Raw genomic sequence first — 51868 nt, 5'->3', positions numbered from 1 at the left:
ATTGGTATTGGTATTGGTATTGGTATTGGTATTGGTATTGGTATTGGTATTGGTAACTGCGCCTTCAACAAAAACCACAGGCTTTAAATCTTCATAAGTAGAAATTGTAACTTCATCATAGCAAATAAGTTTAAAATCGTCCATATAAGACTGTTCGTTCAAATATAATTTTTCACCAGAATCATGATTTCCTGTAATAGAACGATAAAGCTCAATTCTCGAAAGGTCGGCCAAAGATTCAAAACCATTGCCATAATAATCGATAAGTTTTTTTAAGTTTTCTCCATCAAGAAGTTCATAAACTCCAGGACGTTCAACAGCACCGTTCAAGGCAACACGGCGACTAATTCTATTTACGACAATTTTGTCGCCAGGACGCAAATAAGGATCCTGCGACAAATCACCTTTTCTGTCAGCGAGAAATAAATCATAAGTTTTTTCTTCGCCACTTTCCGAAACAATTTTTATATTTCTTGAAGATGAATAATCTGTAAAACTTTCTTTTATAAAAGTAGAAAGTCTTGTCAAAGCCCAGGCATTTTTCTGAACAGTTTTTACAACTTCACCCGTAATTGTCACACGAAAAGTTGCCGGAGAAGTAAGAACAAACTGAACTCCGCCCATCGGATAGTTTTTCTGAACTATTCCAGAAACCATGTTTTTTAACTGAAGATATGTAAGATTTTTGCAGTCTATTACACCAAGGTTAGCAATGCGGATTTTGTAAGTCGAATCCACAGGAATCGAATAAGAAACTGGAGTTGTTCCAGCAGCAAAAGCCAGGGTATAAACATCGCCGGCAGTTACAGGATAAGAGCTTTCTGACATTGCAAGTTGTGCATCAGGAGTATCATTCGCCTGCTGTCCAATTCTCGACTTTGAAACAACAGAAGACATTACTTCATTTTCCATTTTCGCTTTTTGCTGAGTTACAGTTTTTGTAGCACTATATGTCGTTTGATTTTGAGATTTTAGCATTTTCTGCAAAGTAGCAGCGTCTTGTGCAAATACAAAACCAGAAGCAAAAAATAAAACTAAGATACTAAGTTTTGTAAAATTTCGTAAAATTTTCATATTTAAACACTCTCTTTTTTTGTCTTTAAATTAAGTTTTTTCTGAGCTTCAGGATCGTTTTTTATGTTCTGCCAGGCATTCAATGCAAAAGCCGTAAAAACCGAAATAAAAAATGCGGCAAAAGTAATAATTATGCAAAGTTTTCCGCGACTAGGCTTGCTCTTCATATCTGGAATTTCTGGACGTTCAAGAATCTGAAAAACAGGCTGTTCGCTTTGCATTTTTACTTTCAACAGTTCATACTGGGTTTTTAACTGTTCGTAAACTTTCTGCTGCGCGCTTAATTCCATTTGAATTCTTGCAGTTTCGATTGAAACATTCGGACCGCCCCAAATAGAAACCCCTTTATTTACAGACGCACCCAAATTCTGAGCTTCTTTTTCGAGCTTTAAGATTTCTTTATACGTTGCGTCAATATTTGCTTCAAGATTCTTTTTTTCAATCCGGTTAGAATCAAGTCCCAGTTCATCAAAGCGATTTTGCATCCAGTCAACGGCAAAATTTACAACATCCTTTGCAAAAACAGGATCAATGTCCGTAAAACTTATTGTAAAAACACTGCTTTCATCGTCATAAGTAGAAACAAGCGACTTTTTTAAAGCCTTTCTAGTACTCGTAACCGGGAATTTTTCAATTTCATAACGTTCAGTCAAATTGAATTTTTTATTAACTGCGTCCAAATATTCATTTGAAGTGCTTAAATAAGTTGCAAGAGAACTGCGAGAAGAACCGCCACCACCAACACTAACGCCTGCAAGACTTGCAAGCGAAGAAAGAGAGCCAGACAAACCGCTTGAACTAGAATCTTCCTTTATAAGCATGTGCGCCTGAGGCGTAAATTTATTTGGAAGAGGAGATTTTTCTGGCGGTAATTTTAAAGAAATTAAAGAAAAAACTACCGCTCCAATAATTGCAAGTCCTGTAACTGCAATAATCATAAATTTATAATGAAGAAGAACTGCAATTAAATCCAAAAGCGAAATTTCATCGTCATTCTGCTCCGTAGTCTGTGAAGCAGATTCTATATTTTGTGAATTTTCCATTTTGACAGTATAAAAAAATAAATACCTTAATTCAATACACTGTTGCAATATGAATAATCATACTTTCTATCGGTTGTTTTATTGCAGCAGGAATTTTCTCAAGGCTATCAATTATTTTCCATATTTAGTTCAAAAAGGCGACGAATTGGTTATTCCGTACAAAAAGATGTTTGACGGCAATTCCTCAGGTCTTGATTTTTAGAATTTACTCTTTCTCTTTAAGTTTTAGCTCCAAAACTTAGAATTTTTGCAGAATTTTCATTTATAGTCTTAGCAATTTTTTCTATTTTAAGCCCAAGAACTTCTGCAATATCTTTGTAAATTCTCTTTATTAAAAAAATTGAACTATCAGTTCCGCCAAGCCACTTCTCAGAATCAGGATTGTCGGTTTCTGCCAAAATCAAATTCAGCGGAGTTTGCTCCAAAAGCTTTTGAATATGCTTTGAGCGTATAGTTTCGCAACCAAAAGTCTGCATATAATTTCGACCGACAAATTCCTTATAGATTTCTTCCGGCCCGTCATACCAATGAATAATCGGCTTTGCAAAAGGATATTCTTCCAAAATTCTACAGATTTTTTCTTCGGCGTCCTTTGTATGAATCACGCAATATTTTTTTTCCTGATTGCAGTATTCAAGGAAAAATCTCAAAACTTCTTCCTGTGCAACAGGCGACGCTTCTTTATACCAGCAAAAATCCATTCCGATTTCGCCAATAATATGAGATTCTTTTAAAAATTTTTCGTATTCACAAAGTTTTTCTTTTTCTAAAAGCACTTTTTCCGGATGAATTCCCAAGGTTGCAATTATATTTGCCTCAAACCCCAAGGCTTTAGCTTTCTGAACAATCCAGCAATTTTTTTTATAAGAATCAAGATCTATAGAAGCAGTAACAATTGTTCCGTAAAAAGAAGAAAGTTGTTCAAAAAGTTCGTTTTGGTTTTTGTATAAATCCAAGTGCGTATGAAAATCAACAAACTGCATAAAATCAATTAAAATAGCATTTTTGTAAAGTTTTTTTCAAGTTGAAACAATTTTTTTATGCACTTTTGCAAGAGTTTTGCGAGAAAATTTTTCTATAAAAAAGGCTGACAGTTTTTAAAACCATCAGCCTCGTTTTAACCTTATTTACTGGTTATTTTTATTGTTTTTTTTATTTTAAAGGAGCTGGATACTGAACATCAGCAGCAGCTTCTTCAAATGGCCATACTGTTGTCCATTCTCCATTCTGAATCTGAGCAATAGCAACTGTCGCAGGAATGTTATTGTGATGATGTTTTACACCGTCAATAACTTCATCTCCAAACTGAATTTCATTATATGGAAGAATAATTTTTGGACCGTTCGGAAATTGTCCTACAATGTGCATTTTTGCGAGAGCATCGCGAACTTTTGTTCCATCGGTTGAACCTGCCTGTTCAAATGCAGTTTTCAAAATCCAAATTGCAGTAAATGATTCGGCAGAGTGTCCGTTCATATCTACGCCATATTTTGCCTTGAATTTATCATTGATTTCTTTTCCTTTAGGGAAGTCAGCAGAAAACTCAACTACAGAAGCAATTCCGTTTGAAATTCCAGGAGTTGCAGGAATAAATGAAGGGTCAGCAAATCCGTTTGCCTTTGCAACAATTACAGGTGGATGAGCGTTCTGTTCTGTAAGTGTTTTTGTAAAGAGGATTGCATCTGCAATGTAAGATTCACAAAGAACTGCATCTGGTTTAGCATTGCGGATTTTCAAAACTTCTGATGTCAAATCTGTTGTTCCGCTTGAATACTGAACTTCTGCTACGATGTTAAATCCGTATTTTGGAGCGAGAATTCTTGAACAACGAATAAGTTCCTGTCCAATGTTTGAGTTATCTGCAAAAATTGCAATGTTCTTCATAGGAACACCTTTTTTGTCTTCCAAATCTTTAAGGTAAAGATATTGGTCTTCTACATAGTCTGTATTTGTAGGACACATACGGAAGAAATATTCGAGTCCCTGGCTTGAAAGATTGTCTACTGTCGAAATTGCTGTAAGTTCTGGAATCTTATACTGTTCGCAAACCTGAGCCGCAATTGCTGTAATTGTTGACTGGTGGCAACCGAGAATTGCATTAACTTTATCCTGAGTTACAAGACGTTCTGCAACAGAACGGCCAACTTTTGGGTCACCCTGAGTATCGCCACGAACGATTTCGATTTTGCGTCCATTTACACCGCCCTGAGCGTTAATCATATCAACAGCAAAATCAACACCGCGCATAATATTGTTTCCAATTGCCGCCTTATCTCCAGAAAGTGCGTACATTGCACCAATTTTAATTGTCTGCGCTTCAGCTGATTTTTTTTCACAACCAACAGTAAACACAGCCGCTGCAACAAGAGCCGCTCCTGTCAAAATTTTTGTAATTTTTTTCATAAATGAGTCCTCCTTATTCAACTCGTTTACAATATTTTTATGTTAAAGGTTTTTACCCCTAAATACCAAGATATGCTTTTTTTACGTGCTCATTTTTTTCGAGTTCTTCTGCCGTCTGTTCCAAAACAACATGACCGTTTTCGATTACATAACCGTAATCAGAAACAGCAAGCGCTTTTGTAATATCCTGTTCAACAAGCAGAATACCGATATTTTTTTCTCTAGCAAGATGAACTGCAATTTCCAGAATATCATCAACAATATTTGGAGCAAGACCAAGCGACGGCTCATCCAAAATCAAAAGTTTTGGAAGACCGGCCAACGCGCGCGCAACTGCAACCATCTGCTGTTCGCCACCAGAAAGAGTTCCTGTAATCTGCTTGCGGCGTTCCTTTAATTTTGGAAATGCTTCGTAAACAAACTCCTCAGTTTCGGCAAATTTTGCCTTTGCTTCTTTGCTGTATGCGCCCATTTCCAGATTTTCGTAAACCGTCATTCCAGTAAAAAGCTGTCTTCCTTCTGGAACTTGAATAATTCCCTGATCCAAAATAAAACGGCTCGAACGGTCTGCAAGCTCTTCTCCGTTGAAAATAACAGAACCACTGCTTGCCTTTACCATTCCGGTAATTGTGCGAACAGTCGTTGTCTTTCCAGCACCATTTGAACCAAGAACAGCAACAACCTGACCGTCCTTTACTTCAAGAGAAATGTTCCACAAAACCTGAACTTTACCATATCCGGCACAAAGATTCTTAACTTTAAGCATAAACTATTTTCCCTTTTTTCCAAGATAAACTTCAATTACATACGGATCATTCATTACCTGTAAAGGCGTACCTTCGGCAATTTTTTCTCCATGGTGCAAAACAATAACTTTTTCGCAAAGATTTACGACAGCCTTCATAATATGCTCGATTAAAAACACAGTTATTCCGCTTTCGTTAATTTTGTGAATCAGCTCAATCGCCTGATCAGTTTCGGCAGGGTTCAAACCGGCCATAACTTCGTCCAAAAAAAGCATTTCCGGTCTTGTTGCCAGGGCACGCGCCATTTCCAGGCGTTTTTGGTCTGGAGTTCCCATTTCTCCGGCGATTGCATTGCGTTTAGAATAAAGACCTGTAAATTCCAAGACTTCTTCCGCAATATCTTTAGCTTCTGCCAAATTTTTTGCCTTGTTTTTTCCAAAAAAAGCGCTCGGTACAATGTTGTCCAAAACAGAAAGCGTCGAAAGTGGCTTCATAATCTGGAAAGTTCTTGCAATTCCCATATCAGTATATTTAAAAGGTTTGCAATCGGTAATATCCTGCCCTTTATAAAAAATATGTCCTTCTGACGGCGGATAGTATCCGCAAATCATATTAAAAGTTGTTGATTTTCCGGCGCCGTTCGGGCCAATCATTCCAGTAATTTTGCCTTTTTCGATTTCGAGGGAAAGATCATTTACTGCACGAAGACCACGGAAGTTTTTTGAAATATGTTCTACCTTAATGATTGGTGTATCGCTCATTTGCTACTCCTTAGAAGTGATAAAACGCATTTTTATCACACTTCCTCCCCTGCTTTTTTTCCAAAAATCTTAACATCAATCCATTCTTTTATTCTGCTCTTTGAATACCAGCCCAAAATTCCAACTGGTCTAAAGCGAATAATACAAAGCAAGGTAATTGCATAAAGAATAAGGTTGATTCCTGGCAAAATACCGCCAAATTTATTTCTGAGCCATTCACTCAAAGTAAGAAGAATAATTCCACCAACAAGCGGACCTTCAACAAAAGCAGCGCCGCCGATTACAGCAGGAAGAATAAATTCTGTAGAGAAAGACTGAAGCATAAGGTCGCAGTCAATATAACGATTATAATTTGCATAAAAACAGCCAACCATTGCAGCAATCATAGCAGAAATTACAAGCGCAATAACCTTATATTTCATTGGATTTATACCAATTGCATTTGCAACATCCTCATCTTCGCGAATAGTTTTTAAGGCAAAACCAAGCTTACTTCTGTTGATTTTTTTCATAATCAGATAAACGCCAATCACCATAAGCAAGGCAATGTAATAATAAGGCGTTTTTGAATGAAATCTAAATTGCGCAAAAGAAGATTCGCCGTACGGAAGCGGAATACCCATTGCTTTTCCAGCATACTCCCAGTTAAGCATAAACTGCCGAATTGTTTCGCCAAACGCAATCGAAACCAGGGTAAAATATGGACCGCGGAGCAAAAAACACGGATAAAAAACAATACCTGCAATTAAACCGACAAAAATCATTGCAATAGGAATTGCAACCCACGGATTCATACCGCTTTTTGTCATAAATAGACAGGCAACATAAGCGCCAAGCCCCATATACGCAGCGTGTCCAAGAGAATTTTGACCAGTCATACCACCGAGCAAATTCCACGCCAACGACATTGTTGTAGTATAGAAGATAACTATAAAAACATTTACAAGATACGGATTACTAGCAAAGATAATCGGCAGCAAAATCAAAACCAGCATAAAAATACCAAGCAAGGCCGCTCGTCTTTTTTTATAAGTAGTCGTTAAATCAAACATATTATCTGTCCCCCAAAAAATCAAAATTAAACCAGTAAAAAACTATCGTCGTCTTAAAAGAATAATCTGGCGAACAACAAGAATAATTATGAACGCAACAAACACGGTTAAATCGCGGTATGTAGGTCCAATAATAAGACTGCTCATTGTTTCCATAAGCCCAAGACAGATACCGGCAATGCACGCGCCTTGAATCGAACCAAAACCGCCTACAACAACAACAATCAATGCCTTAAAACTAAACTGACCCCCAACCGTCGGATTTATTACGTAGAACAGAGTAAGTAAGTCTCCGGCAATTCCAGCAAGTGCGCAGCCAAGACCGTAAGTAAAAATATAGATTTTTTTAACAGGAATACCAACAACTTCCGCACCAACCGAGTTCTGCGAAACAGCGCGAATCATTTTCCCCATTGTCGAATGTTTTAGGAAAACAAAAAGACCAACAGTAATTACAATCAGCGTGCACAAACTTACAAGTTTAGGAAGAAGAATCGAAACCGGTCCAAGATGAATTGTAATTCCCGAATAAGGAGTAACAATAGTCCGGTTAAGCGAAGAAAAAATTACAAGAGCAACATTCTGGTACAAAAGACCAAGACCAACCGTCAAAAACAGCAAGTTTGTAAAACTATGCGTGCCGAGCGACGGCGTAATAAGAACGTGCTGAACCAAAGCGCCAATACCAAAAGTACAAAGAGCAACAAGCGGAAGCGCAGCATACGGATCAATACCAAGCTGCGAAAAAACAAAGGTCAGATACATACCGACCATCAGCATTTCACCGTGACAGAAGTTGATGATTTTCATAACACCAAAAATAACGTTCTGTCCCATACCCATCAGTGAATAAAACCCACCTATCAGAATTCCATTTACTAAAGCCTGAAGAAAAATACTCATAAAATGAACCTCGCGTTACTTTTAAAAGCCTAACATTCATCTTACCAAAGTCAAACTAAAAAACAGTTATAAAACCTGCCGTTATAAAAAGGATTGTTATAAGAATTTACAGGAGCGCAAACAGCTCACAAACCGGCCAACCGCCACTTGCTAACGCGCGGTGCTGGCGCACAGCCTGCGGCTTGGCTAATGTCCGGGCTAAAACTTACTGCAAAACCTAAGTTTTAGCCAAAAAAAACAAATAAAAAACCCGGCAAAAAGCAAGTTCTCAAAAACGGAACTTTTGCCTTTTGCCGGGCTGGGATTAACTAAAAGTTAATGCAGGATTAGATCTATTTTGTTGTCGCTTTAATTGAGAAGCTAGAGATACCACAAGTTATCTTTTTAAGCTGTGCAGCCTTTGTCAAAACCCAACTGAATTTAAATGTATACTCTCCTGCATCAAGTTCAACAGGATCTGCTGTTACATCATTCGCTGATTTTGAGCCCTTCTCTGCCTGTTTGCTTACTTTTGAATTTCCAGTAGAATCCAAAATTTCAATTTTTCCAGCAAGAGCTGAACTCTGTGTGTTAAATGCTTTAACAGCAGCATCCACATCGGATTTTGCAGAAAGTGTAAAATTATATGTTACATACGCAATAACAGCACCTGCAGCAAAGTCAATTTTCGTATTTCCATCTAGAAGGCTTGATTGAATCAAGCTACCTGTTGAAGTTGTTCCTTTGCTAACACCATTATCTCCAGTATAAGTTTGAGAACCCCATTTTGGGTAGCCTACATCAAAACTGTATCCTTCTACAACACCAGCATCTGCACTTGCTTCCTCCACGCTTGAGAACACACCTTCATCTCCTGTGGCAGTTGGCGCATTTTCTGCTGAAGAACCATCATATGCGATTGTTGCAGTTTTTGGAGTTGCTGTCTCGCCACCGCTAGTTGTAGCAGCTTTTACCGTTACATCAACTGTAGCTGTTTTTTCTCCAGCTTTTGCTGTAATTGTAACTTTGCCTTCTTTTATACCAGTAACTACACCGTCTTTAACTGTTGCAACTTCAGGGTTAGAAGAAGTCCAGGTAACAGTCTTGTCTGTTGCGTTGTCTGGTAAAACTTTTGCTGTAAGAGTTATGTTTTCTCCTGCTGTTACGTCTGTTAGTGTCGATGTAATTTTTACTTCTGTAACAGCAACGTCAGAGTCAGTCACTGTAATAACTAAAGTTGCCTTCGCTGGAGCTTTGTCAATTCTTGTGTAAGTTACTGAAACTTCTTTGCCTTCATCTCTTTCTATTATTGTGAATGATTTTTTGTCAGCGGCAAGTGTTCCTTCGAATGTTGTTGTCTGCTCTTTACCGGCATCATCTGTGTATTTGCTTGTGACTGTGATTTTAGAGCCGTCAACAACATATGTGAATGACTCTTTTGAAGAATAAGAAATATCCACAGAATTTGTCTTTGTTAAGTCCAGTGTGCTGTAATCAAGAGATTCAACATCAGCCGCATATACAGAACCTTTTGAACTGTCTTCGATATGGACATACACACCATTTTTTAAAGTGAGGCTGACATTTTCTACTACGCCTATCGAAATATCCTCCATAGCCCAATAAGTGTTTTCCAGACCGTTTCCGCTCTCTTCGTCGTCATCGTTTTTACAACCAATAAAATTTGTCATTGCAAGCAGTGCAGCAAATACCGCAGCAATTCTCAACATTTTTTTCATATTTTTTCTCCTCCAAAAAACATTTTGTTAGTAACTATAATAACATCGTTTTATTTTAAAATGGGGGGGGGTATTTGCACAATACTGACTTCTTAAACAAAATTATGTAAAAAAAATGTAGTAAAATAACCATATTTTAAAGGTTTTTACCAAAATCCTGCTCCGTCCTGGAGCCATGCAAAGCAGTGGCAAAGCCACCGAAGGCTACTGAGTGGCGCAAGGACGCTTGAGCGCAATTTTAGCCCAAAATTTTATTTGCCTGTTTAACAATTTTTTAATATCCTTTTTAAATATGTCATAAGAGGCTCTAAATGTTTAAAACCCTTAAATTAAAGCAGTTTTTGCGTTCCAGCATTATCCGTCTTGCCGCAACTTTTTTGTCTTTTGGCGTGCAGTTTTTCTGGTTGTGGATTGTGAGCCGCTGGCTTAAATCATATTCTGTCTGGATTAGCCTTGCTTCGGATTTTTTGGTTGCAGCCCTTGTTATTCACGTTTACAACAAACAAAATTACAGCGTTTCTCTTAAAGTTCCGTGGCTTATTTTGATTTTGGTTTTGCCGATTGTTGGAATTACGCTTTATTTTTTGAGTGAAAATAATCATCAGTCCAAAAGAGTTAAAAATAATACGTCAAAAATTAAGGCGGAAAGTGTCCGACACATTAAAAGCGATTCGGAAGTTCTTAAAACGCTCGAAAATTTGAACAAGCGGGTTGCAAATCAGTTTAAGTATTTGTCTCTTGTTGAAAAATTTCCGGTTTTTTTTAACACGAACGCTAAATTTTATGGAAACACGGTCGAGTGTCTTGATCGCCAGCTTAAAGATTTAGCGACAGCACAGAAATTTATTTTTCTTGAGTATCATGCAATCGAAGAAGCAAAAGCGTTTGACAGAATGTTGCCGATTTTAAAAGAAAGGCTTGCGGCTGGAGTTGAAATCCGAATTTTGTACGACGATGTTGGAAGCATTGGCTACATAAACAGAAAATTTATTAAAAGAATGAACGCGATTGGCATTGCGTGCAGGGACTTTAATCCGCTTTCGCCTCTTTTTTCGCTTTTTATGAACAACCGCGATCACCGGAAAATTATGGTTATTGACGGAAAAATCGGTTTTACAGGCGGTTACAACCTTGCCGATGAGTATTTTAATTATTCGCATCCGTACGGACAATGGAAAGACAGCGGTTTGAGAATTGAAGGAAAAGCCGTAAACACTTTTACAGAACTTTTTTTGGAAATGTGGAACAGCCAGGAAAAAGGCAGGCTTGAAGATGTTTCAAAATACTTTATAGAAGAAACAGAAGAATCGGATAAAAACGGCGAAGTTTCAGTTATTTCAGTTAATAGAGAAAATGACGCAAAAAACAGCGGAAACAGTCAGGACAATTCAAAAAATCCTGCTCAAATTGAACCTTTACCTGCAAAAACGGACGGTTTTATTCAACCTTATGCAGATATGCCCCTCGAAAATTCGTATGTTGGCGAAAATGTTTATCTAAACCTCATAAAATGGGCAAAAGATTTTGTTTGGATTACAACGCCTTATTTGATTTTGGGCGACGAAATGAAGCGCGAACTTATTCTGGCGTCTTTGCGTGGCGTTGATATAAGAATTGTAACACCTGGAATTCCTGACAAAAAACTTGTTTACAAGATTACGCGTTCTTTTTACGGTGAACTTATTGACTGTGGAATTAAAATTTACGAATATACGCCTGGTTTTATTCACTCAAAGCAAATGGTTGCCGACGGAAAACTTGCAACTGTCGGAACTGTGAATATGGATTTTAGAAGTTTTCATCACAATTTTGAAAACGGCGTTTTAATGTACAACACAAGCGCGATTTCTGACATTCAAAAAGACTTTGAATCGCTTTTTAAAATCGCAGCCAACGTTACGGAAAAATATCACAACAAAAAACACCATTCGATGAGTTTTACGGACAGGGTTTTGCGGCTTTTTAGCACCTTGCTTTAGTTTCTGTGCTAAAATGTGGATATGAAAAAAATTACGATTATTACAGGCGCAAGTTCTGGAATGGGAGCAGAATTTGCAAGCCAGCTTTTTAACGAATACGAATTTTCAAACGGCAAAAAAAATGTCGCCAAAAACCGCGAAATCTGGCTCATTGCCCGCTCAAACGAAAAACTCTTTCAAACAGCGGAAAAAATTTTGAGCTCAAAAAGCCCAGATTCTCCTGCAAAAACAAAAATCAGGACTTTTTCGCTAGATTTAACTGGAACTTCGGGCGTTTATAAATTTGACGAGCTTTTAAAATCCGAAGCTGCCAATGAAAATTTTGAAGTTGAATGTCTTATAAACAATGCGGGTTTTGGAACTTATGGTCCTTTTGACGAGACTTCTTCCGAAAAAGAACTTTCTATGATTGAATTAAACTGCACTGCTCTGACAGGGATTTGCAGCTGCGTCCTTAAATATTTAAATTCCAGCTCGCAAATAATAAATGTTTCGTCGCTTGCCGCCTTTATGCCGCTTGGAAATTTTGCAGTTTATGCGGCTACAAAAGCCTACGTTCTTTCTTTTACGGTGGCTCTAGCAGCAGAACTCGAACCAAAAGGAATAAAAGTTTGTGCTCTTTGTCCTGGAAGCGTAAGCACAAATTTTGCAAATGTGGCTTCCAACGGCAAGCGCAAGGAAGTTTTGCATGGAAGAGATCCTGTAAAAGTTGTGCGCCACTGTCTTAAAAAAGCAAAAAAAGGCAAAAAAATAATTTTGACTTTTCCAAAATGGAAATTTCTTTCGTTTGCGAGCCGCTTTGCAGGAAAATTTATTGTTGCAAAACTGACATATAAATTTGCAAAACGGCCGCATTAAAAAAAATCGGCAAAAATTGCTTGTAGGACATTTGCAAAAATCCTACAGAATGTCGATTATTTCGCCAGAAAGCGCCTTGTTCATACTCCGTACTGCGCAGAATTTTCCACACATTGAGCAAGTGTCACTGTGATCCTGCTCCGGAGCGCGGCTGTCGCGAATTGCTCTTGCGGTTTCTGGGTCTATTGCACATTCAAACTGCTTTTCCCAGTCGAGTTTTCGGCGCGCATCTGCCATTTTGTCGTCTATATCCCTTGCTCCAGGAATTCCCTTTGCAATGTCTGCTGCATGTGCGGCGATTTTGCTTGCGATTATTCCCTGCTTTACGTCGTCAACATTCGGCAAAGCAAGATGTTCAGCCGGTGTAACATAACAAAGAAAACTTGCGCCGTTCATTGCAGCAATTGCACCACCGATTGCAGAAGTAATGTGGTCGTAGCCTGGCGCAATGTCGGTAACAAGAGGTCCGAGAACATAAAACGGCGCTCCCATGCATATTGTCTGCTGAACTTTCATATTTGCGGCAATCTGATCCATTGGAACGTGTCCCGGTCCTTCTACCATTACCTGAACATTGTGTTCCCATGCTCGTTTTGTAAGTTCTCCGAGACGGACAAGTTCTTCTATTTGGCAAACGTCGGTTGCGTCAGCAAGACAGCCCGGCCGGCATGCATCTCCAAGACTTACAGTTACATCGTATTTTTCGCAAATATCAAGAATTTCATCATAATATTCATAAAAAGGATTTTCGTTTCCTGTCATTGACATCCACGCAAAAACTAGCGAACCTCCGCGACTTACAATATTCATCTTTCGTTTGTGAGTTCTTATCTGGTCAATCGTTTTTCTTGTAATTCCGCAGTGAAGAGTTACAAAATCAACGCCATCTTCTGCATGAAGCCTTACAACATCGATAAAATCTTTTGCGGTCAAACTTGCCAAATCTCGCTGATAGTGAATTACGCTGTCATAAACCGGAACTGTTCCAATCATTGCAGGACATTCCTGAGTAAGTTTTTGACGGAACGGTTGAGTATTTCCGTGGCTTGAAAGATCCATAATTGCTTCTGCGCCCATATCTACGGCTTTGAGAACTTTCTGCATTTCGACATCATAATCTTTGCAATCCCTGCTTACTCCGAGATTAACGTTTATTTTTGTGCGCAATGCGCTTCCAACGCCTTCCGGATTAAGGCATTTATGTTTCTTGTTGGCAGGAATTGCCACCTTTCCTTCCGCCACAAGTTGCATAAGCTTAGAAACTTCCATTTTTTCTTTTTTTGCTACGGTTTCAATTTCTTTTGTAACAATGCCTTTTCTGGCGGCATCCATTTGCGTCGTGTATTCCATTTGTTTCCCCTTATTTTATATTCCAGTTGTGAGCCATTGGCCCGGAACCTTTTCCCAAATTAAGCATTGCGTTTAAAGCTCCGCTTATGTAAGATTTTGCATTTTTTACGGCAGACGTAATCGGCTCGCCTTTTGCAAGGTTTGCGGCAATTGCGCTCGAAAGTGTACAACCTGTCCCGTGAGTGTTTGGATTGTTTATTCTTTTTCCACAAAACCAGATTCCGTCTGCTTTTTTCAGATTTGCGTCGTCAACTTTGCCCGATTCACCCAAAAACAGAAAATCATTCGCATCGTTAACGCAGTGTCCGCCTTTTAAAAGAACCGCACTTCCATACTGCTCAAAAATTTTCTTTGCGGCACTTTCCATGTCTTTTTCAGACAAAATTTTAATTCCCGACAAAATTTCTGCTTCGGGAATATTTGGCGTAACCAGTGTTGCAATTGGCAAAAGTTCAGATTTTAGAACCTCAAGAGCATCATCGCCCATAAGTTTTGCTCCGCTCGTTGCCACCATAACCGGATCAACAACCACATTTTTTAGTCCGTATTTTTTTACAGAAGAAGCGACAATTTTTATCAGAGCGGCAGACGAAACCATTCCCACCTTTACAGAATCCGGAAAAATATCCGTAACAACGGCGTCGATCTGCTTTTGCAAGAATTCTGGTTCAACTTCCATAATTCCAAAAACGCCTGTCGTATTTTGTGCGGTCAAAGCGGTAATCGCGCTCATTGCGTAAACTTTGTTGCAGGTAATTGTCTTAATATCCGCCTGAATTCCCGCTCCACCACAAGAATCGCTGCCTGCAATCGTCAATGTTGTTTTAATGATTCCTCCTTACCAGACTCGGCAAGGAACGTAAACAGAATTAGATTAGAAGTCTAAGATTTCCTACGTTGGCATTATCCAAATCAGGTACGGTCAAAGCGAAGAAGCTTCCTCTCAGCCGGTTTACGCCAGCTCCCAAATTCATTTATTTCATTCTAAAAAAAAATTACATAATTTTCAAATGCTATTGCTTTTTTTTGCGTTTATAAACTATCATTCAGTTAATTGCATGGGTACTGTTCCTTTTGGAACGGTTGAGAAATACCATTTGAACCTGTCAGTTAACACTGTAGGAGGGAGCAATATTTTTTAGAAAATTTGGTCCGCCCTTGCGCGGGCTTTTTTTTTGGAGTTTTTATGAATTCAAGCGAAATCAAACAAAAAATCGAAAAAGCGGTAAATGACGCAAAAGCAAAAAAACCGCTTGCACCAAGCATTACAAACACAGTAACCGTAAACCTCGTTGCAAACGCCCAACTTGCAGTCGGAGGAAGCGCTGCAATGGTTTATCTTCCGGACGAAGGCGAATGTGTAGCGCAAATTGGCAGCGCTGTTTACCTGAATATGGGAACCCTATTTCCGATCTACGAAGAAACAATCCCGCGAACAGCAAAAAAACTTAACGAACTCAAAAAAAATTGGGTTTTAGATCCTGTTGGCCTAGGAATCGGCTCTCTAAGAACCAAACTTATCCTCGGCTTAAAAGATAATCCTCCGACAATCATCCGCGGAAACGCCAGCGAAATAATCGCCGTTGCAAAATTATGGAACGTTTCAGAATTTGAAAATTCAAACGGACCAGTCGGAGTTGATTCAGTAGATTCTGTAGAATCCGCAGAAAAAGCCGCCCGCGCACTCGCAAAATTTATTCACGGAGCAGTAGCCGTAAGCGGAAAAGAAGATTTAGTCACAGACGGAACAACAACTGTCTTTTCAAAAGGCGGTTCGGCCTACCTGGAACAAATAACTGGAGCAGGCTGTTCTCTTGGTGGTGTATGCGCCGTTTACGCAGCAGTTTCCGATCCTTTTACGGCCGCCCTGACGGCAACACAAATCTACAACTTTGCAGGACAACAGGCAGAAAAAAAATGCCGCGGTTCAGGAAGTTTTCAGGTTTGTTTTTTGGACGAACTTAACAATGCAACCGCACAAGACGTTGTCGAAAATCCATTTACACTAAAAGAGGAATAAAAATGAATACATTAGTTGCCGTAGCAATTGCACCTTTTGGGGTCGGCGATGAACTTTCAAAGGAAGTTGCCGAAGTCGTAAAAGTAATCAGAGACTCAGGACTTCCAAACAAAACTTACTCAATGTTTACAGAAATCGAAGGAGAATGGGACGAAGTTATGAAAGTCGTAAAAAATGCAACTTTCGTACTTGCAGAAAAGGGAATCCGCACCGAAGTCATCATGAAAATGGACATTCGCCCAGGCTATAACAATATGATGACAGAAAAAATCGACCGCCTGGAAAATCAAATGCAAAAATAAACAAAAGGACAAAAAAATGAAATTTGACATAAGTAAATATTTGATTTTAGGCCGTGAAAACTCAAAAAACAAACCAGTCGAAGAAGTAGTAAAATCCGCAGTCGAAGCAGGTTTTACCTTTATTCAAATCCGCTCCAAAGAAGAGTCCGCGATCGAAATGATTGAAGACTGTCTAAAAGTGTCCGATCTCTTAAAAAAAATTGGCAAAAGCGAACAGGTTTCTCTCGTTGTAAACGACAGGCTTGACGTAATCCTCGCAGCCAGGGAACGCGGAGCAAAAATCGACGGAATCCATGTTGGCCAAACAGACATTCCAGTCGACATCTGCCGCAAATATCTTGGAAAAGATTCAATTATCGGCCTGAGCGCTCCAACCAAAGATTTAATTTCTTATGTAAAAAATTACAACGTAAAAGACATTGATTATTTTGGCGCCGGTCCAGTTCACGAAACAGCCACAAAACCAGACTGCGGACGCGACGAAACAGGCAAAGTCATAACAAAACCGCTCGCAGAACTTGCAGAACTCGCAAAAATCAGCCCGGTTCCAGTTGTCGTTGGCGGCGGAGTAAAACTAAAAGACATAAAACCCTTAAAACAGTCGGGAGTCGACGGATTTTTCGTAATCACAGCCATAACCGATGCGCAAAATCCATACACAGCGGCAAAAGAACTGTGCGACGCCTGGAAAAACTAAAAAGAGAGTTTATCTGGACGAAATTTTGCGATCTAACCTGCTTTGCGCAGTTCCGCTTTCGCTTCATTGCAAAGAAAACCGTGATTTTTAATCACGCCTTTCTTTGCAACGCTTGCGCGCTGCTCCAATCAGGCGTAGCAAATTCTCAATATGTTCAATAGTTTCGTCAAAATTTTTACAAAAAATATCGCTGCTTTTTTTTGCAGAATAGATATCCGAATGGGAATGTGTAAAAGAATCATAAATTCCAATTGTATAAAAACCAGCTTTTTTAGCAGATTTTATTGCATCGGGAGCGTCTTCAAAAACCAAGACATTTTCCGCTTTTGAATTAAAATTTTTTGCAGCGACAGAATAAATCTCAGGATTCGACTTTGACATCTTTAATTCTGAACAGGTTAAAATTTCCTTAAAAAAGCCATCTAATTTATTCTTTTTAAGACAGTCTTCAAACATCTGCCTGTCAGAACCAGTTAAAATTACACACGGAATTTTATTTTTAGAAAGCAATTCTAAAAGCCCCCGAACGCCAGGCTTTGGCTTTATTTTTTCTGTATAAGTTTTTTTTACAACGTTGGCTGTGCCTTCAATAATTTCTTTTACGCTCAAATTTAATTTATATTCTTTTTTAATAAAACAAGCGCCGTCCTCAACATTCATCTGAAGCAAAACCGCGCCAAGATCCTTTTTAGCCTTTATTCCCAGCGAATTTAAAAATAATTCGCCAGCATTAAGCCACATTTCCATAGAATCCAGAACGGTTCCGTCCAAATCAAAAATTGCACCATTTATCTGCATATACAAGTTATACAAAACTATATTCCAAACGTCCAGCGCAAAAAAAAAGCAGTTTCCGCGAAAAAATCACAAGAAACTGCCCTAGATTTTATCAATACGATAAACGCTCTATTTGTTAACTCTGTCTTTAAGAGCTTTTCCTGCCTTGAATTTTGGGCATTTTGAAGCTGCAATTTTGATTGTTTCGCCTGTTTTTGGATTGCGCCCTTCTCTTGCAGCTCTTTCACCAACATCGAAAGTTCCAAAACCGATAAGCTGTACGCTGTCACCTTTTTCCAATGATTTTGCTACATTTTCTGTAAAAGCTTTAACAACTGCGTCTACATCTTTTTTTGTAAGTTTTGTGTCTGCTGCAATAGCATCAATAAGTTCTGCTTTATTCATTACTTTCCTCCAATTTTGAATAAGAATTTAAGTATATATGTAAATTTTAATATCGTACAGACTTTTGTTGTATATTGTAAAATAAAAAAAACGTGCATCGTGCATCTTGCTTATTTTCCCAAAAAGTTTTATTTTGTTTTGTACTAGTTACAAGGTGGCAAAAAATGGCACTTACAGTAAATACTCTCCTTAATTTTTCGGAAACTCCTTTTAAACTAAAACTTGTCGCTGGACGCGAAGGCCTTAAGCAGACGGTCAGCTGGATTTATTACACGGAAGATCCTTCTTTTAGCGAATTTATCCGTGGAGGAGAACTTGCAATCACAACGGGGCTTTTGCTCAAACGTAAATCCGAAAACGAGGGAATAAATGAGTCTGAAAACCTGTGTTCTTTTTTAAAAGATTTTATCGAAAAATTTGCTGGTCATAATGCTTCTGGTTTAATCGTCAACACTGGAAAATATATTTTTGAAATTCCTCAGGAAATTAAAACTTACTGCGACCAAATCAATTTTCCGCTGTTTACAATGCCTTGGGAAATTCATACGGTAGATTTAATGCAGGAAATCGGAAATATGATTTCTGCCGACAGCCAAAACAGCCACAATGTTGAAAAATTTTTCTATCGTGCAATTTTTGAAACTCAGAAATTTGATCCAAAGCAAATCGAAAATACAGTTTTTCGCGATGCACAAAGTTTTTCAATTGCGCTCCTGGAATTAAAAGAAAATTTTTTTAACAACGATATTGAACAGGCAAAGCGATATGTTCAATTTTCGCTAAATCCAAAAATTAATTTTTCACAAAACGACTACTGCTGTTTTATTCACAACAGAAAAGCGATCTACATTATAAAAAACGATAATTCTTTTTTTACCGAAGAACTTTTTCGCATAACACGAAATGATAAATTCTTTTGCAATTCCAAACTTTCGCTTTCCGAATACTGCTCTTCTGCTGGAGAACTTCAGGATGCTTTTGTTCACGCAGAAATCACAATAAATCTTTCGAAAAATGCAGAAAAACTTGAAAAGTACGATAATCTCGGAATTTATAAAATTCTGCTTGAAGTAAAAAACAAAAAAGTTCTCGAACAACTTTATAAAACGGTCCTCGGAAACCTAGAGCAACTCGAAAATGCAAAGCGCGAAGACTACTTAAAAACTCTCAAACTTTACTTAAAACTCGGAGGAAACATTCACAGCGTTTCTGAACAAAACAATACTCACAGAAACACGGTTTTGTACCGGCTTCAGCGACTGCAGGAAATTCTAAATGTTGACCTTTCTGACGGCGACACTCGTTGCCTCTTGCAAATTGCAATTTACATAAAAGAGCTTCTAAAAAAGTAAAAAATGGCGCTACCCTCTTTCTTAACATTCGCAAAAAAAAAATTTATAATGCCATTATGAAAGTACACATTTTAGAAATGCCTCTCGATTTTGGCGCAAGTCGCCACGGTTCGGACATGGGACCGTCTGCAATCCGGCTTGCAGGAATTAAACAACGGTTGGAAGATCTCGGCCACTTGACTTTTGAACATACAGATATTTTTCATGCCAAACCGCAGGAATATCAAAATATCGGAAATCCTAAAGCAAAATATTTAAAACCAATCGTAAATGCCTGCACAAAACTTGCAGGACTTGTCGAAGAAATTTCTGGAAAAAACGAATTTCCTCTCGTTCTTGGAGGCGACCATTCAATTGCGCTCGGTTCAATCGCAGGAATCAGTGCAACAGCAAAAAAACAACATAAATCTTTCGGCGTACTTTATGTTGACGCGCACGGAGATTTTAACGATACAAACACAACGCCAAGCGGAAATATTCACGGAGAGTGTCTAGCCGCTTCGGCAGGAATCGGACTTTCTGAACTTACAAACCTCTATTTTGAAGGTCAGAAAGTCGATCCAAAAAACATTTGTTTTGTCGGTTGTCGCGACCTTGATTCTGGCGAAAAAACTTTAATGAAAAAAGCTGGAGTTACAGTTTTTACAATGAGCGACATTGACAGACACGGATTTCCGGCAATCGTCCAGAAAGTAAAAGAATTTTTCAAAAAAATCGACATAATCCACGTAAGCTTTGACATGGATGTTCTTGACCCGATGTTTGCTCCTGGAACGGGAATTCCGCTTCCAGGAGGTCTTACAAACCGCGAGGCTCTTCTGCTAATGGAAGAAATGGCAGGCACAGAAAAAGTAAAATCCGCCGAAATTGTCGAAGTAAACCCAATTCTCGATGTCCGGAACCAAACTGCAATTCTGGCAGTAAGCCTGTCTTCAAGACTTTTAGGAGAAACCCTCTATTAAAATTCAGAACCACATTCACCGTCTTATCCGGCTGCTCCGGATTCGCTAACGCTCATCGTCCTCGGCCGAACTTTGTTCTGCCTGCGGTCGACTGCGTCCTGCACATCCGAGGTAGGTTTTCCTGTCAAAACCCAATGTAACAGTTTTGTTATCCAAAATTATAAAATCCGTTTGTAACAGTTAATGTTATCGATTCAAAATTAATGTAACACTTATGTTATCAAAAAGACTTGTTCAGCACCGTGTGCCTTTCTTCTATTTTCTATGTAACAATCTTGTTATCCAAAAATGTAACAGTCTGGTTATATTCATCCACAAGAGCCTGTGGAAATCTGCTTTTCTATGTAACAGTTACGTTATCATTGTGGAAATCTGCTTTTCTCTTTATATTATAGAAGAAACTTGTATTTCTCTTTTTCTATGTAACAATCATGTTATCCGAATGTCACAGTTTAGTTATTTCTACCATTATATCTAATAATAATCTAATAATATATTTAAACTAATAATAGAAAAACAAATTCTGTGGATTTCTTAAAAACAGATAACAACTCTGTTACATAAAACTTTATAACCAAACTGTTACAATCCTCCTAAATCCGAAGAAATAAGAGCATATCTTACATCATCTGCAAGAACAGGTGTAGGACTTTTAAACAAGGTAATTCCTGCTCCAGTTTTATCAATATCAACCTTTAATTCTGGATAATATTCTTTTTTTATTTCTCTTATTTGATCGATTATTCGAGAATAATTTACATTCGCAATTTTTGGATCAGAATCTTCTGCAACAGGCATAAATTGCTCAACCAGCTTATCTCTTGGAATAAAAACAGGTTTTTCTGCCATAAGTCCATTATTTCTGTAAACAAGCCAGGCATAAATATCTTTTCCTACTGGACTTGTAATATCTTTATAAACTGTATAGTTAATTGGAACTGCATGTGTCTGACAAAAAGCTGCAAAATTTGCAGAAAGAATAATTTTAAATTTTCCAACGCGCTGACTTTTTGAAGACGGATCTATAATCTCTTGAAATTGCACTCCATCTGTAAAAAGAATTGTTCCTGTTGTCGTTGTCTTTACTTCGACAGGACCTTTTGGAATTCTTTCTCCAGGTTCATATAATTCCTTAAATAAATTTGCCTGAAGCTGAATTTCTTCTTTTTTTTCAAATGAAAATGTCGCTCTTGTAAAACACGAAAGCTGTTCAAGAATGTCTTTTCCTCTTTGCCGTGGAAGCTGCATTTCATTTAAAAGCTGCGATAAAGAATCAAATTCAACAATTACAGGCACATTTTTTTCCTTTGAAAGAACTGCGTGCGTTGTAAAAACAGAAAGAATCAGCCGTCCATATTTTCCAAACGGAACATTTGTTGGTGAATTTAATATCAAAGAAATTCCGTTGCTGGCTTTTCGTATAAATTCTGTTTTATTTATATTCTTAAAAGGCAAAGAAGCTGTCGTAAAAAAACTCGGAATATAACTTAAAACATTCTTTGTCTTTTGAGTTTCCAGTTGATTAAGGGATTCAAACAGCTCGTCTGCCGAAGTATCAATTGGAACAAGGCTGTTTTCCCTGTGTATTTTTTTTCCCATTTTGTCTTTTTCCCACCCGTTTTTTAGTTAACGGTACTTGAAATTCCGCCTTTTGAGATTACGATTCTTCCGGCGGCAACTTCCTTTGAAAGATATTCAAAAGACGACTCAATGTATTGAGTTATTGAAACTCCGCAGTTTGTGCAGAATTTTTTTATTTCGTCGCGGCGGCCTTCGGAAAGTCTTATGTTCATTACGTCGGCATATTTTCCTTTTTTAGGTTCGGCGGAAGTTTTGGAAACTGATGTTGCGGCAGGTTTTGTCGGAGCTTCTTCAGTTTTTTCTGTTTTTGTAAGGTTTGTTTTTATTTGATTTAAAAATTCTTGAGGTATTTTTTTTGTTGCGATTGGCATTTGTTTTCCTCCAATAAAAAGTTTTGTCTTACACTGTTATTTTATCAAATCTGCAAGTTTTTTTAGAGCGTCGAGAGTTTCTCTTTTTCCTCCGCGCTGCTGAATTGTCTGTCTTTCAATTGTTGCATATTTAAAATCTTGATCAACAGGAACATAAACGACATTAAAATCTCCAGCATTTAAACCTTCAGAAATAATATCTGTAAGTTTTATGCTTCGGTTGATTTCGTTGAGGACTATTGTCTCGAATTTTGGATTTTGAACGCGGCGCCGTTTTTTATAGCTGTCCAGATTGTCTTTAAAAATCTGAAGTCCGTCCTGAGAATATGCGTCTGCCTTTATAACGACAATAACTTCGTCAGATGCTGTCATAATGTCTTCTTCAAAGGCATCGAATGCTGGAGATGTATCAAAAATACAGTATTCAAATCCAAGTTTTTCAACTTCGTCGCAAAGGTCGACAAAGATATATGGTTCTTTCTGAGCTTCGCTTGAGCGATATGTTTTTAGAGAGCGACTTCCTTTTCTGTCGATTGAGTTTGTTGGAATTACAAAAAGATTTTCGACTGTTGTTGCCGATATAACTTGATCAATCGTAACATCACCGTACAGAGCTTCTGCAAGGTCATGGTCAAAAGATTCCAGCAAGGTTCCTGTGGAGTTTCCTTGAGGGTCTGCGTCGATAAGAAGAACTTTTTTTCCTTGCAATGCAAGTTCTGCTGCCAGCGAAAGACTCATTGTTGTTTTGCCTACTCCACCCTTCTGAATGGCAACTGCTATTTTTTTCATTTTGGCCCACCTCAAAATTTTATGAATTTTTATGCTTTTTAATATCTAATCATATTTTTTAGAAAAAAGCAAATAAAAAATCTAAGAAATATTAGATTTCTAAAATAAAAACTTAGAAAGATTAGATAAAATCTAATATAAAAGATTGATAAAAATATAATAAAAAATCTAATAAAGATAATAAAAAAGATTAGAAATGTTAGAAAAAATCTAAACAAAAAGTTGACGCGCGAGGATTGCCGTAGACGCGCTTATTTTTTATTTTTGAGTAATTTGTCGATTGCAGAAAAATGAAGCGGTTTTGAGGGCTTTTTTTAGTTTTTAAGTTTTCAAAAAGATAAAGGCAAAAAGAAATTATTTTCGGACAGATAACCAAAGTGTTACATTTAAGGTAGACAGAAAATTATGTAACAGTCTAGTTATCTGTGAGAATATTTTATTTTAAAATATCAAAAAAGTTAAATGGGACTGTATATGTCCTTTTTGACGGTTTATAATAAAAAAAAATATTCAGGGAAAATTTATATTGCGGTAGGGATTGGAGCAGCGCGGAGCGTTGCCGGATTTTTCCGCGAAAAATCCGGCAATGAAGGCGAGAGCTGGAACTGCGCAAAGCCCGGCGGCAACTTGTTGACGAACCGCCCATATAAATAGAAAAAAAATGAAATTTATTCACACGGCTGACTGGCATCTTGGAAACAGGATGCATGATATTGACAGGACTGTTGAGGTTAAGGCATTTTTTGAGTGGCTCAAGGGCGAGATTGTTTTGGAAAATGCCGAAGCTCTGGTTGTGGCTGGCGACATTTTTGATACGGTAAATCCTTCGATCGAAGCAAAAACGATTTTTCACGATTTTTTGTTTTCTCTTTTGGGAACTTGTTGTAAAAATGTTGTGATTGTCGGCGGAAATCATGATTCTGGAATGTTGCTTGATTCTGAAAAGTCTCTTTTGAGTGCGCTCAATATTTTTATTGTTGGTTCTGCGGCAAATTTAAAGATTAAGGACATGGTTTTTGAATTGAAAAATTCAGAAGGGGAGGCGAGGGCAGTTTGCGTGGCGGTTCCTTTTTTGAGAGAATCGGAACTGAGAGAATTTTGCGATGAAAATTTGGAAGATGGAACTTTTTGCGACAAGGCTTATGGAAGTTTTTACAAAAAAGTTTATGAGGAAGCGGAAAAAGTCAGGGCTGGAAGAAATATTCCGCTTATTGCGACAGGTCATCTTTATGCGGCTGACCTTGAAGGAAGGTTTGAAAACGTAAAAAAAGAAATTTCTGGCGATGATGGGCGAAAAATGCTTGATGTTGTTGGAAAACTTGGGTCGGTTCATGCTGGAGTTTTTCCGAAAGAATTTGATTATGTTGCGCTTGGACATATTCATTATTCGACAATGGTTTGTAAAAATAACAAAATTCGATATTCTGGCTCGCCTTTTGTAATGGGATTTGACGAAGCGAATCTTGCAAGGTTTGTCTTGAGCGTGAATGCCGAAAAGAATTCTACAGAAGTAGAAAAAATTGAAATTCCAAAAACTGTGGAATTCAGGCGTTTGAACGGAGATTTTTTGACAATTCGCAAAGAACTTGAAAAATATCTGGACAAAAAAACGACCGTCGAGACTTTTTTGGAACTTTATTATAAAAAAGAAGCTGGAATAAATATTTACGATCAGCTTGAAGAACTTATAAATTCGCTCGAAGAAAAAAATGTCTATGTCGTAAACCTTCGGGTTCAAGAAAGCGAAAATTCGGGTGATTTTTTTAACGAAACTTACGACATGAAAGAAATGGCGGCTTTAAAACCTGAAAAAATTTTCGAGAATTTAATTTTGGCAAAAAGCAGGATTGAAACTGAAGGAAAAACTGCGGAAGAGGTTGAAAAAGAAAAAAATGAGATTGTAAAAACTTATCTTCCTTTTTTTATGGAAACTTTTGCTGAAATGGAAAATGAACCGGAAGAATGATTTTTTGAATCGGTGGCATTAAAAACGGAGATTTAAGCAGATGAGAATTTTAAAAATAGAAATTGAAAATTTAAATTCGCTCAAAGGTTATTGGAGCATTGATTTTGAACATCCAGATTATAAAAAAAATCACGACCTTTTTGTAATAAGTGGCGAAACTGGTTCTGGAAAAACTACAATTTTGGATGCGATAACGCTTGCTCTTTACGGACGGACTCCAAGACAAAAAAGCTTAAGGTCAGAAAACGAAGTTATGACTCGCCACACCGCAAATTGTATGGCGCGCGTAACATATTTTTGTAAAAATGGAAAATTCGAGTCGAGTTTTGAGCAGGGCAAGGCGCGCGGAAACTGTAATGGAAATTTGAAAAAATGTGAATTTTATATAAAAAATCTTGAAACTCAGCAAAAAGAAACTTTTTCGACGGGAGATTCGGTTTCAAAAAGAACTGCGGAAATAATTCACCTTGATTATGACGAATTTTGCCGGTCGGTTATGTTGGCGCAAGGCCAGTTTGACACTTTTATAAACGGAGATTCTCGAAAAAAAGCGGAAATTCTTGCAAAATTGAACGGAACTCAAAAATATAGAATTTTTGCACAGAAAATTTGGACAAAGGCAAATGAAGAAATTAAAAAATTTAAGGAATTAAAGGAAAAAACAGAGGAAATTCAAGTTTTGACAGAAGATGAAGTAAATGCGCTTAAAGAAAGCCAGAAAATTTTTTCTGAAAAAACAAGTCAAAATCAAAACAAAACAGCAAAAATTCTTGATTCGATAAATTGGCTGGATTTGCTCGAAAATGCAGGTTTAAAAAAGGATTCCGCCGTTCAGAACAGAAAGTTGTTTGAAGAAGATGAAAAAAAATTTGAAGAAAAAAAACAGCTTCTTTTAAAAGCGGAAAATGCCGGAAAGTGCGAAGTTGAATACGTCACTTTTAAAAATTTAGAAAAACAGCAGACGGAAAGTGAGCAAAAACTGAATTTTTCGCAAATTGAATTGAAAAAAATCGAAGCAGAATCGGCAATTGCAGAAAAAAATGCCGGAGATTCAAAAAGAGAGAGGGAAAATGCAGAAAAAGAGCTGGAAGAAAATTCTATAATTTGGAATGAAGTGCGAAAAATAGATGCTGAACTTGTGCCTCTCAAAAATACCTGGAATACTTGCCTTGAGCGAAAAACAAATGCCGAAAACGAATTTATTCAAAAAAAGAGCGATCTAAAAAAGCTATGCAAAAAAATTGAAGAACTAGACGAGAAAAACCAAAGGCTTTTGTTTTTTGTAAAAGAAAATTCGGCTGATGAACAATTGCAGCAAATTCTTCCAGTTTTAATTCAATTAAAAGACAGTTTTTTTGCTCAAAAACAAAAATTGGCGGAGCTTGAGAGTGAATTAAGACGAGAAGAGCAAAAATTTGAAAAATCAAATTCTGAAAAAGACGAAATTTGTTCCGAATTGGAAAAATCCTCTGAAAATTTAAAAAATCTCGTAAATTCAAATTATATTTTGGTTTCGACGATTATCCGAGATTCCTTAAAAGATGGAAATTCCTGTCCTGTTTGTGGCTCAAAATTTCATAAGAAATGTGAAAAAAACGCAGAAAAAGAAGATTTTGTTCAAAACGATAAAAAATCAAGTCTGGTAAAAAACGAAATTATTGAGTTGAATGAAAAAATTGAAGAGGGGAGGGCGGAACTTCAAAAAATTGAACTGCAAATTTCTGTTGGAAAAAACAAAATTGAGGCCTTAAAGAAAAATTTTGCGGAAAAAGATACAGAATCTTCAAAAATTGTAGAAAAAATCAATTCGGAACTTTTGCCCTGGTCGCTCAAAGTTCAAAAAAATGAAACTGAAGAAAAAATTTTGTTTTTAATAAGCGGTTTGGAATCAAGAAGCAGAAAGTTTATTCAGCAAAAAGTGGAACTTGAAGACTGTGTTGATGAAATTGAAAAACTCAAAATTCAAAAAAATGGATTTGATATAGAAAAGATAAAAGAAAATCTCGAAAAAGAAAAAGTTGAATATGAAAAAGCAGAAAAAATTTTTAATTTAAAAAGGCTTGAACGCGAAAAAATTTTTGGTGAAAAAAATGTTGATTTTGAAGAAAAAATTTTAAAAGAAAAAGCCGAAAAATTAAAAAAACTGGCAGAAAATTTTGCTGAAGAAAAAAGCAGGGTTTTGGAAAAAAAAGCAAGAATTTGTTCGGAAGTTGAAAATTTAAAGCTTACAATCGAAAAAAACAAACCGTTTTTGCAGGAAAAACGATTCGCGCTCGAAAAAAAACTTGCCGAAAACGGTTTTTTGAGTGTTTTGGAACTAGAAAACTGTCTTTTGAGCAAGGAAAAAATTCCTGAATTAAAAAAAGAGCAGGAAAATTTAAAAAAACGAAATTTTGAAACTTTACGGGATTTAAATAATTCAACCGAAGAATTTGAAAAAATTCAAAACGAAAAAAAGACGGATTGTTCTAAAAATGAGCTTTTGGCAGAAAAAAATGAGATTGAAAAGGAAATTGCCGAGGCAAACCAGCAGATTGGAAGCATAAAAAATCAACTGGTGGAAAATGAGAAGCAGGGAGAAGCTTTAAAGATCGCCCGTCAAAATCTTGAAAAGTGTGCAAGACAGAAAGCTATTTGGGAGCAAATTCAAAAGTTTATCGGAAAATCGACTGGCGAAGATTTTGAAGTTTTTGTCGAATCTTTGGCGTTAAAAAATCTTTTGGTAATTGCAAACCGTTATGTTTTTGAAATTTCTGGAAAATATACGCTTGTGCAGAAACCTGGTGAAGTTGATTTTGTTGTTCATGACGAAAATTATCCTGACGAGAGGGATAACCGTTCTGTTACAAATATGAGCGGCGGAGAAAGATTTATAATCAGTCTTTCTCTTGCTTTGGGAATTGCTGAACTTGCAAGCAGAAATGTGCGCGTTGATTCTCTGTTTTTGGACGAAGGTTTTGGAACTTTGAGCGGAGAACCTTTGACTCAGGCAATCGCCGCTTTAAAATCTCTTCAAAACAAAGGCAAAATGCTTGGAATAATTACGCACATTGACGCTGTAATTCAAGAATTTGACCAGAAAATTCAAGCCGTAAAGAAAAACGGCGGAGTGAGTGAACTGGCTGGTTCGGGAATTACAAGGCAAAAAATGTGATTTAGTTACTTTTGTTTCCCAAAAAAACGGCAATTGGTTTTAGATAGGAGATATTTTCGCAGACAATTTTTATTATAACCATTAACGGAACTGCAAGAATCATTCCCAAAATTCCCCAGAGCCAGCCGGCAAGAGAGAGCGAAACAAGAATAACAAACGGCGAAATACCGAGGTTGTCGCCTTCAATTTTTGGTTCAATTACGTTTCCAAGAATCATATTTACTGCAATAACCCAGATTCCGATTATAATTGGAGCAACTGGCGACGGATAAAACTGGATGATTGAAAAAAGAATTGTGATTGCGCAGGAAGCTATTGAGCCAAACGTTGGAATAAAATTGAAGCAAAAAGCCAAAAAAGCCCAGACTAGAGGAAAGTCCATTCTTGTAATTGCGCATGCAATAAAAATAAAAATTCCGGTAAAAAGCGAAATTACGAATTTAATTGAGATGTAATGAGTTGTGTCTTTTATTATGTTGTGCACGATTTTTATAACGCGTAGGTTGTGTTCGTCTGTAAATGCAAGTCGAACCTTGTGCTTGGTCTTTTTGAATTCTGCAAGCAGAAAGATTGAGAGCAAGACTACGAGAAAAAGAGTTTTCATAAAAATTACGACAGAACCAGTAAAGTCAATCGCAAGAGATTTTAAATATTCAAGAATATTGAACTGGTTGTTTAAATTTGCAAAAAGAGAAGCTTCTTCGTCAAAATTTAAAAGTGCAAAAAATTTGGAATTTGGATGGGCTTCGATTGCGAGACGGATTGAATCTTGAATTGCATTGAAACGTTCCTGGTAGCGAGGAATTGCAAGAACAACTGCTTTAAAACTTGCCGTAAGAATGTTTGCAACAAGAAAAAATGCGATAAAAAATGCAATGTAGACGATTACGGTCGAAAGCCACCAGGGAAGTTTTATAAAAAGGCAGAGGCGTTTTATGAGAGGATAAAAAACAAGAGACAGCAAAATAGCAAGCACGACAGGTTTAAAAACATCTGCCATTACCTTAAAAAGCATTCCGCACAGAATTGTTAAAAAAAATAGAAGGATGAAAAAAATCCCTTTTAAAAATTTATTGTTTTGGTTTTCCATTTGTTTTTTCCTTTAGGGTAGTTTAGTAGAGTCATTGTCTAAATTCAATTGGTTATCTTAAATCGTAATAGTAATTTTAAGTTTTATTGTTTTTTTAGGCTGACATTTTCTAATGTTGATTGATAAAACTCAAAGTTTGGAGTATAAAATTTAAAATAATTATGAATGAAGAAGACAAATTTTTATTAAAGACATTGAAAAAAATATATTCGCAGATTTTGGATGAGCGGACGGATATGTTGCGTTCTGACGGAGAAAATGAACGGATTGCGGTGGAATATGATGATTCAATTGCGCGCTTAAAAAGGCTTTTGCCTGAAATTCACGAAGTTTTTGATATTTACAAGCTTGCAGAAGAGGATTTTGTTTTTATTATCGAAACTTTAGAAATGTACTGCGAAAGTTTTATAGTTGATGGTCGGACAAAAGATTCAAAAGAACGCGACGAAAAAGAATTTGAAGAATTGCAAAATTTTCTGGATCAGTTTTACGACGACGAAATTGATGCAGATGAGGAGTCTGATGAAAATTTTGAGGGCGAAGAATAATTTTTATTTATGAAAAATCAGTTTGAAAGAATTTGCCTTACTTTTGGTAAGGACAGAATGGAAAAAATTTTTGCTTCAAGAGTGATTGTTTTTGGAATTGGCGGAGTTGGAAGTTACGTTGTCGAAGCTCTTGTTCGTTCTGGAATTGGAGCAATTGATATTGTTGATGATGATACAGTTTGCCTGTCAAATATAAATCGCCAGCTTTTTGCCCTTCATTCGACGCTTGGAAAAAACAAGGTCGATGCTGCCGAAGAGCGGATTTATGACATAAATCCGGACTGCAAGGTTACAAAGCACAAAGTTTTTTTTACGCCGGAAACCGCCGGTCAGTTTGATTTTTCGGTTTATGATTATGTCGTTGATTGTATTGATACTGTAACTGGAAAACTTGCAATTATTGAAAAGGCAAAAGAAGCCAGAGTGCCGGTTATAAGCAGCATGGGAGCCGGAAACAAGGTTAATCCGTCTTTGCTGGAAGTTGCCGATATTTCGAGGACGAGCGTTTGTCCGCTTGCCAGAGTTATGCGCACCGAACTTAAAAAACGCGGAATTAAACGGTTAAAATGCGTTTTTTCGACAGAAAAAGTAATTCCTCCGAAAGAAGATGAATTTAATTCTGATGAAATTGAAGAAAAAAATTGCGGACATTTAAAAAGGCAGACTCCAGGAAGTAATGCTTTTGTTCCGCCGGTTGCAGGCCTTATGATTGCAGCAGAAGTTGTAAAGGATTTGACAGGTTTTTGATTTGTAACCGTTACGGTAATCGGAGTTGTCAGAACGCTCAGATTTTCATATCCGAGCTGCCCTTCCGTTTCGGCTTCCATCATTTCTCCAGTGTTGACCTCGTCGCAAAGCCATGCGTAGAATTTCTGCGTGTTTACGATAAGATCCGCTTTGTCTACGAGAAAAAATAATGCCCACAGTTTCTCTGTTCGTCTAGTCCACTTTACTTTTTCTAGAAATCGGTTGACTTTGCCACGGGAAGCATCTTGTCCATCAGGGCGACTGTATTGGCGCAGATGTTGCGGATTCCCGTGCAGCTGTCCGTACCTATGGGGAGAAACGCCTAGTTTTTCCGCGACTTCCTTTACGGTGTATGTCTGTTCCATACAAAAAAGTTTAGCACATTCGAGTTGGTAGAAGTCATGGGGGGCATGTCGTTTTCCCCTATAAAACTCCTTTCGGTCCTGTGGAACTTCAAGTTCAATTTCGCTAATGCTGGACTTTACTGTTTTTGATGTCGTATTCAGAAAGAAGGCTTCTGACGATTTCTCTTTTTCCTTCTGTCATTACGACTTTGTGTGGTGGTATTTTTCTTTTGCCAAAGCAGGCTCCTGTGTTTATTTTATCACAGTGCCTACTTTTTAGGAATTTACAGAAAGATTTTCACAGAGTCCTGCGAATTTAAAAGTTTTTAGAAAACTGTAACAACTTCGCCGTTTGGGTATTTTTTGTTGATGTATTCTTTTACTTTTTCGCTTTCGATTGCCTTGATGAGGGCTTTGATAGCAGGTTTGTTTTCGTTGCCAGCTTTTACTGCGATTACGTTTACATAAGGTGAAGATGAGCCTTCAACAAAAAGTCCGTCTTTTTTTGCAGAAAGTCCTGCTGGAAGAGCATAGTTTCCGTTGATTACAGCAACGTCAACATCGTCAAGCACTCGTGGGAGCGAAGCGGCTTCGATTTCTTTGAATTTAAGTTTGAGAGGATTCTTTTTAACATCGAGAGGTGTTGCTTCAATTCCTGCACCTTCTCTCAGAGTGATGAGTCCTGCTTCCTGAAGGAGCAAAAGCGCGCGTGCTTCGTTTGTCGGGTCGTTTGGAATTGCTACTGAGGCTTTCTTTTTGAGGTCTGAGAGCGACTTGATTTTGTGAGAATAAACTGCAAATGGTTCAACGTGAATTCCTGCTGCATTTACAAGGTGATAGCCTCTTTCTTTGTTGAACGATTCGAGGTATGGAATGTGCTGAAAGTAGTTTGCGTCAATGTCGCCTGATTCTACTGCATCGTTTGGTGTTACATAATCTGTAAATTCGATTACCTGAAGGTCGATTCCCTGTGTCTTGAGATCATCTTTTACAAGGTTGAGGATTTCTGCGTGTGGCTCTGGAGTTGCTCCAACTTTGAGAACTGTTTGTGCGTTTACTGCAACTGCTGCAAGTAAAGCCGATGTGATTGCCAGGATTTTTTTCATATCTTACATCTCCTTTGTCGATATTTTGATTGCCGATAGATATACTAGGTAATAATTTTTATGTCAAGCAGTAAAAAAAATTATTTTTAATCGGTATTTGTTAAAAAATGTAGCAAACTTTTTGAACTGCGACAACTGTTAACAGAACTGCGTCAAAAATATTTAAATTTAAAAAGTTGCAGAGTGAAGAATTTGCAGAAAAAATTGCATAATTGACAGTCTGTAAAAAAATTATCGGCCTATCGACAAAAAATTATTTTTTTATTAAAGTAAAACCATCTTTTTTGGAGGTGCATGAAAAATGGCAGTTTATTTTGAAAAACTCGTACGCCAGAATTTCCGCAACGGTGTCATGTGCCTTTCTCCTCGTGCCCTTTAATTTTTTTTCAGATTAAATTTCCTGCTTTTTAAATTTTTCCTGGGCAACTTCTCTTTTTATTTATTCTTTTTTTTACAACAGGCATATTGTTTTTTTTAGCCTTGCTGTTTTTTGTTGCGGAGTTTTTATGGAATTTTCAAATTATTGTTTTGATACGATTTGTGTTCAAGGTAGTTCAGATGTAAAATCTGTGGATTTGTCGGGAGCGATTTCTGTTCCGCTTGTTCAGTCGGCAACTTTTGCTCATCCGGGACTTGGAGAGTCGACTGGTTATGATTATTCAAGGCTTTCCAATCCGACGCGGAAATTTTTAGAAGAAACAGTAGCTGCTCTCGACGGAGCAAAATTTGGCTTTGCGTTTAGTTGCGGAATGGCAGCAGAAACTGCTTTTTTTAGCATGCTCGAAACAAAAAGCCACATTATAAGCTCGGACGACATTTATGGTGGTTCTGTCAGGCTTTTTAACACAATTTTAAAAAAACAGGGAATCGAAACAACTTTTGTAAACACTTCTAGTCTTGATCAGATTGAAAAAGTTTTTCGTCCGGATACAAAAATCGTTTTTATCGAAACTCCTGGAAACCCGCTTATGACGATTACGGACATTAAAAAAACAGCAGAACTTGCTCATTCGCACGGAGCGCTTCTTGTTGTCGACAATACTTTTTTGACCGCCTATTATCAAAAACCGCTTGCACTTGGCGCTGACGTTGTAATTCAGTCGGGAACAAAATTTCTTGCAGGGCACAATGATGTTCTCGCTGGTTTTGTTACGACAAATAACAAAAAAATTGCCGAAAATATGGCTTTTATAACAAAAACTACAGGTTCAATGCTTGCTCCTTTTGACAGTTGGCTTACAATCCGCGGATTAAAAACTCTGACGGTCAGATTGGAAAAACAAAGTAAAAATGCCACAAGACTGGCTCAATACTTAAAAACTGAAAAACTTATAAAAAAAGTTTTGTACATTGGATTGCCAGAAACTCCAGGACACGAAATTCACAAATCGCAGGCGAATGGTTTTGGAAGCATGATTTCGATTTATTTGGACAGCAGCAAAACGGTTGAACGATTTTTACGCAAAATTCGAATTTTTCGGTATGCGGAAAGCTTGGGTGGAGTAGAAAGCCTTGTAACTTATCCGCTTACTCAAACACATTCGGAAATTCCGGAAGAAAAACGCAGGGAAAAAGGCATAACTGAAACTTTACTCCGGCTTTCTGTCGGAATCGAAAATTTTGAAGACTTAAAAAATGATATAAAGCAGGCTTTGGAAGATTAAAAAGCGGGCGCCCCGGCACAGAGTGCCGGCCGGGCTTTGCAGGGTTCCGGCTTTCGCCTGCATTGCTCCGCAACGGCTTTGCCGCCCTTCCAATCCCTGGCGCATTTAAAACTAAAAATAAACTTATTTACTGGAGTTTATAGGAGAAAAAATGACTTTTGATTTTGATAAAATTACAGACCGTTCTAATACCCTGGCAGTAAAATACGATTTGGCAGAAGTCCGCAATAAACCTGTTGACGCGCTCAGTCTTTGGGTTGCCGACATGGATTGGCCGACAGCTCCTTGTATTACAGACGCTCTAAAAAAACGCTGCGACCACGGAATTTTTGGTTACAGCTGGCCAGATTCTCGTTATTACGATGCGTTGAAAAAATGGTACAAAAACCGGCACAATTTTGAAATTAAAACCGAATGGGTTGTTAATACTCCTGGAGTTGTTTTTGCAATTTGCATGGCAATCCGCGCTTTTACTTCTGAAGGCGATTCTATTCTTATTCAGCGGCCGGTTTACTATCCTTTTTCTAAATCGATTATCAATCAAAAAAGAAAACTCGTGAACAGTCCATTAGTTTTAAAAAACGGACATTACGAAATAGATTTTGAAGATTTTGAAAATAAAATTGTTTCTGAAAAAGTAAAACTTTTTATCTTGTGTTCGCCTCACAATCCTGGCGGAAGGGTTTGGAAAAAAGAAGAGCTTTTAAAATTGAGCCAGATATGCTTAAAACACAACGTTTTGGTTATAAGCGATGAAATTCACTGCGATATAACTTTTGAAGGTCAAAAACACACAGTTTTTGCGCTTCTTTCTGAGAAAGTCGCTCAAAATTCAATTATCTGCAATTCTCCGAGCAAAACTTTTAATTTGGCAGGACTCCAGTTTTCAAATATCGTAATTCCGAACGAAAAACTGCGGAATTCTTTTATAAAAGAGATTGAATGTACTGGCTACGATGAGCCTCCTCTTATGGGAATTGAAGCCGCCACTGCTGCTTATTCTGACGGCGACGAATGGTTTGAGCAGGTTCGTTCGTATATTTGGCAGAATATTTTGTTTGTAGAAAAGTATATTTTGGAAAATTGCCCGAAAATCAAGGTTTACAAGCCAGAAGGCACTTATCTTTTGTGGCTTGATTTTTCTAATTTTGAATTAACGGACGCTCAGATTGAAAATAAAATTCTCAACAAGGCAAAAGTCTGGCTTGACCGTGGAACAATGTTTGGAATTGAAGGAGAGAAGTTCCAGAGAATAAATTGCGCCACTCCAAGAAAAATTCTCGAAGCGGCGCTTAAAGCGATTTGCGGCGAGTTTAAAAATAATTGAATGGAGGATTGAATTTTTTAATTAAATTACGTAGTCAAAACCGTTAAATTCGCGGTTTTTTTCGGCAATTTGTTCGAGGGTAATGCTGTCAACGTATTGGTTTACCGCTTCGTCAAAACCTTGCCAAAAAGCGTCGTTTCCAACGGAAGAAACTGTATTTCCTTCGGATACGCCTTTTGGGCTTAAGTTGCCTTCCATTGCCCGTAAAATTTCTCCAGCTGTGTATTGGTCTGGAGTTTTTGCGAGCCTGTAGCCGCCGTTATTTCCGCGCAAACCGACAACAAGTCCGGTTTTGCTGAGTTGCATTAAAATTTGTTCGGCATATTTTATGCTCAGGTTGTGGCGATGACTTAAAATTTTTAGCGCTACGTATTTTGAAGGGTTTTGTTCTGCAAGGTCGGTCATAAGCAAAAGCGCGTATTGACCCTTTGTTGAAATTTTTAACATAGAAGTATCTCCAGGAAAAATTTTTCTAAAAAGGGGATTTTTAGAAGTGTTATAAGAATAACCTATAGAATTGGTAGTATTATAGCATTTTTTTTGATTTTTCCAAAGCGATATTTATAGAAAAAAATTGTGCGTGGCAAGCACGGTACGAGATTTTGCTAGCGCAAAACTCGATTATTGATGTGTTCGCTAAAGCGAACGACCTTGTTCTTATGGACAAGGGATTTTTGCGTGGCAGGCACGCTGCGAGATTTTGCTGGCGCAAAACTCGATTATTGATGTGTTCGCTAAAGCGAACGGCCTTGTCCTTATGGACAAGGGATTTTTGCGTGGCAGGCACGCTGCGAGATTTTGCTGGCGCAAAACTCGATTATTGATGTGTTCGCTAAAGCGAACGGCCTTGTCCTTATGGACAAGGGATTGAAGTACCGCGGATGCGTTCCGGAGTAAAACGGAGGAATGGAGCGCTGTGGCGCGGAAGTACGGAAAGCCCGGTTTTTGCGAAAGCAAAAATGGCCCAAAAAATTTAAAATGGAGGTTTTTGTGGCAATTATTGAATTAAAAAACATAACTAAAACCTTTGAGCAGGACGGAAAAATTTTTGACGCGGTTAAAGATGCTTCTGTTTCGGTTGAAAAAGGCGAAATTTATGGAATTATCGGTTTTAGCGGCGCAGGAAAGTCGACTCTGGTGCGGACGATTAACCTTCTTGGAAGACCGACTTCGGGACAGGTGATTGTAAAAGGAAGGGATTTTCTTTCGCTTTCGGAAAAAGAACTGAGGCAGGAACGAAAAAAAATTGGAATGATTTTTCAGCATTTTAATTTGATGAAAAGCCGCAATGTTTTTGAAAATGTTGCTTTTCCGTTAAAACATTCTGGATTTTCTAAGGAGCAGATTTCGCAAAAAGTTCATTCGCTTTTGGAACTTGTAGAAATTAACGACAAGGATAAAAATTTTCCGTCGCAACTTTCTGGTGGGCAAAAACAACGTGTTGCGATTGCACGTGCTCTTGCTAACGACCCGGATATTTTACTTTGCGACGAAGCGACGAGTGCTCTTGATCCGACAACGACAAAGGCGATTTTAAAACTTCTAAAAAAACTTAATAAAAAACTGGGGCTTACGATTGTAATTATTACGCACCAGATGGAAGTTATAAAAGAGATTTGCGACAAAGTTGCGGTTATGGAACACGGAAAAATTGTTGAGCAGGGAGATGTGTTCAATATTTTTGCAAATCCGCAGAATGAAGTTACAAAACGCTTTATTAAGGCGACTTCGAGCTTAACAAAAATCGAAGAATTAATTGAAGAAAACAGTCCAGTTGTTCATCTGGAAAAAGGCGAATATCTTGTCCGTTTTTCGTATATTCAAAAAAACGTGAGCGAACCTTTAATCAGTGCAACTTCGCGAATTTACGATGTGACGATGAATATTATTTTTGCAGAAATTGAAATTGTTCAGAATGCGCCAATCGGTGGAACAATTGCAATTATCAGCGGAAAAAAAGAAGCGATTGAACGCGCTCTTGAACATATCCGCGAAGAGAATGTTGGCGTGGAGGTTTTAAAAAATGCTTGAGTTTTTGACAAAAATTCTTCCGAATTTGATGGCGAATAAGCGTTATGTGAATTTTGGAATTTCGATTGTTCAAACTTTGCAAATGACGCTTTGGGCTGGCGCAATAAGTTTTGTTTTGGGACTTGCTTTTGGAATTATCCTTGTTGTTACAAAAAAAGGAGCGATTCTCGAAAACAAAATTGTTTATCAGATTTTGGATAAACTGATAAATTTTTTCCGCTCGATTCCGTTTATTATTTTGCTTACGGGAGTTATGCCGTTGAGCCGGCTTATTATGGGAACTTCGATTGATGTCCGCGGTGCGATTGTGCCTTTGGTTTTTGGAACTGTGCCGTTTTTTAGCCGGCAGATTGAAACCGCTCTTGCAGAAGTTGATTCCGGTCTTGTAGAAGCAGCTGTGAGCATGGGGTTGAGTCCGTGGGATATTGTTCTTCGGGTTTACCTGAAAGAGAGCGTTGGTCCGATTGTCCGTGGAACTATGATTACGACGGTAAGTTTGATCGGATTGACGGCAATGGCAGGAGCAGTTGGAGCTGGCGGTCTTGGTAATTTTGCAATTCAGTACGGACACGATATGAATATGCAGGACATAACCTGGCTTACGATTATTTTGCTTGTTATTGTTGTAAATCTTATTCAATGGGCAGGAACAAATTTTATAAAAAAACACACGCATTAAAAAAATTGCTTAAAAAAGCAAAAAAATACAAAAACTATTGCATAAAAAAAATAAAAGTTGTATAAACAAAATATAGTTTACCTAGCGATTTAGTAGGAAATAAAAAACAAAAAGACTTTTTAAAAAATCAGGTCTTTTAAGGGAGATTCTTATGAAAAAAAACATTGCGATTTTGGCGAGTGCGCTTGCACTTATTTCGGTTTTTTTTACTTCTTGTGGTGAAAAAAAATCAAACACAGTAAAACTTGGCGTTGTCGGAGCAATGTACGAAGAAATTTGGAAACCTGCAAAAGAAGTGCTCAAGGCGGAAGGAATTGACCTTCAGGTTGTGCTTTTTACAGATTACAGCACTCCAAATACAGCGCTTGCAAACAACGACATTGATCTTAACGCTTTCCAGCACAGAATTTTTTTGGAAGCAGATTCGGCTTCTCGCGGATACAATTTAAAGATTGTAGGAAATACGTTCATAATTCCGCTCAACCTTTATTCAACAAAAGTAAAATCTGTAGCAGAACTTAAAGATGGCGCAGTTGTTGCAATTCCAGACGACGTTACAAACGGCGGACGCGCACTCAAAGTCTTGCAGGCGGCAGGACTGGTAACTCTCAACGAAAATGCTGGGTTTAATCCGAGAATCAACGATGTTCTTACGAGCAAAGTTCAAATTAAAGAACTCAAGGCAAACACAATTCCTTCAGCATTGCCAGACGTAGATGCGGCGATTATCAACGGAAACTACGCTCTGAGCTTTGGAATTAAAACAGAAAGCGCAATCTTTGCCGACACGAGCCTTACTGAAAAAAATTACTGGAACTTGATTGCCGCAAATGCCGAAAGCCTCAAAGACTCAGCAAAGGTGGAACTTTTCCGCAAAGTCGTAGCAGCATTTCAGACGGCCGAAACCGAAAGAATCTTTAACGAAAATTATGGCGGATATTTTATCAAGGTAGGCTGGGACGAAGACGAACTTTCTGCCCGCCTCTCAGAATAAAAAACAGACTCAACCTCCGGACTTTTTGTTTGGAGGTTTTTGCGATTAAAAAGGAGGGGAAAGTATTCCCCTGCGCGTCCACTTTGTTGGCCGCTACCCCTTCTAGCGGGGACACCCCGCAACGCCCCGGGGTATCCGCTTAAAAAGGAAATGTAATATATGGAAGAAATTAAACAACTTTCAAAAATTATAAAAGACGAAAGCCGGATTATTTACGGTGAAAAAATAGAAAAAAAATTTCTTTCGGACACATTGGGGCGCAAGCAGGGAAAAGCGGCAGCTCTTGTTTTTGTAAAGTCGACGCTGGAAGTGAGCGAAGTTTTAAAATTTGCCCACAAAAATAAAATTCCGGTAACTCCGCGTGGAGCAGGAACAAATCTTGTAGGTTCGACAGTTCCGTTTGAAAATGCAATTATAGTCGATTTTTCGCAGATGAACAGAATTCTCGAAATTGACAGGGAAAATTTTACAGCGACTGTTGAACCAGGCGTTATTCTGCAGGATTTTCAAAAATATGTAGAAAGCCTTGGGCTTTTTTATCCGCCAGATCCTGGCGAAAAAACAGCATCAATCGGTGGAAACATAGCGACAAATGCCGGCGGAATGCGTGCTGTAAAATATGGCGTTACAAGAAATTATGTAATGGGACTGGAACTTGTGCTTGCGGACGGAACAATAATTCAAACTGGTTCGAAAAACCGCAAAGATACAACTGGTCTTGATATAAAAGACCTTGTAATAGGTTCTGAAGGAACACTTGCCGTCATAACAAAATGTCTTTTAAAGCTCGTTGGCAAACCGGAAAGTTCTGCAAGCATTTTAATTTCGTACGACAGTCTTAAGACTGGAATTGAATCTGTTCCGCGTATTTTAAAGGCAAATATAAATCCGACCGCAGTTGAATTTATTGAACGAAAAGTTGTCGAAATGGGCGAAAAATTTTTGAACAGCGTAAGTCCTGCCGAAAAAAATATTCATTATCCTGATGCTGATTGCAAAGCCTATCTTTTGATTACTTTTGACGGAAGCAGGGCGGAAATTGACGCTGCTATTTTAAAATTAAAAGAAATTGTAAAAAACATAAGCCGGGGCGTTTTTGTTCTGAACGGCACCGAACAAAGCACAAATATCTGGCGGGTGCGCGGTTGTCTTGTAAAATCTGTGGAAGCGGTGAGCGAGCAGGAGCCTTTGGACATTGTTGTGCCGATTAGTCAGGTTGATAAATTTGTGGAATATGTAAACAGTCTCGAATCAGAAACTGGCATGCAAATGATAAGTTTTGGACACGCTGGTGACGGAAATGTCCATTTGTGTGTGGTTCGGGGTAGCCGGAGCGAAGAAGTCTGGCAAAAAGAACTTCACGAAAATCTCAAAAAATTGTATGAACACACGCTCAGTCTTGGAGGCTTGATTTCGGGTGAACACGGACTTGGTGTAAGCAAGCGCGAATTTTTCTTTGGGCAGACTCCACAGGAAAATGTAGCATTGATGAATGCTATAAAACAGGCGTTTGACCCAGAAAAAATATTGAACAGAAAAATTAGTTATGTAAAATAACTGGTGCAAAACGAGCGGCCTTTGTTTTTAAAGCCAAGGGATTGGAAGGGCGGCAAAGCCGTTGCGGAACGAAGCGGAGCAATGCAGGCGAAAGCCGGAACCCTGCAAAGCCCGGTTTTTGGCTGACAGCAAAGCTGGCTGACAAAAATGGCCCAAAATAATAAAAAAAAAATTTAGATAAGAGGCAAAATAGCAATGAAATCTTTATCTGTTAGAACTGCAAATTTTACTGATTCGGTTATACGCAGAATGACGCGCATTTCGTTAAAATACGATGCTGTAAATTTAAGCCAGGGTTTTCCGGATTTTGAACCACCAAAGCCCATTTTGGACAGGCTTGCGCAGGTTGCTTACGAAAATTTTCATCAATACTCGTTAACGTGGGGAGCGCAGAATTTTCGCGAAGCGTTGGCGATAAAACAGTCAAAATTGATGGGAATTCCTGTCGACCCGAATTCCGAAATTGTGACAACCTGTGGCGGAACAGAAGCGATGATGGCGGCAATGATGACTATTTGTAATCCTGGCGACAAAGTTGCGATTTTTTCTCCATTTTATGAAAATTACGGAGCGGACACTATTCTTTCTGGCGCAGAACCGGTTTATATTCCACTTGTTCCGCCAAAGTACAGTTTTGATCCAGAAAAACTCGAAGACGCATTTAGGGTTGGAGCAAAAGCACTGATTTTGTGCAATCCTTCAAATCCGTGCGGAAAAGTTTTTACTCTTGAAGAAATGACGGTGATTGCTGAACTTGCAAAAAAATACGATGCCTATGTTGTAACCGATGAAGTTTACGAGCATATTATTTACGCACCGAACAAAATGGTTTATATGGCGGCACTTCCAGGCATGAAAGAACGAACAATTGTCTGTGGCTCGCTTTCCAAAACTTATTCGCTTACAGGTTGGCGACTTGGTTATACAATTGCTCCTCCAGAAATTACCGACCGTATAAAAAAAGTTCATGATTTTTTGACGGTAGGAGCGGCCGCGCCTTTGCAGGAAGCAATAGTTACCGGTTTAAAATTCGGGCAGGAATATTACGACGAATTGACGGCAAAATACACTCACAAGCGCGACATAATGTGCAAAGGCCTGGATTCAATCGGTCTTAGGCACAATGTTCCGGAAGGCGCTTATTACATAATGATTGATTTTAAAGATTATATGAAAAAACTCAACGTAACGAGCGATCTTGAGTTTGCAGAAATTCTTTGCCGGGATGTTGGAGTTGGAATGGTTCCAGGCTCTAGTTTTTTTAAGGAAAATATAAACGATTATCTGCGGATTCATTTTGCAAAAAAAGACGAAACCTTGAACTCAGCTCTCGAGCGGCTTTCAGAAATCAACCGAAAGTTAAAATAAAATTCGACTGGCAATAGGCAGACAAAATAAAACGTTTTAAGAATTTTTAAAGCGCAAAAAAATTCTGCCAGCCCCAGCCAGACTCGACTTATTTACACTCAATCTATTTCCTTTGAAATTTAATGCACGATATATTAAAATAAAACCATATTTTGCATAATAACCAATGGGGGTTAGCTGTGTCTGGTTTGATTAAAAAAGTTAGTTTGCGTGATCAGGTTTATGAATATTTAAAGAATGGAATTTTAAATCAGGATTTTAAGCGTGGCGAAAATATAAATCTTGACGAACTTTGCCGGACTCTCGGTGTAAGCAACACTCCGATTCGTGAAAGCATAAATCTGCTTGTAAAAGAAGGCTTGATAGAATACAAGCACAATATGGGATTTTTTGTAATCGATCCAGACAAAACGACGGTAAACGAAATTCTACAGGTTGTTTTTTTTCTTGTAGTTGCAGCGTACCGTTTTTGTTATCGCAGTGGAAAAATGCAGAAAGTTTTGCCGGAACTCGAAGCCCAGCTTCAAAAACAAAAAAAACTTTTGGACGAAGGCAATGCGGTTGGATATGTCGACATTACGCACGATTTTGAGCGCTGCATAATCGAAGGTGTAGGTAACTCAATGCTGGTCAAAGAATATGATGCCAAAGAAACTTTAATGGCATTTATTTCGACCTATTATTCTGACAACAAACTGGAAGCCCTAAAAACAATTTACGCACAGCACTCGCACATTCTCGAACTTATGAAAGCCGAAAAACTCGAAGAAGCCGTGCTTGCGATGCGCGAGCATTATTACAAACCGGAACTTTACGTAAACGATTAGAATCAGAAATAAAATTCGGGCGTTCCGGCTAAAGCCGTCGCTATGTTCCAGGTTCCGCTTACGCTCCAGTCGCCTGCGGCGACCGGCTTTGCCGCCTTGCACAGCGCTAACGCTTTTTTGCCGAAAAAGTTCCAATCACTTGGATTATCTGAACAAAAATAATCAAAATTATAACTGTGCTTGTCATTAACGGGGTGTTGAATCTTTGATAACCGTAAGTTAAAGCTAAATCGCCAACTCCGCCGCCACCGACAGCTCCAGCCATTGCCGTTGCTCCGAGCAAACCAACAGTTCCTGTCGTAATTCCCAAAATAATCGAACCTTTTGCTTCTGGCAGAACGAATTTAAAAATCGTCTGAAAAATTGTTGCTCCCATCGCCTGGCTTGCTTCTATAATTCCCTTGTCAGTTTCAAAAAGTGCGTTTTCTATGAGCCGTGCAAGATACGGAGCAATGTATGCCGTAAGAGGAACAAGTGCTGCTGTTGAGCCTACGCGGGTTCCGACAATTGCTTTTGTAAACGGCATAATGTATACGATCAAAATTATAAATGGAACTGAACGGATTATATTTATAATTGCGCTTATTATATTGTAGATAATTTGATTTTGCTTTATTCCGCCTTTTCGCGTTAAAAAAAGAATTATTGCAAGCGGAAAAGCGATTAAAAGTCCTGCCAAAAGCGAAATTCCTACCATATAAACAGTTTGTCCTATGCTGAGCCAGATTTTTGAAGCGCTGATACCAAATATCATAATTTAACCTCCACTGCCGGAACCTTGTGTTCCTTAAAAAAAGTTTCTGCTGCCGTTAATTGCTTTTCTTCGCCAGTAATCTGCACTGTCTGAAAACCGACAACTTTTCCTTCAAGTTCTGTGACTGTTCCGTACAAAATCGAAATATTTACGCCAGTTTCCTTGATCGCAAGCGACATAATCGGGTTGTCGGCGTTTTTTCCGTCAAAACGCAATCGAACGACTTTTTGAGGCTTGTCGTAATCTTGTAAATAAGTTTTTACACTTTCTGGCAACTGGTCGTTAATTACAGTGCGGATAAAACCTCTTGTAGTTTCTTTTTGCGGATTTCCAAACACGTCGATTACTTTTCCGCTTTCGACAAGTTCGCCTTTTTCCAGAACAGCAACTTTATTGCAGACTTTTTGAATTACGTTCATTTGGTGTGTAATCATCAAAATCGTAACGTTTAAATCTTTGTTTATTCTTTGTAAAAGCTCCAGAATTGAATCTGTGGTTTTCGGGTCTAAGGCGCTTGTTGCTTCGTCGCAGAGCAAAATTTCTGGATTGAGGGTCAAAGCCCGTGCAATTCCAACGCGCTGTTTTTGACCGCCAGAAAGTTCGTTTGGAAAAAAATTCGCTTTTTCGTCCAGTTCGACAAATTTTAAAAGCTGATTTACGCGGGCTGTAATTTTTGATTTTGACCAATGCTCAAGTTCCAAAGGAATTGCAATATTTTGAAAAACCGTGCGGCTTTCGAGCAGATTAAAATGCTGAAAAATCATTCCGATATTTTTTCGAAAACCGCGAAGGTTTTTGCCTCTTAATTCAAGAACATTTTCGTCATTTACAATTACGCTTCCCGAAGTTGGTTTTTCCAAGGCATTTATCATGCGCACAAGAGTTGATTTTCCAGCTCCAGAAAAACCGATTACGCCAAAAATGTCGCCTTTTTGTACGGAAAGCGAAATATTTTTTAGAGCGTGAACTTCGGAATTTTTGGATTTAAAAGTTTTGCTGATATTTTTAAATTCGATAATATTTTTCATAAAAACTCCTGGATTTTGCGTTAGGGATTGTAAGGGCGGCAAAGCCGTTTGCGGTTGCTTGCAACCGCAAATGCAGGCGAAAGCCGGAACCCTGTAAAGCCCGGCCGCTGCTTGCGGCGGCAACGCCCTTAAACTTTGCAGAATTTAATTGAACTCGTATCCTTTTGGAACCCAGAAAAGTCCATTTTCGTAATTTGTTTTTTCGAGATAAGCTTTAAATTCTGCGCTGTGGTAGGCGGCAACTAAGTCTTTTGCCCATTGGGAGTTTACATTGTCTTCGCGGACAACAACCTGCAAAATCAAGTGAGGAAGAACATCTTCCTTTGCGAGCGCTGTGCTGGCGTCAATTCCGGCATTGTAAACGATTGAACCTGTAATTATTACAAAGTCAAAATCGTCCTGAACCTGAGGAATGTTCAAGCTTTTCATTTCGGTAAACTGAATATTGTACGGATTTGACGCAATGTCTTCACTTGTGACTGTCGAAAGATTTACATTTTCGCGCAAAGTAATCCAGCCGATTTTTTGAAGCAGAGTATAAGCTCGGGCTGTATTTGCCGGGTCGTTTGGAACGGCAATTTTTGGGTTTTTTATATTCTTGATTTCGTTCGTCGATTTGTAATGGCTCGAAAACATGCTCGCTGGAACGGTCGGAATTGGTGTAATCGGAACAAGATGTCCGTTATTTCCTTTGTTATAGTTTTGAGCGTAGGCTGTGTGCTGTTCAACGTTAAAATCAACATCGCCACCATTTACAGCATCGTCCGCCAAAGAAAGTTCAGAATAGTCGTAGCCTTTTAAGGTGTAGCCTTTTTCTTCCAGAATCGGTTTAACCGCGTTTTCAAAAAGCACGGTGTAAGGTCCTTGCGAACGGCTGTAAGTGAGCGTTTTTTTTGCCGGATCCGCATTTTTGTTGGACTCAGCCTTTTTTGTGCAGCCCATCAATGCCGCTCCAGAAATAATTAAAGTTGTTAATAAAAATAATTTTGTAACTCTCATAAAAACCTCCTGTGAGTTGCATTTTTTTGGGTGCTTCCTTCGCTTTGCTCAGGTCGGGTGTTCCACCGTTGCGCTTTCGCTCCAGCCGCTTCCTTCGCTTTGCTCAGTCCAGTGGCCGCCTTCGGCGCGGTTACATACCCTAGCACTTCTATTTTTTTTCTAAAAACCTATTGACTAACTAGGTAAAAGCAATATATAACAAATATATCAAAACAACCTAGTATGTCAATAGGTATACAGGGGGAATATAAAATATTTTTTTTTACAGATAAGGCGGAGTGTAAGATAAAAACAGCTGAAAACAACATCTGTTTTTATCTTTACAAGTTTGCGTTGCAAACTTTCTTATCATAAGGTGTTTCTCATTTTGTTGCGAAACATCTTAAAAAGTCAATTCTAAAACTGAAGTTTTAATCTTGACTTTTTATGGGAGGTAAAAATGAACAATTTATCGTCAAAAGAAAATTCTGCAAAATCAGAAAATAATTCACCATTCTTTATAGAAGCAAAAAATCTTTTGGAATACATGTGGGAACAGCGCTGCTATTTTCATTCTCATCCGGAACTTGGGCTTAAAGAATTTGAAACTTGCAACAGAATTGAGCAAGAACTTAAAGCTTTAGGTTTATCTCCTTACAGAGTTGACCAAACAAACGTAATCGCCGAAATTGACAGCGGGCGTCCCGGCAAAACTCTTTTTTTGAGGGCAGACATAGACGCTCTTCCTGTTCAGGAAGCAAATAAGGTTCCATATAAAAGTCAAAATCCTGGAATTATGCACGCCTGTGGGCACGACGGACATGCGGCTTATCTTCTTGGAACGGCAAAGCTTTTATTAAAACACAAGGCGGATTTTTTTGGAAAAGTTATTTTGTGCTTTCAGGCTGCGGAAGAAATCGGCAAAGGCGCTCGCCAGATTATTGAAGCAGGTGTTTTGGACAAGGTTGACAGAACTTTTGGAATTCACTTTCAGGCGGGAATGGAAGTTGGAAAAATCGCTGTAAAAACTGGAGCGGACATGGCAAGCTGCGACCGAATAAAAATCAAAATTCACGGAAAAGCGGCTCATATTACAAGACCTCAGGACGGAGTGGATTCTGTTTTTATTGCAAGTTTAATTGTTGCAAAACTTCATACTGTTGTTTCGAGAATAATTTCGCCGGTTGAAGGAGCTATTTTGGGAATCGGTTCTATTCATTCTGGGACAACGTACAACATAATTGCCGGCGAAGCCGAAATTGAAGGAACAATCCGCACTTTTAGCGCAGATAGCCGCAAAAAACTTGCAGAAAAAGTTGAAAAAATCGCAAAAAATACGGCAGAAGAATTTGGGGGCAGGGCAGAAGTCGAGATTGAAGATATTTGCGATCCTTGCACAAACCCAAAAGAAACAGCAGAAGAAGTTGTAGAATCGGCAAAAAAAATTACAGCGCCAGAAAATGTAATTACAGACTTGGAAAAGCGTTTTGGTTCGGACAATTTTGCAGATTATTCAAGAAAAGCTCCTGGAACATATGTCCACGTAGGCTCTTCCGACAGCGAAAAAAACAGTTGGCCGCATCACAACGAACATTTCGACTTGGCAAAAGAAAGTCTGGCGTATGCCGCTGCTCTAACATTGCAGTATTCGCTGGATTATCTGAACAAAGGTTTGTAAAAATATATATTTTTCAGTAAGTTTTAGTGTATAAAAAGAGTATTTGTCGCTTCTCTTACACAAAAAAATGTGCTTAAAAAGCTTTTAACACGTTTATATTTTTACAGTCGACAACTTTTTACTTTATTTTTTATAGTCGTTTTGTTATAATTACTATAAATAGAAACGAAAGAATCTGCCAGATTTGTGCGGATTTTTGCGGAGGAAAATTTTATGGATATGCAGATGAACTTTGTTCGCAAACTTCCAGTTCCGGCTGAATTAAAAAAACAGTTTCCGCTTGGAGAAGAAGTTGCAAAAATTAAAGAAGAACGCGATCAGATTATAAAAAATATTTTTGAAGGCAAAGATGACCGCTTTTTGCTGATTATCGGACCTTGTTCTGCCGACAACGAAACTGCCGTTCTCGACTACATGAACCGTATGGTAAAAGTTCAGGAAAAAGTTAAGGACAAGATTTTTATTATTCCGCGCGTATACACAAACAAACCGCGCACAAAGGGAACTGGCTATAAAGGCATGTTGCATCAGCCTGATCCGACAAAAGGCGAAGATATGCTTGCTGGAATCATTGCAATCCGCGAAATGCACACACGCGTTGTAAAAGAAACTGGCTTTACCTGCGCCGAAGAAATGCTCTATCCAGAAAATCACCGTTATCTTTCTGACTTGCTCGCTTACGTTGCAGTTGGCGCTCGTTCCGTCGAAGACCAGTTGCACAGAATTGTCGGAAGTGGTGTTGGAATTCCAGTCGGAATGAAAAATCCAACTTCTGGCGATATTTCCGTAATGATGAATTCAATCACAGCCGCCCAGGCTCATCAAAAGTTCTTGTACCGTGGCTGGGAAGTAACGACAGACGGAAATCCTCTCGCACATGCAATTTTACGCGGATATGTAGATGCTTACGGTCGGGCTCATGCAAATTATCATTACGAGGATTTGCGTGCGCTGATTGACGCTTATGCCGAATCAAAACTTCAAAATCCTGCCGTAATCGTAGACTGCAACCATTCAAATTCCGGCAAAAAATATCTTGAGCAGATAAGAATTTCAAAAGACGTAATCCACAGTTGCCATTCGTCTGAAGACATAAAAAAAATCGTAAAAGGACTTATGATTGAAAGTTATCTCGAAGACGGTGCACAGGCAATTGGCGATGGAGTTTACGGAAAATCAATTACCGATCCGTGTCTTGGTTGGGAAAAAACCGAAAAACTGATTTACGACCTGGCAGATTATCTGTAATTTTTGTATGCGGGCGGCTTTTAGACAGTCTTGCGACAGTCTAAAACCGGGCTTTGCGTACTTCCGCGTCTTCGCGCTCCATCGTTTTGCTTTGCAAAACGACGCCTTCGGCGGTACTCCAATCCCTGCCGCAAAAATTGACCAAAATATTAGTTTTTGTTAAAAAAAGGTTAAAACTTCATATAAATGAAAATTTAACCTTTTTTAATGTTATAATAACATTATGAAATCTGTAAAAGAAATGTCGGTTGACCAAAAATTGGTTCAGCTTGCAAAAGAAATAATTGAACTTACGCCCGAAAAAGACGAGCTTCCTCTAAAAGTAATCGAAATTTTAATCAACGATGAAGAAGTACAGGCGATTCAGGATTACGCAAACACTGTTTCGATAGTTCGTCTTGGCTTTAACGACCATGGACCTGTTCATATGCGCACAGTTTGCCGGAATGCGCTCAAAATGCTTAAAATTCTCTACACTTGTGGCATAAAAACCAGCCTTGAAAACGAAAATGCCGGAAGTTTTTCTGACAGCGTAACAGCGGTTGTAATTGCAAGCTTTTTTCACGATTTTGGAATGACGATTGGCAGACAGGATCATGAACTTTATTCAGGGATTTTGGCATTCAACATGATAGAAAGAATTTTAAAAACTGTGCTTCCAGAATCAAAAGACCTGAACCGGCGGGTTATAATCCGTTCTATGGCGCTTGAAGGGATTCTTGGTCACATGGGAACAAGAAAAATTCATTCTATAGAAGCAGGTCTTATTCTTATTGCCGATGGTTGCGACATGACAAAAGGTCGTGCACGAATTCCTATGGAAATGAATTCAAAACCGTCTGTTGGCGATATTCACAAATATTCTGCAAATTCAATCGAAAAAGTAAAAATTCTTCAAGGTAAAGAAAAACCAATAAAAATCGAAGTGCATATGAGTGCTGACGTTGGATTTTTTCAAATTGAAGAAGTTCTTCTGCAAAAAATAAACAACAGTCCGGCAAAAAACCTTGTAGAGCTGTTTGCAGGCGTTGAAGGGCAGGATGAAAAGCAATATTTATAAAATTTAGTTAAAAAAATCTATAAAAGTAGTTTTTTTTGAAAAAACTACAAATTTAATATTGCAAAAAACAGTTTGAAAATTTATCATAGGCTCATAGGCTCATAGGCTCATAGGCTCATAGGCTCATAGGCTCATAGTATGTATTTTGAAGGAGTTTTGCATGCTTTTAGCCATTCTTGGCACATTTGTATTATCTCTAGTTTTTTGTCCGCTAATTATTAAAATTTGTAAACGGTTAAGCCTTTATGATGAAGTTGATCCGCGCAAAATTCATACAGGAAACATTCCTCGCCTTGGCGGAATTGCAGTTTTTGCCTCTCTTTTAATTGTCTGGTTTTTTGTTCGTTTTGTTTTTAAAATTGTAGTGCTTAGTTCTTATTGGCCTTTATTCATAGGTTTTACAATTATTCTTATTTTTGGAATTTTGGACGACATTTTTAATATGCACGCAAAATTAAAGTTTTTAATGCAGATGCTTGCAGCTTTAGTTGTGAGTGTAAGCCCTTATCATTTTACAACATTTTTATATTGGAAATTTCCGCCTTTTGTCGGCGAAATTCTTACTTTTTTTTGGATTATTTCAATTGTAAATGCTTATAACCTGATTGACGGAATGGACTGTGTTTGTTCAGGAATTTCATTTTTTGCCTGTCTTTCAATAGGTTTTATGCTTTTTCAAGCACATAACGGCATGAGCCTTATTTATTTTATGCTCTGCGCATCTTTGCTCGGATTTATGTATTGGAACAAGCCAAGTGCAAAAATATTTTTGGGCGATGGCGGAAGTCAAACCTTAGGATATTTGATTGCTGTTTCTCCATTTTTCTTTTTTGACAATCCAAGATTTAATTTCCGCGAAATTCCAATGATGGTTCTTATGTGCTCAATTCCTTTGACAGATGTAATTGCAGCAATTTGGAGACGGTTGCGTGAGCACAGAAAGATTTTTAGTCCTGACAGGGCACATATTCATCACAAACTTTTGAATATTGGTTTTTCAAAAAATGCGGCAATTTTGTTTTTACTGTCAATTCAGGCAACTGTTACACTTGCAATTATTATTTCGTATTTTATGAAAGATCTTTCGGCAATTTGTCTTATGGCGTTCTGTCTGATTTTTGTATGGGGAATTTTTATTACTTTCCATTATTTAAATAGGGCGGTCAATCTTTTGCACAAGGGCAAGTTAGAAGACCATCCAATGGCAGAACATTAAAATTGTCTTAAAAAATGAACTTTTTTTTCGTAGCCTTGGGAGGAGCCATAGGTGCTTGCGCTCGATATGCAATTAGCCTTATTCCTGTCAAAACACAATTCCCGATTCTGACGCTTGTTACAAATTTTTTAGGCGCAGTTCTTATTGGATTTGTCGTCGGAATCGCAGAAAACAAAAATATTTCAAAAAATACGATCCTTTTTCTAAAAACAGGAGTTTGTGGCGGATTTACAACATTTTCAACATTCAGCCTCGAAGCCTATAATCTTTTTATGACCAAAAATTGCGGACTTTGTGGGCTGTATGTTTTTTTGAGCGTAGCAGGCTGTATAGCGGGAGTCTGGCTCGGAAAAAAAATCTATTTTTAATTTAATTCAAAATCAAAGTCAAAAAATACAGCGACATTCCTTGTCATTCTTGCAGTTTATAATGTAAATCATATGGCAAAAGGAGGAAGAAAAATGGGAATTATTTTCGGATTTATATTTTTTTGTATCATTTTTTTTATAGTTTCTGCATATATCGGAACACAAGGGCAGTCGCAAAGACAATATCATAATTATGGACAGGATTACGACGAAGAAGATTTTGACGATGAATGTTCAGATTATGCGGATTTTGAAATCAGATCAGCAAAGGGAAAACGGGATTATTTTTCTGATGATCCTGCACAGGATTATTGCTCGTATTATTCTCAAGTTGCGGACAATGCGGATACGGGCGATCGGGATTCTGTGGATGAGATGAACGGAGAATGGTGATTTTTAGCCTTTAAGGTCAAAACACTTCAATTTTGCAAATGGCGGGCATTGATAAACTGCAATTTCGGAGATATTTGATTCCAAAGGTAATTCAATTTTACTGGCAATGTTCAAAATCTCAGTATACTGATTTTGATTTAATCTGGTGGCAAGGGTAGTGTGAGGAAACCAGATTTCAGGTGTATAATATCCGTTTTCGCCTTTTTCAAATTTTGGAAGAATAAGCTCGTGTAATTTTTTGTTTATTTCAGCTAAAAATTCATCTTTTTCAGGTTTTAAGAAAAGAACTTTATTGTTGAAGTTTCCAATTTTGGTGAATTGAATAATGCCTGATTTTTGATTTTTTGAGAATTCTTCTACAAGCTGCAGAAGTTTTTGTTCATTTTTTTTAGATGAATGAAAAGCTCCGATTGTCATGTGCGGAGGAATCTTATTTTCAATAATAAAGCGGTTTCCAGTTGTCAACAGTTTTTTAGCTCAGTCTTGCAATTTGCTTAAAATCATAACCAAGCATCAACAAACCCCATTCTGTTCCGACTTTTTTTGAACCGCGAAGATGAAATCTGCGGAATTTTTGGTTGGCTTTTATCTGGCCAAAGA

50 protein-coding genes and 1 riboswitch are annotated in these 51868 nt (G+C 38.1%); of the genes, 26 read left to right on the top strand and 24 right to left on the bottom strand.

Translation table 11 applies throughout. The annotated features are described in order from the left end of the window. On the bottom strand, positions 1-1074 hold a 1074-nt coding region (locus tag ACT6XC_RS05410; protein WP_443741072.1), incomplete at its 3' end, for an SLBB domain-containing protein. Between the two features lie 2 nt (positions 1075-1076). Next, positions 1077-2117: a lipopolysaccharide biosynthesis protein gene (locus ACT6XC_RS05405; protein WP_443737693.1), complete on the bottom strand. Its 1041-nt coding sequence runs from the start codon at positions 2115-2117 to the stop codon at positions 1077-1079. Between the two features lie 49 nt (positions 2118-2166). Between ACT6XC_RS05405 and ACT6XC_RS05400 the strand changes: the two genes are divergently transcribed. Then, entirely contained in the window at positions 2167-2319 is a 153-nt protein-coding gene (locus ACT6XC_RS05400) for a hypothetical protein (protein WP_443741071.1), read from the top strand. 16 nt (positions 2320-2335) lie between these two features. Here ACT6XC_RS05400 and ACT6XC_RS05395 read toward each other — a convergent pair whose 3' ends face one another. The 7 genes from ACT6XC_RS05395 to ACT6XC_RS05365 form a co-directional block, all read right to left on the bottom strand. Then, entirely contained in the window at positions 2336-3100 is a 765-nt protein-coding gene (locus ACT6XC_RS05395; RefSeq protein ID WP_443741070.1) for a TatD family hydrolase, read from the bottom strand. 169 nt (positions 3101-3269) lie between these two features. Further along, positions 3270-4520 carry an ABC transporter substrate-binding protein gene (locus tag ACT6XC_RS05390; RefSeq protein WP_443741069.1) on the bottom strand — a complete coding sequence of 417 codons (1251 nt, stop codon included), beginning with the start codon at positions 4518-4520 and terminating at the stop codon, positions 3270-3272. 58 nt (positions 4521-4578) lie between these two features. Beyond that, positions 4579-5286: an ABC transporter ATP-binding protein gene (locus ACT6XC_RS05385; RefSeq protein WP_443737696.1), complete on the bottom strand. Its 708-nt coding sequence runs from the start codon at positions 5284-5286 to the stop codon at positions 4579-4581. A 3-nt stretch (positions 5287-5289) separates the two neighbouring features. Then, positions 5290-6027: an ABC transporter ATP-binding protein gene (locus ACT6XC_RS05380; RefSeq protein ID WP_078931707.1), complete on the bottom strand. Its 738-nt coding sequence runs from the start codon at positions 6025-6027 to the stop codon at positions 5290-5292. Between the two features lie 35 nt (positions 6028-6062). Continuing rightward, entirely contained in the window at positions 6063-7079 is a 1017-nt protein-coding gene (locus ACT6XC_RS05375; protein ID WP_443737697.1) for a branched-chain amino acid ABC transporter permease, read from the bottom strand. Between the two features lie 42 nt (positions 7080-7121). Next, positions 7122-7982, bottom strand: a complete 861-nt coding sequence (locus ACT6XC_RS05370; protein ID WP_443741068.1) for a branched-chain amino acid ABC transporter permease — start codon at positions 7980-7982, stop codon at positions 7122-7124. Positions 7983-8314: 332 nt separating this feature from the next. Then, the gene (locus ACT6XC_RS05365) at positions 8315-9700 is read right to left on the bottom strand and encodes an Ig-like domain-containing protein (protein WP_443741067.1); all 1386 of its coding nucleotides are present in this window, start codon (positions 9698-9700) and stop codon (positions 8315-8317) included. Between the two features lie 311 nt (positions 9701-10011). Here ACT6XC_RS05365 and ACT6XC_RS05360 point away from each other — a divergent pair, with 311 nt between their 5' ends. Both ACT6XC_RS05360 and ACT6XC_RS05355 read left to right on the top strand, forming a co-directional pair. After that, positions 10012-11679: a phospholipase D-like domain-containing protein gene (locus tag ACT6XC_RS05360; protein WP_443741066.1), complete on the top strand. Its 1668-nt coding sequence runs from the start codon at positions 10012-10014 to the stop codon at positions 11677-11679. Between the two features lie 21 nt (positions 11680-11700). After that, positions 11701-12537 (top strand): SDR family NAD(P)-dependent oxidoreductase, encoded by an 837-nt coding sequence (locus ACT6XC_RS05355; protein ID WP_443741065.1) that lies wholly within the window; start codon positions 11701-11703, stop codon positions 12535-12537. 42 nt (positions 12538-12579) lie between these two features. Here the strand turns inward: ACT6XC_RS05355 and thiC are convergent, their stop codons facing one another. Both thiC and thiD read right to left on the bottom strand, forming a co-directional pair. Continuing rightward, complete coding sequence (thiC, locus tag ACT6XC_RS05350; protein ID WP_443741064.1) at positions 12580-13887, bottom strand: phosphomethylpyrimidine synthase ThiC; 1308 nt, start codon at positions 13885-13887, stop codon at positions 12580-12582. A 10-nt stretch (positions 13888-13897) separates the two neighbouring features. After that, complete coding sequence (gene thiD, locus ACT6XC_RS05345) at positions 13898-14704, bottom strand: bifunctional hydroxymethylpyrimidine kinase/phosphomethylpyrimidine kinase (RefSeq protein WP_443737703.1); 807 nt, start codon at positions 14702-14704, stop codon at positions 13898-13900. Positions 14705-14759: 55 nt separating this feature from the next. Next, positions 14760-14865, bottom strand: a riboswitch (TPP riboswitch). 208 nt (positions 14866-15073) lie between these two features. Between thiD and ACT6XC_RS05340 the strand changes: the two genes are divergently transcribed. From ACT6XC_RS05340 to ACT6XC_RS05330, 3 genes are read left to right on the top strand one after another with little or no spacing between them, the layout of a single operon-like run. Then, entirely contained in the window at positions 15074-15907 is an 834-nt protein-coding gene (locus tag ACT6XC_RS05340; RefSeq protein WP_443741063.1) for a hydroxyethylthiazole kinase, read from the top strand. 2 nt (positions 15908-15909) lie between these two features. After that, entirely contained in the window at positions 15910-16209 is a 300-nt protein-coding gene (locus ACT6XC_RS05335) for an MTH1187 family thiamine-binding protein (RefSeq protein WP_443737705.1), read from the top strand. Positions 16210-16225: 16 nt separating this feature from the next. Further along, positions 16226-16906 carry a thiamine phosphate synthase gene (locus ACT6XC_RS05330; protein ID WP_443741062.1) on the top strand — a complete coding sequence of 227 codons (681 nt, stop codon included), beginning with the start codon at positions 16226-16228 and terminating at the stop codon, positions 16904-16906. Positions 16907-16993: 87 nt separating this feature from the next. Here ACT6XC_RS05330 and ACT6XC_RS05325 read toward each other — a convergent pair whose 3' ends face one another. Then, entirely contained in the window at positions 16994-17704 is a 711-nt protein-coding gene (locus tag ACT6XC_RS05325; RefSeq protein ID WP_443741061.1) for an HAD family hydrolase, read from the bottom strand. A 108-nt stretch (positions 17705-17812) separates the two neighbouring features. Further along, entirely contained in the window at positions 17813-18088 is a 276-nt protein-coding gene (locus ACT6XC_RS05320; RefSeq protein WP_078931658.1) for an HU family DNA-binding protein, read from the bottom strand. A gap of 164 nt (positions 18089-18252) precedes the next feature. Here ACT6XC_RS05320 and ACT6XC_RS05315 point away from each other — a divergent pair, with 164 nt between their 5' ends. After that, entirely contained in the window at positions 18253-19440 is a 1188-nt protein-coding gene (locus tag ACT6XC_RS05315; RefSeq protein WP_443741060.1) for a PucR family transcriptional regulator, read from the top strand. Positions 19441-19496: 56 nt separating this feature from the next. Then, the gene (gene rocF / locus ACT6XC_RS05310; RefSeq protein ID WP_443737709.1) at positions 19497-20402 is read left to right on the top strand and encodes an arginase; all 906 of its coding nucleotides are present in this window, start codon (positions 19497-19499) and stop codon (positions 20400-20402) included. 582 nt (positions 20403-20984) lie between these two features. Here the strand turns inward: rocF and ACT6XC_RS05305 are convergent. Genes ACT6XC_RS05305 through ACT6XC_RS05295 form a run of 3 tightly spaced genes read right to left on the bottom strand, consistent with a single transcriptional unit; the run spans position 20985 to position 23143 of the window. Then, entirely contained in the window at positions 20985-22001 is a 1017-nt protein-coding gene (locus ACT6XC_RS05305) for a plasmid encoded RepA protein (RefSeq protein WP_443741059.1), read from the bottom strand. Positions 22002-22024: 23 nt separating this feature from the next. Continuing rightward, the gene (locus ACT6XC_RS05300; protein WP_443737711.1) at positions 22025-22354 is read right to left on the bottom strand and encodes a hypothetical protein; all 330 of its coding nucleotides are present in this window, start codon (positions 22352-22354) and stop codon (positions 22025-22027) included. A gap of 36 nt (positions 22355-22390) precedes the next feature. Beyond that, positions 22391-23143, bottom strand: a complete 753-nt coding sequence (locus tag ACT6XC_RS05295; protein WP_443737713.1) for a ParA family protein — start codon at positions 23141-23143, stop codon at positions 22391-22393. 661 nt (positions 23144-23804) lie between these two features. Here ACT6XC_RS05295 and sbcD point away from each other — a divergent pair. Then, complete coding sequence (gene sbcD, locus ACT6XC_RS05290) at positions 23805-25109, top strand: exonuclease subunit SbcD (protein WP_443741058.1); 1305 nt, start codon at positions 23805-23807, stop codon at positions 25107-25109. A gap of 40 nt (positions 25110-25149) precedes the next feature. Further along, complete coding sequence (locus tag ACT6XC_RS05285; RefSeq protein ID WP_443741057.1) at positions 25150-28263, top strand: AAA family ATPase; 3114 nt, start codon at positions 25150-25152, stop codon at positions 28261-28263. 1 nt (position 28264) lies between these two features. Here the strand turns inward: ACT6XC_RS05285 and ACT6XC_RS05280 are convergent, their stop codons facing one another. Beyond that, positions 28265-29353 (bottom strand): AI-2E family transporter, encoded by a 1089-nt coding sequence (locus ACT6XC_RS05280; RefSeq protein ID WP_443737718.1) that lies wholly within the window; start codon positions 29351-29353, stop codon positions 28265-28267. A 161-nt stretch (positions 29354-29514) separates the two neighbouring features. Here ACT6XC_RS05280 and ACT6XC_RS05275 point away from each other — a divergent pair, with 161 nt between their 5' ends. Together ACT6XC_RS05275 and ACT6XC_RS05270 are read left to right on the top strand one after the other, a co-directional pair. Further along, positions 29515-29901 carry a hypothetical protein gene (locus tag ACT6XC_RS05275; protein ID WP_443737719.1) on the top strand — a complete coding sequence of 129 codons (387 nt, stop codon included), beginning with the start codon at positions 29515-29517 and terminating at the stop codon, positions 29899-29901. Between the two features lie 9 nt (positions 29902-29910). Further along, complete coding sequence (locus tag ACT6XC_RS05270; RefSeq protein WP_443741056.1) at positions 29911-30648, top strand: tRNA threonylcarbamoyladenosine dehydratase; 738 nt, start codon at positions 29911-29913, stop codon at positions 30646-30648. A gap of 670 nt (positions 30649-31318) precedes the next feature. Here the strand turns inward: ACT6XC_RS05270 and ACT6XC_RS05265 are convergent. Continuing rightward, entirely contained in the window at positions 31319-32098 is a 780-nt protein-coding gene (locus ACT6XC_RS05265; RefSeq protein ID WP_443737727.1) for a MetQ/NlpA family ABC transporter substrate-binding protein, read from the bottom strand. 506 nt (positions 32099-32604) lie between these two features. Here ACT6XC_RS05265 and ACT6XC_RS05260 point away from each other — a divergent pair. Then, positions 32605-33762: a trans-sulfuration enzyme family protein gene (locus tag ACT6XC_RS05260; RefSeq protein WP_443741055.1), complete on the top strand. Its 1158-nt coding sequence runs from the start codon at positions 32605-32607 to the stop codon at positions 33760-33762. Between the two features lie 151 nt (positions 33763-33913). Next, on the top strand, positions 33914-35089 hold the full coding sequence (locus ACT6XC_RS05255) for a MalY/PatB family protein (RefSeq protein ID WP_443741054.1): 1176 nt from the start codon (positions 33914-33916) through the stop codon (positions 35087-35089). A 21-nt stretch (positions 35090-35110) separates the two neighbouring features. On the opposite strand, the gene ACT6XC_RS05250 is transcribed toward ACT6XC_RS05255, so the two are convergent. Further along, entirely contained in the window at positions 35111-35536 is a 426-nt protein-coding gene (locus ACT6XC_RS05250) for an RrF2 family transcriptional regulator (RefSeq protein ID WP_443737730.1), read from the bottom strand. Between the two features lie 543 nt (positions 35537-36079). Between ACT6XC_RS05250 and ACT6XC_RS05245 the strand changes: the two genes are divergently transcribed. The 6 genes from ACT6XC_RS05245 to ACT6XC_RS05220 all read left to right on the top strand — a co-directional run bounded on the left by ACT6XC_RS05245 (position 36080) and on the right by ACT6XC_RS05220 (position 42545). Further along, positions 36080-37120: a methionine ABC transporter ATP-binding protein gene (locus tag ACT6XC_RS05245; protein ID WP_443741053.1), complete on the top strand. Its 1041-nt coding sequence runs from the start codon at positions 36080-36082 to the stop codon at positions 37118-37120. Then, positions 37113-37799 (top strand): methionine ABC transporter permease, encoded by a 687-nt coding sequence (locus ACT6XC_RS05240; protein WP_443741052.1) that lies wholly within the window; start codon positions 37113-37115, stop codon positions 37797-37799. The genes ACT6XC_RS05245 and ACT6XC_RS05240 overlap by 8 nt, the downstream gene beginning before the upstream one ends. 151 nt (positions 37800-37950) lie before the next feature. Further along, positions 37951-38793 carry a MetQ/NlpA family ABC transporter substrate-binding protein gene (locus ACT6XC_RS05235; RefSeq protein ID WP_443741051.1) on the top strand — a complete coding sequence of 281 codons (843 nt, stop codon included), beginning with the start codon at positions 37951-37953 and terminating at the stop codon, positions 38791-38793. A 159-nt stretch (positions 38794-38952) separates the two neighbouring features. After that, positions 38953-40350, top strand: a complete 1398-nt coding sequence (locus ACT6XC_RS05230) for an FAD-binding oxidoreductase (RefSeq protein ID WP_443741050.1) — start codon at positions 38953-38955, stop codon at positions 40348-40350. A gap of 195 nt (positions 40351-40545) precedes the next feature. Further along, on the top strand, positions 40546-41718 hold the full coding sequence (locus tag ACT6XC_RS05225; protein WP_443741049.1) for a pyridoxal phosphate-dependent aminotransferase: 1173 nt from the start codon (positions 40546-40548) through the stop codon (positions 41716-41718). Between the two features lie 179 nt (positions 41719-41897). Then, entirely contained in the window at positions 41898-42545 is a 648-nt protein-coding gene (locus ACT6XC_RS05220) for a GntR family transcriptional regulator (protein ID WP_443737736.1), read from the top strand. A 106-nt stretch (positions 42546-42651) separates the two neighbouring features. On the opposite strand, the gene ACT6XC_RS05215 is transcribed toward ACT6XC_RS05220, so the two are convergent. From ACT6XC_RS05215 to ACT6XC_RS05205, 3 genes are all read right to left on the bottom strand, one after another. Then, positions 42652-43299 (bottom strand): methionine ABC transporter permease, encoded by a 648-nt coding sequence (locus ACT6XC_RS05215; RefSeq protein WP_443741048.1) that lies wholly within the window; start codon positions 43297-43299, stop codon positions 42652-42654. Further along, the gene (locus ACT6XC_RS05210) at positions 43296-44327 is read right to left on the bottom strand and encodes a methionine ABC transporter ATP-binding protein (RefSeq protein WP_443741047.1); all 1032 of its coding nucleotides are present in this window, start codon (positions 44325-44327) and stop codon (positions 43296-43298) included. Before ACT6XC_RS05210 ends, ACT6XC_RS05215 begins: the two co-directional genes overlap by 4 nt. Positions 44328-44471: 144 nt before the next feature. After that, positions 44472-45326 (bottom strand): MetQ/NlpA family ABC transporter substrate-binding protein, encoded by an 855-nt coding sequence (locus tag ACT6XC_RS05205; protein ID WP_443741046.1) that lies wholly within the window; start codon positions 45324-45326, stop codon positions 44472-44474. A 439-nt stretch (positions 45327-45765) separates the two neighbouring features. On the opposite strand from ACT6XC_RS05205, the gene ACT6XC_RS05200 reads away from it, so the two are divergent. From ACT6XC_RS05200 to ACT6XC_RS05175, 6 genes are all read left to right on the top strand, one after another. Then, positions 45766-46983, top strand: coding sequence for a M20 metallopeptidase family protein (locus ACT6XC_RS05200; RefSeq protein ID WP_443741045.1), 1218 nt, complete (start codon positions 45766-45768; stop codon positions 46981-46983). Positions 46984-47196: 213 nt separating this feature from the next. Continuing rightward, positions 47197-48231: a 3-deoxy-7-phosphoheptulonate synthase gene (locus ACT6XC_RS05195; protein WP_443737741.1), complete on the top strand. Its 1035-nt coding sequence runs from the start codon at positions 47197-47199 to the stop codon at positions 48229-48231. Positions 48232-48454: 223 nt separating this feature from the next. Beyond that, entirely contained in the window at positions 48455-49291 is an 837-nt protein-coding gene (locus tag ACT6XC_RS05190; protein ID WP_078931683.1) for a phosphohydrolase, read from the top strand. 160 nt (positions 49292-49451) lie between these two features. Then, on the top strand, positions 49452-50507 hold the full coding sequence (locus tag ACT6XC_RS05185; protein WP_443741044.1) for a glycosyltransferase family 4 protein: 1056 nt from the start codon (positions 49452-49454) through the stop codon (positions 50505-50507). 14 nt (positions 50508-50521) lie between these two features. After that, complete coding sequence (gene crcB, locus ACT6XC_RS05180; RefSeq protein WP_443737743.1) at positions 50522-50875, top strand: fluoride efflux transporter CrcB; 354 nt, start codon at positions 50522-50524, stop codon at positions 50873-50875. Between the two features lie 93 nt (positions 50876-50968). Next, positions 50969-51268, top strand: a complete 300-nt coding sequence (locus tag ACT6XC_RS05175; protein WP_443737744.1) for a hypothetical protein — start codon at positions 50969-50971, stop codon at positions 51266-51268. Positions 51269-51271: 3 nt separating this feature from the next. Here the strand turns inward: ACT6XC_RS05175 and ACT6XC_RS05170 are convergent, their stop codons facing one another. After that, entirely contained in the window at positions 51272-51733 is a 462-nt protein-coding gene (locus tag ACT6XC_RS05170) for a 2'-5' RNA ligase family protein (RefSeq protein ID WP_443741043.1), read from the bottom strand. A 7-nt stretch (positions 51734-51740) separates the two neighbouring features. Beyond that, positions 51741-51857 carry a hypothetical protein gene (locus ACT6XC_RS05165; RefSeq protein WP_443741089.1) on the bottom strand — a complete coding sequence of 39 codons (117 nt, stop codon included), beginning with the start codon at positions 51855-51857 and terminating at the stop codon, positions 51741-51743. Positions 51858-51868 lie beyond the last annotated feature (11 nt).

It is taken from the genome of Treponema berlinense, from assembly GCF_052273165.1.
Classification (GTDB): domain Bacteria; phylum Spirochaetota; class Spirochaetia; order Treponematales; family Treponemataceae; genus Treponema_D; species Treponema_D berlinense_A.
Note: the sequence above shows the minus strand (reverse complement) of the source record. Positions and strands in the feature narration are given on the sequence as shown.

Bases quoted from the DNA above. Each gene is read 5' to 3' on its own strand.
- ACT6XC_RS05390 (WP_443741069.1), bottom strand. From the start codon at position 4,520: ATGAAAAAAATTACAAAAATTTTGACAGGAGCGGCTCTTGTTGCAGCG.
- ACT6XC_RS05315 (WP_443741060.1), top strand. From the start codon at position 18,253: ATGGCACTTACAGTAAATACTCTCCTTAATTTTTCGGAAACTCCTTTT.
- ACT6XC_RS05280 (WP_443737718.1), bottom strand. From the start codon at position 29,353: ATGGAAAACCAAAACAATAAATTTTTAAAAGGGATTTTTTTCATCCTT.
- ACT6XC_RS05240 (WP_443741052.1), top strand. From the start codon at position 37,113: ATGCTTGAGTTTTTGACAAAAATTCTTCCGAATTTGATGGCGAATAAG.
- sbcD (WP_443741058.1), top strand. From the start codon at position 23,805: ATGAAATTTATTCACACGGCTGACTGGCATCTTGGAAACAGGATGCAT.
- crcB (WP_443737743.1), top strand. From the start codon at position 50,522: ATGAACTTTTTTTTCGTAGCCTTGGGAGGAGCCATAGGTGCTTGCGCT.
- ACT6XC_RS05225 (WP_443741049.1), top strand. From the start codon at position 40,546: ATGAAATCTTTATCTGTTAGAACTGCAAATTTTACTGATTCGGTTATA.
- ACT6XC_RS05325 (WP_443741061.1), bottom strand. From the start codon at position 17,704: ATGCAGATAAATGGTGCAATTTTTGATTTGGACGGAACCGTTCTGGAT.
- ACT6XC_RS05405 (WP_443737693.1), bottom strand. From the start codon at position 2,117: ATGGAAAATTCACAAAATATAGAATCTGCTTCACAGACTACGGAGCAG.
- ACT6XC_RS05215 (WP_443741048.1), bottom strand. From the start codon at position 43,299: ATGATATTTGGTATCAGCGCTTCAAAAATCTGGCTCAGCATAGGACAA.
- ACT6XC_RS05295 (WP_443737713.1), bottom strand. From the start codon at position 23,143: ATGAAAAAAATAGCAGTTGCCATTCAGAAGGGTGGAGTAGGCAAAACA.
- ACT6XC_RS05190 (WP_078931683.1), top strand. From the start codon at position 48,455: ATGAAATCTGTAAAAGAAATGTCGGTTGACCAAAAATTGGTTCAGCTT.
- ACT6XC_RS05175 (WP_443737744.1), top strand. From the start codon at position 50,969: ATGGGAATTATTTTCGGATTTATATTTTTTTGTATCATTTTTTTTATA.
- ACT6XC_RS05335 (WP_443737705.1), top strand. From the start codon at position 15,910: ATGAATACATTAGTTGCCGTAGCAATTGCACCTTTTGGGGTCGGCGAT.
- ACT6XC_RS05255 (WP_443741054.1), top strand. From the start codon at position 33,914: ATGACTTTTGATTTTGATAAAATTACAGACCGTTCTAATACCCTGGCA.
- ACT6XC_RS05260 (WP_443741055.1), top strand. From the start codon at position 32,605: ATGGAATTTTCAAATTATTGTTTTGATACGATTTGTGTTCAAGGTAGT.
- ACT6XC_RS05285 (WP_443741057.1), top strand. From the start codon at position 25,150: ATGAGAATTTTAAAAATAGAAATTGAAAATTTAAATTCGCTCAAAGGT.
- ACT6XC_RS05305 (WP_443741059.1), bottom strand. From the start codon at position 22,001: ATGGGAAAAAAAATACACAGGGAAAACAGCCTTGTTCCAATTGATACT.
- ACT6XC_RS05195 (WP_443737741.1), top strand. From the start codon at position 47,197: ATGGATATGCAGATGAACTTTGTTCGCAAACTTCCAGTTCCGGCTGAA.
- rocF (WP_443737709.1), top strand. From the start codon at position 19,497: ATGAAAGTACACATTTTAGAAATGCCTCTCGATTTTGGCGCAAGTCGC.
- ACT6XC_RS05370 (WP_443741068.1), bottom strand. From the start codon at position 7,982: ATGAGTATTTTTCTTCAGGCTTTAGTAAATGGAATTCTGATAGGTGGG.
- ACT6XC_RS05265 (WP_443737727.1), bottom strand. From the start codon at position 32,098: ATGAAAAAAATCCTGGCAATCACATCGGCTTTACTTGCAGCAGTTGCA.
- ACT6XC_RS05275 (WP_443737719.1), top strand. From the start codon at position 29,515: ATGAATGAAGAAGACAAATTTTTATTAAAGACATTGAAAAAAATATAT.
- ACT6XC_RS05385 (WP_443737696.1), bottom strand. From the start codon at position 5,286: ATGCTTAAAGTTAAGAATCTTTGTGCCGGATATGGTAAAGTTCAGGTT.
- thiC (WP_443741064.1), bottom strand. From the start codon at position 13,887: ATGGAATACACGACGCAAATGGATGCCGCCAGAAAAGGCATTGTTACA.
- ACT6XC_RS05200 (WP_443741045.1), top strand. From the start codon at position 45,766: ATGAACAATTTATCGTCAAAAGAAAATTCTGCAAAATCAGAAAATAAT.
- ACT6XC_RS05375 (WP_443737697.1), bottom strand. From the start codon at position 7,079: ATGTTTGATTTAACGACTACTTATAAAAAAAGACGAGCGGCCTTGCTT.
- ACT6XC_RS05330 (WP_443741062.1), top strand. From the start codon at position 16,226: ATGAAATTTGACATAAGTAAATATTTGATTTTAGGCCGTGAAAACTCA.
- ACT6XC_RS05300 (WP_443737711.1), bottom strand. From the start codon at position 22,354: ATGCCAATCGCAACAAAAAAAATACCTCAAGAATTTTTAAATCAAATA.
- ACT6XC_RS05210 (WP_443741047.1), bottom strand. From the start codon at position 44,327: ATGAAAAATATTATCGAATTTAAAAATATCAGCAAAACTTTTAAATCC.
- ACT6XC_RS05395 (WP_443741070.1), bottom strand. From the start codon at position 3,100: ATGCAGTTTGTTGATTTTCATACGCACTTGGATTTATACAAAAACCAA.
- ACT6XC_RS05185 (WP_443741044.1), top strand. From the start codon at position 49,452: ATGCTTTTAGCCATTCTTGGCACATTTGTATTATCTCTAGTTTTTTGT.
- ACT6XC_RS05380 (WP_078931707.1), bottom strand. From the start codon at position 6,027: ATGAGCGATACACCAATCATTAAGGTAGAACATATTTCAAAAAACTTC.
- ACT6XC_RS05235 (WP_443741051.1), top strand. From the start codon at position 37,951: ATGAAAAAAAACATTGCGATTTTGGCGAGTGCGCTTGCACTTATTTCG.
- ACT6XC_RS05270 (WP_443741056.1), top strand. From the start codon at position 29,911: ATGAAAAATCAGTTTGAAAGAATTTGCCTTACTTTTGGTAAGGACAGA.
- ACT6XC_RS05360 (WP_443741066.1), top strand. From the start codon at position 10,012: ATGTTTAAAACCCTTAAATTAAAGCAGTTTTTGCGTTCCAGCATTATC.
- ACT6XC_RS05320 (WP_078931658.1), bottom strand. From the start codon at position 18,088: ATGAATAAAGCAGAACTTATTGATGCTATTGCAGCAGACACAAAACTT.
- ACT6XC_RS05355 (WP_443741065.1), top strand. From the start codon at position 11,701: ATGAAAAAAATTACGATTATTACAGGCGCAAGTTCTGGAATGGGAGCA.
- ACT6XC_RS05250 (WP_443737730.1), bottom strand. From the start codon at position 35,536: ATGTTAAAAATTTCAACAAAGGGTCAATACGCGCTTTTGCTTATGACC.
- ACT6XC_RS05205 (WP_443741046.1), bottom strand. From the start codon at position 45,326: ATGAGAGTTACAAAATTATTTTTATTAACAACTTTAATTATTTCTGGA.
- ACT6XC_RS05365 (WP_443741067.1), bottom strand. From the start codon at position 9,700: ATGAAAAAAATGTTGAGAATTGCTGCGGTATTTGCTGCACTGCTTGCA.
- ACT6XC_RS05230 (WP_443741050.1), top strand. From the start codon at position 38,953: ATGGAAGAAATTAAACAACTTTCAAAAATTATAAAAGACGAAAGCCGG.
- ACT6XC_RS05400 (WP_443741071.1), top strand. From the start codon at position 2,167: ATGAATAATCATACTTTCTATCGGTTGTTTTATTGCAGCAGGAATTTT.
- ACT6XC_RS05340 (WP_443741063.1), top strand. From the start codon at position 15,074: ATGAATTCAAGCGAAATCAAACAAAAAATCGAAAAAGCGGTAAATGAC.